The 57671-nt window shown below is 40.8% G+C and carries 50 protein-coding genes and 1 pseudogene (2 of these 51 running past the window's edge); 32 read left to right on the top strand and 19 right to left on the bottom strand.

Annotated features, from left to right (window positions below; genetic code table 11):
* Nucleotides 1–74, bottom strand: partial view of a DICT sensory domain-containing protein gene (locus tag AACU33_RS32890; protein WP_096594459.1) — the start only. The gene continues 1936 nt to the left of window position 1, outside the view; only the first 74 of its 2010 coding nucleotides appear in the window; it begins with the start codon at nucleotides 72–74; the stop codon falls past the left edge of the window.
* 1264 nt (nucleotides 75–1338) lie between these two features.
* Between AACU33_RS32890 and AACU33_RS32885 the strand changes: the two genes are divergently transcribed.
* Both AACU33_RS32885 and AACU33_RS32880 read left to right on the top strand, forming a co-directional pair.
* Complete coding sequence (locus AACU33_RS32885; protein WP_096594458.1) at nucleotides 1339–2364, top strand: glycosyltransferase family 4 protein; 1026 nt, start codon at nucleotides 1339–1341, stop codon at nucleotides 2362–2364.
* 501 nt (nucleotides 2365–2865) lie between these two features.
* Nucleotides 2866–5157, top strand: a complete 2292-nt coding sequence (locus AACU33_RS32880; protein ID WP_096594457.1) for an amylo-alpha-1,6-glucosidase — start codon at nucleotides 2866–2868, stop codon at nucleotides 5155–5157.
* Nucleotides 5158–5326: 169 nt separating this feature from the next.
* On the opposite strand, the gene AACU33_RS32875 is transcribed toward AACU33_RS32880, so the two are convergent.
* Together AACU33_RS32875 and AACU33_RS32870 are read right to left on the bottom strand one after the other, a co-directional pair.
* Nucleotides 5327–5644, bottom strand: a complete 318-nt coding sequence (locus tag AACU33_RS32875; RefSeq protein ID WP_096594456.1) for a DUF2973 domain-containing protein — start codon at nucleotides 5642–5644, stop codon at nucleotides 5327–5329.
* A gap of 393 nt (nucleotides 5645–6037) precedes the next feature.
* Nucleotides 6038–6355 (bottom strand): DUF2605 domain-containing protein, encoded by a 318-nt coding sequence (locus tag AACU33_RS32870; protein WP_096594455.1) that lies wholly within the window; start codon nucleotides 6353–6355, stop codon nucleotides 6038–6040.
* Nucleotides 6356–7059: 704 nt separating this feature from the next.
* Here AACU33_RS32870 and thrS point away from each other — a divergent pair.
* Entirely contained in the window at nucleotides 7060–8889 is a 1830-nt protein-coding gene (thrS, locus tag AACU33_RS32865; protein WP_096594454.1) for a threonine--tRNA ligase, read from the top strand.
* A 220-nt stretch (nucleotides 8890–9109) separates the two neighbouring features.
* On the opposite strand, the gene psb34 is transcribed toward thrS, so the two are convergent.
* Nucleotides 9110–9280 carry a photosystem II assembly protein Psb34 gene (gene psb34 / locus AACU33_RS32860; protein ID WP_339376421.1) on the bottom strand — a complete coding sequence of 57 codons (171 nt, stop codon included), beginning with the start codon at nucleotides 9278–9280 and terminating at the stop codon, nucleotides 9110–9112.
* 167 nt (nucleotides 9281–9447) lie between these two features.
* Between psb34 and AACU33_RS32855 the strand changes: the two genes are divergently transcribed.
* Entirely contained in the window at nucleotides 9448–9963 is a 516-nt protein-coding gene (locus AACU33_RS32855; RefSeq protein WP_096594453.1) for a hypothetical protein, read from the top strand.
* Nucleotides 9964–9966: 3 nt separating this feature from the next.
* On the opposite strand, the gene AACU33_RS32850 is transcribed toward AACU33_RS32855, so the two are convergent.
* Nucleotides 9967–10410: a YidH family protein gene (locus tag AACU33_RS32850; RefSeq protein ID WP_096594452.1), complete on the bottom strand. Its 444-nt coding sequence runs from the start codon at nucleotides 10408–10410 to the stop codon at nucleotides 9967–9969.
* Between the two features lie 190 nt (nucleotides 10411–10600).
* Here AACU33_RS32850 and AACU33_RS32845 point away from each other — a divergent pair, with 190 nt between their 5' ends.
* Nucleotides 10601–10909, top strand: a complete 309-nt coding sequence (locus tag AACU33_RS32845; protein ID WP_096594451.1) for a threonine dehydratase — start codon at nucleotides 10601–10603, stop codon at nucleotides 10907–10909.
* A gap of 30 nt (nucleotides 10910–10939) precedes the next feature.
* Here the strand turns inward: AACU33_RS32845 and AACU33_RS32840 are convergent, their stop codons facing one another.
* Both AACU33_RS32840 and AACU33_RS32835 read right to left on the bottom strand, forming a co-directional pair.
* Nucleotides 10940–12445 carry a bifunctional metallophosphatase/5'-nucleotidase gene (locus AACU33_RS32840; protein ID WP_096594450.1) on the bottom strand — a complete coding sequence of 502 codons (1506 nt, stop codon included), beginning with the start codon at nucleotides 12443–12445 and terminating at the stop codon, nucleotides 10940–10942.
* Nucleotides 12446–12549: 104 nt separating this feature from the next.
* Complete coding sequence (locus tag AACU33_RS32835; protein WP_096594449.1) at nucleotides 12550–14118, bottom strand: glycoside hydrolase family 10 protein; 1569 nt, start codon at nucleotides 14116–14118, stop codon at nucleotides 12550–12552.
* A gap of 147 nt (nucleotides 14119–14265) precedes the next feature.
* On the opposite strand from AACU33_RS32835, the gene AACU33_RS32830 reads away from it, so the two are divergent.
* The 6 genes from AACU33_RS32830 (at nucleotide 14266) to AACU33_RS32805 (ending at nucleotide 20567) form a co-directional block, all read left to right on the top strand.
* The gene (locus tag AACU33_RS32830; RefSeq protein ID WP_339376420.1) at nucleotides 14266–15411 is read left to right on the top strand and encodes an acyltransferase family protein; all 1146 of its coding nucleotides are present in this window, start codon (nucleotides 14266–14268) and stop codon (nucleotides 15409–15411) included.
* A 94-nt stretch (nucleotides 15412–15505) separates the two neighbouring features.
* Nucleotides 15506–16096 carry a hypothetical protein gene (locus AACU33_RS32825; RefSeq protein WP_096594447.1) on the top strand — a complete coding sequence of 197 codons (591 nt, stop codon included), beginning with the start codon at nucleotides 15506–15508 and terminating at the stop codon, nucleotides 16094–16096.
* Between the two features lie 115 nt (nucleotides 16097–16211).
* Complete coding sequence (gene thrB / locus AACU33_RS32820; protein ID WP_096594446.1) at nucleotides 16212–17135, top strand: homoserine kinase; 924 nt, start codon at nucleotides 16212–16214, stop codon at nucleotides 17133–17135.
* A 9-nt stretch (nucleotides 17136–17144) separates the two neighbouring features.
* Nucleotides 17145–17654, top strand: a complete 510-nt coding sequence (locus AACU33_RS32815; protein WP_096594445.1) for a hypothetical protein — start codon at nucleotides 17145–17147, stop codon at nucleotides 17652–17654.
* A 392-nt stretch (nucleotides 17655–18046) separates the two neighbouring features.
* A complete protein-coding gene (locus tag AACU33_RS32810) occupies nucleotides 18047–19660 on the top strand; it encodes an NAD(P)H-quinone oxidoreductase subunit 4 (protein ID WP_096594444.1) in 1614 nt (537 codons plus the stop codon).
* A 496-nt stretch (nucleotides 19661–20156) separates the two neighbouring features.
* Nucleotides 20157–20567, top strand: coding sequence for a hypothetical protein (locus tag AACU33_RS32805; RefSeq protein WP_096594443.1), 411 nt, complete (start codon nucleotides 20157–20159; stop codon nucleotides 20565–20567).
* Between the two features lie 133 nt (nucleotides 20568–20700).
* On the opposite strand, the gene AACU33_RS32800 is transcribed toward AACU33_RS32805, so the two are convergent.
* Complete coding sequence (locus tag AACU33_RS32800; protein WP_096594442.1) at nucleotides 20701–20895, bottom strand: hypothetical protein; 195 nt, start codon at nucleotides 20893–20895, stop codon at nucleotides 20701–20703.
* A 408-nt stretch (nucleotides 20896–21303) separates the two neighbouring features.
* Between AACU33_RS32800 and AACU33_RS32795 the strand changes: the two genes are divergently transcribed.
* The 6 genes from AACU33_RS32795 (at nucleotide 21304) to AACU33_RS32770 (ending at nucleotide 29079) form a co-directional block, all read left to right on the top strand.
* Nucleotides 21304–23835, top strand: a complete 2532-nt coding sequence (locus AACU33_RS32795; protein WP_096594441.1) for a mannose-1-phosphate guanyltransferase — start codon at nucleotides 21304–21306, stop codon at nucleotides 23833–23835.
* 251 nt (nucleotides 23836–24086) lie between these two features.
* On the top strand, nucleotides 24087–25313 hold the full coding sequence (locus AACU33_RS32790; protein WP_096594440.1) for a TPM domain-containing protein: 1227 nt from the start codon (nucleotides 24087–24089) through the stop codon (nucleotides 25311–25313).
* A gap of 29 nt (nucleotides 25314–25342) precedes the next feature.
* Nucleotides 25343–26116 (top strand): LemA family protein, encoded by a 774-nt coding sequence (locus tag AACU33_RS32785; protein WP_096595467.1) that lies wholly within the window; start codon nucleotides 25343–25345, stop codon nucleotides 26114–26116.
* A 571-nt stretch (nucleotides 26117–26687) separates the two neighbouring features.
* The gene (locus AACU33_RS32780; protein WP_096594439.1) at nucleotides 26688–27164 is read left to right on the top strand and encodes a Spy/CpxP family protein refolding chaperone; all 477 of its coding nucleotides are present in this window, start codon (nucleotides 26688–26690) and stop codon (nucleotides 27162–27164) included.
* 512 nt (nucleotides 27165–27676) lie between these two features.
* Complete coding sequence (locus tag AACU33_RS32775; RefSeq protein WP_096594438.1) at nucleotides 27677–27901, top strand: hypothetical protein; 225 nt, start codon at nucleotides 27677–27679, stop codon at nucleotides 27899–27901.
* Between the two features lie 257 nt (nucleotides 27902–28158).
* Nucleotides 28159–29079 (top strand): hypothetical protein, encoded by a 921-nt coding sequence (locus AACU33_RS32770; protein WP_096594437.1) that lies wholly within the window; start codon nucleotides 28159–28161, stop codon nucleotides 29077–29079.
* A gap of 98 nt (nucleotides 29080–29177) precedes the next feature.
* On the opposite strand, the gene AACU33_RS32765 is transcribed toward AACU33_RS32770, so the two are convergent.
* Nucleotides 29178–30506 carry an ABC transporter ATP-binding protein gene (locus tag AACU33_RS32765; protein ID WP_096594436.1) on the bottom strand — a complete coding sequence of 443 codons (1329 nt, stop codon included), beginning with the start codon at nucleotides 30504–30506 and terminating at the stop codon, nucleotides 29178–29180.
* Nucleotides 30507–30702: 196 nt separating this feature from the next.
* Between AACU33_RS32765 and AACU33_RS32760 the strand changes: the two genes are divergently transcribed.
* From AACU33_RS32760 to AACU33_RS32745, 4 genes are all read left to right on the top strand, one after another.
* Nucleotides 30703–31959, top strand: coding sequence for an FAD-dependent oxidoreductase (locus AACU33_RS32760; protein ID WP_096594435.1), 1257 nt, complete (start codon nucleotides 30703–30705; stop codon nucleotides 31957–31959).
* A 293-nt stretch (nucleotides 31960–32252) separates the two neighbouring features.
* The gene (locus tag AACU33_RS32755; RefSeq protein ID WP_096594434.1) at nucleotides 32253–32825 is read left to right on the top strand and encodes a single-stranded DNA-binding protein; all 573 of its coding nucleotides are present in this window, start codon (nucleotides 32253–32255) and stop codon (nucleotides 32823–32825) included.
* Between the two features lie 237 nt (nucleotides 32826–33062).
* On the top strand, nucleotides 33063–34949 hold the full coding sequence (locus tag AACU33_RS32750; protein ID WP_096594433.1) for an ABC transporter ATP-binding protein: 1887 nt from the start codon (nucleotides 33063–33065) through the stop codon (nucleotides 34947–34949).
* 1365 nt (nucleotides 34950–36314) lie between these two features.
* A complete protein-coding gene (locus AACU33_RS32745) occupies nucleotides 36315–37832 on the top strand; it encodes a GAF domain-containing sensor histidine kinase (RefSeq protein ID WP_096594432.1) in 1518 nt (505 codons plus the stop codon).
* A gap of 144 nt (nucleotides 37833–37976) precedes the next feature.
* On the opposite strand, the gene rsmH is transcribed toward AACU33_RS32745, so the two are convergent.
* A complete protein-coding gene (rsmH, locus tag AACU33_RS32740; RefSeq protein ID WP_096594431.1) occupies nucleotides 37977–38873 on the bottom strand; it encodes a 16S rRNA (cytosine(1402)-N(4))-methyltransferase RsmH in 897 nt (298 codons plus the stop codon).
* Nucleotides 38874–39049: 176 nt separating this feature from the next.
* Between rsmH and AACU33_RS32735 the strand changes: the two genes are divergently transcribed.
* The 6 genes from AACU33_RS32735 (at nucleotide 39050) to AACU33_RS32710 (ending at nucleotide 44546) form a co-directional block, all read left to right on the top strand.
* Nucleotides 39050–39712 carry a bifunctional 4-hydroxy-2-oxoglutarate aldolase/2-dehydro-3-deoxy-phosphogluconate aldolase gene (locus AACU33_RS32735; protein WP_096594430.1) on the top strand — a complete coding sequence of 221 codons (663 nt, stop codon included), beginning with the start codon at nucleotides 39050–39052 and terminating at the stop codon, nucleotides 39710–39712.
* 24 nt (nucleotides 39713–39736) lie between these two features.
* The gene (locus tag AACU33_RS32730) at nucleotides 39737–40249 is read left to right on the top strand and encodes a L,D-transpeptidase (protein WP_096594429.1); all 513 of its coding nucleotides are present in this window, start codon (nucleotides 39737–39739) and stop codon (nucleotides 40247–40249) included.
* Between the two features lie 773 nt (nucleotides 40250–41022).
* Entirely contained in the window at nucleotides 41023–41562 is a 540-nt protein-coding gene (locus AACU33_RS32725; RefSeq protein ID WP_096594428.1) for a L,D-transpeptidase, read from the top strand.
* A 146-nt stretch (nucleotides 41563–41708) separates the two neighbouring features.
* Nucleotides 41709–43097, top strand: a complete 1389-nt coding sequence (gene hisS / locus AACU33_RS32720) for a histidine--tRNA ligase (RefSeq protein ID WP_096594427.1) — start codon at nucleotides 41709–41711, stop codon at nucleotides 43095–43097.
* 85 nt (nucleotides 43098–43182) lie between these two features.
* On the top strand, nucleotides 43183–44085 hold the full coding sequence (locus AACU33_RS32715) for a DUF4437 domain-containing protein (protein ID WP_096594426.1): 903 nt from the start codon (nucleotides 43183–43185) through the stop codon (nucleotides 44083–44085).
* Nucleotides 44085–44546 (top strand): antibiotic biosynthesis monooxygenase family protein, encoded by a 462-nt coding sequence (locus tag AACU33_RS32710; RefSeq protein ID WP_096594425.1) that lies wholly within the window; start codon nucleotides 44085–44087, stop codon nucleotides 44544–44546. Before AACU33_RS32715 ends, AACU33_RS32710 begins: the two co-directional genes overlap by 1 nt.
* 66 nt (nucleotides 44547–44612) lie before the next feature.
* Here the strand turns inward: AACU33_RS32710 and AACU33_RS32705 are convergent, their stop codons facing one another.
* The 3 genes from AACU33_RS32705 to AACU33_RS32695 all read right to left on the bottom strand — a co-directional run bounded on the left by AACU33_RS32705 (nucleotide 44613) and on the right by AACU33_RS32695 (nucleotide 48045).
* Complete coding sequence (locus tag AACU33_RS32705; protein WP_096594424.1) at nucleotides 44613–45428, bottom strand: alpha/beta fold hydrolase; 816 nt, start codon at nucleotides 45426–45428, stop codon at nucleotides 44613–44615.
* 46 nt (nucleotides 45429–45474) lie between these two features.
* The gene (locus AACU33_RS32700; protein ID WP_096594423.1) at nucleotides 45475–46449 is read right to left on the bottom strand and encodes a quinone oxidoreductase family protein; all 975 of its coding nucleotides are present in this window, start codon (nucleotides 46447–46449) and stop codon (nucleotides 45475–45477) included.
* Nucleotides 46450–46557: 108 nt separating this feature from the next.
* Complete coding sequence (locus AACU33_RS32695) at nucleotides 46558–48045, bottom strand: amidohydrolase family protein (protein ID WP_096594422.1); 1488 nt, start codon at nucleotides 48043–48045, stop codon at nucleotides 46558–46560.
* A gap of 200 nt (nucleotides 48046–48245) precedes the next feature.
* Between AACU33_RS32695 and AACU33_RS32690 the strand changes: the two genes are divergently transcribed.
* A complete protein-coding gene (locus tag AACU33_RS32690) occupies nucleotides 48246–49046 on the top strand; it encodes an aspartyl/asparaginyl beta-hydroxylase domain-containing protein (RefSeq protein WP_096594421.1) in 801 nt (266 codons plus the stop codon).
* Between the two features lie 83 nt (nucleotides 49047–49129).
* The gene (locus AACU33_RS32685) at nucleotides 49130–50134 is read left to right on the top strand and encodes a zinc-binding dehydrogenase (RefSeq protein WP_096594420.1); all 1005 of its coding nucleotides are present in this window, start codon (nucleotides 49130–49132) and stop codon (nucleotides 50132–50134) included.
* 160 nt (nucleotides 50135–50294) lie between these two features.
* Here AACU33_RS32685 and AACU33_RS32680 read toward each other — a convergent pair whose 3' ends face one another.
* From AACU33_RS32680 to AACU33_RS32665, 4 genes are all read right to left on the bottom strand, one after another.
* Nucleotides 50295–50894 (bottom strand): GNAT family N-acetyltransferase, encoded by a 600-nt coding sequence (locus tag AACU33_RS32680; RefSeq protein ID WP_096594419.1) that lies wholly within the window; start codon nucleotides 50892–50894, stop codon nucleotides 50295–50297.
* Nucleotides 50895–51338: 444 nt separating this feature from the next.
* Entirely contained in the window at nucleotides 51339–51869 is a 531-nt protein-coding gene (locus AACU33_RS32675) for a hypothetical protein (protein WP_096595466.1), read from the bottom strand.
* A 98-nt stretch (nucleotides 51870–51967) separates the two neighbouring features.
* On the bottom strand, nucleotides 51968–52567 hold the full coding sequence (locus AACU33_RS32670) for a YdcF family protein (protein WP_096594418.1): 600 nt from the start codon (nucleotides 52565–52567) through the stop codon (nucleotides 51968–51970).
* A 51-nt stretch (nucleotides 52568–52618) separates the two neighbouring features.
* Complete coding sequence (locus AACU33_RS32665) at nucleotides 52619–53650, bottom strand: VOC family protein (RefSeq protein ID WP_096594417.1); 1032 nt, start codon at nucleotides 53648–53650, stop codon at nucleotides 52619–52621.
* A 318-nt stretch (nucleotides 53651–53968) separates the two neighbouring features.
* Between AACU33_RS32665 and AACU33_RS32660 the strand changes: the two genes are divergently transcribed.
* The 3 genes and pseudogenes from AACU33_RS32660 to AACU33_RS32650 all read left to right on the top strand — a co-directional run bounded on the left by AACU33_RS32660 (nucleotide 53969) and on the right by AACU33_RS32650 (nucleotide 56775).
* Complete coding sequence (locus tag AACU33_RS32660) at nucleotides 53969–56122, top strand: glycoside hydrolase family 10 protein (RefSeq protein WP_096595465.1); 2154 nt, start codon at nucleotides 53969–53971, stop codon at nucleotides 56120–56122.
* A gap of 144 nt (nucleotides 56123–56266) precedes the next feature.
* A pseudogene (locus AACU33_RS32655) lies at nucleotides 56267–56390 on the top strand (Uma2 family endonuclease); the annotation flags it as partial.
* A gap of 190 nt (nucleotides 56391–56580) precedes the next feature.
* Entirely contained in the window at nucleotides 56581–56775 is a 195-nt protein-coding gene (locus tag AACU33_RS32650; RefSeq protein WP_339376416.1) for a hypothetical protein, read from the top strand.
* A 14-nt stretch (nucleotides 56776–56789) separates the two neighbouring features.
* Here AACU33_RS32650 and AACU33_RS32645 read toward each other — a convergent pair whose 3' ends face one another.
* A complete protein-coding gene (locus tag AACU33_RS32645; protein ID WP_096594416.1) occupies nucleotides 56790–57059 on the bottom strand; it encodes a YciI family protein in 270 nt (89 codons plus the stop codon).
* A gap of 246 nt (nucleotides 57060–57305) precedes the next feature.
* A protein-coding gene (locus AACU33_RS32640) for a glycosyltransferase (protein WP_096595464.1) crosses the window boundary here: on the bottom strand, nucleotides 57306–57671 show its 3' end. 777 nt of this gene lie beyond the right edge of the window; the window shows 366 of its 1143 coding nt (coding positions 778–1143); its start codon lies off the right edge, out of view; it ends in the stop codon at nucleotides 57306–57308.

The following is a 57671-nucleotide window of genomic DNA, read 5'->3' as shown; positions in this document are numbered from 1 at the left end:
TTGAAATATAGCTGGGGTCGTAGGTAGGGGAGGAACTGTAGCAGATCACTCAGCACGGAAGTCGAAATGCTCATGAATGTCTCTAAGGAAGCCCAATCTGGATAAGATCTGAGTCACAGCTGCATTGTACAAATTACAACGGACTCTAAAATCAAGTAGACAGTTGCAATATGTAAAGAATCGTGAAACAGAATGTTAGCAGTAGTGCAGCAGTCTGCTCTCGCATAAGAGAAGCTTGTATAGCTCGATCGATTAGCCTTGACGAGCAAATAGCCCAAAAACGGCAATACATTCGTTGTTTGCACCTTGATTAAGCCATTCACCATGACGGCTTTGTTCTTGACTCAAGTCTTCTTTATCCATTGGCTGGCATTGTAATGTTTCAAATAATAGGCTACTACGCTCAATATACATTCTGAAGCAGATCCACCATCACTCAGAACCCAAGTTTTATGGCAGAAATTACTCCTATGTACAAAATGAAGCGCTCAATATCTCAGTAGTGTTGGGCAAGCAATGTTGATGAAGTTAGTACCACTCCATCATTAAACCTAGAAGATTAAGCAAGCCAGAAATTGCTTTTCTCAGGATATCTTATTCAGGAATTTAGTACTTAAAAATTAGAACTCAAGTCCTGAATCATAACTTATTCTCCCTGGCTCATTAATACGATGAAGCATTAGTTATTAAACCTTCATAAATAGCTAAGTAAGCATTAGTTAACCAAAGCTTGTAGATCGGTTATATCTATCACAGCCTCTAGTATCCTTGTATTTTTTAAGATGTTTATATTTGTGTATAAGGATTTACAACAACGATCGTTTTCACTTTCTCAGCCGATTGAGAGAACTTAATTAGGTATAGGATTGCCTCAATATACTCATGTAATATCATGCCAAAAATGCTTGCTATGTATAAGTTTCATCCTATAAAAAGTCACGTGGTTATTGAGTATATTGCTATATTTAACAATTTCATGTAATATAACTTTGTCAATTAGTTTAAAGTTTTATTAAAGCTATGTGACACCTTGCAAAATAAAGCCTTTTACTAAAAGTAGTTAAGCCTGCAATAACTATTGAGTAAAATTGGCTGACTTGTCGGCTCGTAAGCCTTAGTGGGGAATTATAATGTTTAAAATTTTCCCAATATAACTAGAATAAAAATTACCCAATACCTTTAATATCAATCAGTTTCAGTTTACTTTGCATCTACTAATAAAGTCGATCTGAGTAAACATAAATCTTGGCATATATGCCCAGAATTTTTGAAAATATGAGTTTTATATCCTCAGATTTCCTGGGCTTATATGCCGATAATTAACTGCTCAGGTGAAATATGAGAATTGCCCAAATTTCCCCTTTATGGGAGCGCGTTCCTCCCTTTCGGTACGGTGGTATAGAATTAGTTGTCCAGCTACTGACGGATGAATTAGTTCGGCGTGGTCATGAAGTAACTTTATTCGCATCTGGTGACTCGATTACCAAAGCCAAGCTTCACTCAGTACATGACAAAGCAATTAGGCTCGATCCGACAGTCAAAGAGCCACTGGTTTACGAGCAAATGATGCTTGCTGATGTGTATCAAAAAGCGCATCATTTTGATATTATTCATTCGCACGTCGGTGCTAGCGCCCTTGGCTATGCCAGTTTCGTAAAAACACCCTCAGTACACACAATGCATGGTGTTTTTACCCGCGATAATGAGAAGATTTTTCGACATTTTTCTTGGCAACCTTTTATTAGCATTAGCGAAGCACAACGAGAACCCCGCTTAGGCTTAAACTACATTCATACTGTCTACAACGGTATTGATACAAGCGCTTATAAATTCCAGCCTGAACCAACGCAACCCGCATACATCGCATTTGTGGGACGTTTCTCGCCCGAAAAAGGACCAGTAGAAGCAATTAAAGTTGCTCGTGCTGCTGGTCTACCATTGAAAATGGCTGGCAAAATTGATGTTGTCGATCGCGAGTATTATCAGCAAGAAGTTGAACCCCTAATTGATGGCGAACAGGTTCAGTATTTGGGTGAAGTTTCCCACGAAGACAAAGTAAAACTGTTGGGGGGAGCGACTGTGACTTTGTTCCCCATTACTTGGCGGGAACCTTTTGGCTTGGTGATGATTGAGTCAATGGCCACAGGTACACCTGTAATTGGTATGGGGTTAGGTGCAGTACCAGAAGTTATTGCTCATGGGAAGACCGGTTTTGTTTGTCATTCTCTGGAAAAAATGATTGAGGTGATTCCAGAGGCGATGAAATTAGATCGTCAGACTTGTCGGGAGTATGTTGTCAGCCGCTTTAGCGTCAAGTCTATGACTGATGAATACGAACGAGCTTATAATATGGTGTTAAAGTAATAAATTACACTTTTAACCCGTAAACGATCTAGGGTTTAGCAATGCTAAACCCCTAAAACGTTGTATTTTTCTATAAAAATAGAACTAAATATAGGTTTACGCTTAAATTCTGCCTAAAATAGTTTAATACGGCATTTTTTTAGACTTGACGTTAGCTTCATAAAACTTTAAAAAATATAAGTTTAGCAACTGACGCACTGAAAACCCAAAGCCTAGATTATCTTAATTTTTCTAAGAACAACCTCAAATCTCTTGTTCGATCGGGGTTAGGGAATTTTTCCTGCGTGAGTTTTAAATTTCTGAATATTTGATTGTTGTAGATTTGATAGCTGTCCTTTTGCCCAGAATATGTAAGTATTGTTCTGGCTTGAATGGCTTAACTTAAATTTGCTAGAGCGTCTGTTTCCCAAGTTTTAGATTGGAGTCAGCCTCCGCTGGGACTTTTCCTGTTGACACCGATGCGATTGCGAAAATCTAGATCTGTACACGGAATGTTGCCTAATGACACCGGATATACTGATGACACCGGAAAAAATCTTGTTGGATGGAAAAACTTATATTCCCGCAGAACAACTACCGATTCCAGAGTGGCCTTGTGTTGTAAGTGAAAGACCACAACCAACACTCACGGTTAAAGATGATGATTTATTCTTAGTAACAGATACGATGGGGAACATTTCAGGCTGTTCCCTCAACGATGGCAACCCTAGTATGGGACTGTTTTGCTGCGATACCCGATTTCTCAGCCGTCTAGAGTTGCAGATTGAAGGGCGATCGCCTGTGCTACTCAGTAGTACCGCAGAAAAAGGATTTTCCCTCTCAGTGCTATGCACTAACCCCAGGATTGATGAACGCCTGCGGGCTGATACTGTAGGGATTCGCCGGGAAATGGTACTCAATGGGGCACTATTTGAAGAATTAGAGGTAGCTAATTATAGCACAACTAGTGTTAGTTTTGAACTTAGTATCAGTTTTGATGCAGACTTTGTTGATTTATTTGAAGTCCGGGGCTATGGCAGAGACAAACGGGGTAGACTGCTACGCCTAGTAGAACCGCTACCTGAAGAGGTCACATCCCACGAAGGTGATGGCTTTTTAGCTACACAAACTCAGCCCTTATTGGTGCGCGATGAATTCTTAACACTGGCTTATCAAGGTTTAGATGGCTTAGTTATGGAATCGCGTATCCAATTTCAGCATCGACAACCAGATTACTTTAAAGGTTACACTGCCGTTTGGCAGTTAGAGTTGGCTCCCCACGAAACCCAAAAATTGGGTTATCGGGTCAATTTATTGAGGAATAACCAGCCTAGTTCTACTGTGAATGCAGCGATTACCTTACCACAAGCGAAAGCGGCTGAGTTAATGGAAGAACAACACTGGGTACAACAAATTACCCGTATTAGCTCAGATAAAAGCATTTTCAATCGAGTGATTGAACGAGCCGAACAAGATATGTACTTGTTACGCCAGTCCTTTGGCAAGTATAAGACTGTTTCGGCTGGCGTACCTTGGTTTTCGGCACTGTTTGGGCGAGATTCGATTATTACAGCGTCCCAAACTTTGATGTTAAATCCCACAATTGCCAAAGAAACGCTGATGCTACTGGCGAAATACCAAGGCAAAGTTGAGGATGAATGGCGCGAAGAAGAACCAGGTAAGATTTTACACGAGTTACGGTTAGGGGAAATGGCGCGGTGTCAAGAAATTCCCCATACACCTTACTACGGTACAGTCGATGCCACACCTTTATGGCTGATGCTCTATGCTGAGTACTATGCTTGGACAAACGATCGCGAAACTTTAGAGCAACTATGGCCGAATGCTCTAGCGGCTATGGAGTGGATTGACCGCAATACTAAACAAACTAGCTACTTAAGCTACTATCGTAAATCGAAACGCGGTTTGGCTAACCAAGGTTGGAAAGATTCTGGCGACTGTATTGTAGACCATAAAGGAGAGCTAGCTAGCGGCCCGATCGCTCTTTGTGAAGTGCAAGCTTACGTTTATGCGGCAAAAATGCGTCTAGCAGAAATTGCGCGGATGAAAAAGCGACTAGACTTAGCAGACCGTTGGCTAGAAGAAGCGAGAAATCTCAAGCTGCGTTTCAACAGAGATTTTTGGATGGAAGACCAAGATTTCTGTGCTTTGGCTTTGGATGGCGATGGTAAGCAGGTAGATAGTATTACTTCAAATCCCGGCCATTGTTTGCATTTGGGCATCTTTACACCCGAAAAAGCCTACAGTGTCGCCGAAAGATTGCGCGCCCCAGATATGTTTAATGGTTGGGGTATACGCACTCTCAGTAGTGTATCCCCTGCCTACAATCCAATGGGCTATCACATCGGTTCAGTTTGGCCTCATGATAACGCCATCATTGCGATGGGATTGCGATCGCTTGGTTTAATAGATCAAGCCCTAGAACTGTTCCAAGGTTTGTTTGATATGACTAGCCAGCAACCATATCAACGTCCTCCAGAACTGTTCTGCGGCTACGAACGCAATGGTGATAACGCCCCCGTACAGTATCCCGTGGCTTGTACGCCTCAAGCTTGGGCTACTGGTAGTGTCTTCCAACTTCTGCAAATGATGGTGAATCTCGTACCGGATGCGCAAAATAACTGCTTGCGAATCATCGACCCCGCTTTGCCAGAGTCGATTAATCGCTTATCCTTCCACAATTTGCAAGTTGGTACTACCGTCCTCGATTTAGAATTTGAGCGTTCTGGTAACACTACTGCTTGTCGTGTTGCGAAAAAACGTGGCAATCTCCGCGTTGTAATTGAGGCGTAATTATTAATTGGGCTTGGGGCATAGGGAATGGGGCATTGAATATTTCTTCTTTGTCCTCCTTGTCCCTCAATCTCAACCAAAATAAAAAAAGAAAGAAGATTCTAAAAATCTCTCCTTTCTTTACCCTGTTATTTTGAGCTATTCTTCACTCAGGAATCAGTACTCCGACTTATCCTTCTTCTTGATTCTCGACCTTACGACCTGGAGAAGCTTCATATAAAGCATCTAATTGTTGGCGGGCATCTTCAACGTTGATTGACCGCATCACTAATAAAGGCTCTTTAATTAAGTTACCTGCTCCATCTAATAACTCTGGATGTGGTGTAAACTGCTTGTTTGAGGAATGATAACCAAGTTTGCCCTGATTATTCATTGCTGGATAAGTTCGCTCTCGATCGAAACTGAACATAATCAAGTTGCGAATTAAATTAGCAACAGCAATAACGGCAAGGATCGTAAAAGCAAGAATGTAAAGCAGGTGTAACATCGGAATTTTCCTCCAGAGGAAGCGAGTTTTAAAAGTTTTGATGGTAACGTTTCGCTATGCTAGTAACTTAAATTACAGCTAGAGCGAATAAATGACGTAGTGGTTGTACGTCTTAATGGTGTCTATTAAGGGCAGTCTATTAACCGTTATTCAGAACAAGGTAGCATGGTATACATTGTTTTCTGATTTATTCAAAATTTATTAAGGATTGTGTAATTTAGCGAGAATCTAAGGACTCTGCGGCTGTCTATCAAATTCAAAATCTCAAAAGCTTATAAAGTTAGCTTTTCAATGATTTTGATGGTTTATCTATTTACTCGAACGCTTTATTTAGATACCGACTTATTCCTATTAATTAAGTCTATCGAAACTTAATTAATAAAATCTTAATTTTCATATATCTTTTTCTTGATGGTAGCGCATCACCACATTCCAGCATTCTGTTACTAGTTCGTGCCAAGGTGTTATGGTTGCCATATCAATCCCAACTTGTCCATCGGTAGCATTGAACATCATCTTTGCCGTGTTGAGTTCATCCTGCGCCTGCTTGACTTGTAAAAGCAAGTCATTTTGCTCTTCCTCGCTCATAAATGAGAGTTGCCTGCTTTCCAGAAATTGGCGCGATCCTGCAAACCAAAACTGAAAATCCTCTAACAGCGGTTCTAACAGACTTTTGAGCAATTCGGCCCCAGATGAATTTGAGTCTTGCATAAATGAGAAGCATACTTCTAAGTTTCTTTCTAATATTAACTTTATTTACAATTCTTCACACCCTTTTTTCTGGTTTCGTGGTTTAAATAAATCAAAAATTCTGTATCTTGGGATACATTTCCATATGTTATGGTTTTGTCAAGAGGTTGGGATAGCTATCTGAGGTATGGGATATCGGCGGGGATCAACATAAACATAGTTATAAAGTCAACTGCGATCGCTTGCAAAAAAATTCATTCTCAAGATAGATCGTTGGCTACAACAATATGTTGAGAAATGTTGCTTTTATCTAAGCAGAACGCAACTTTATTCAGTCATTAATTAGAAATTCGCTTTTATTTTCCAGACCAAATTAATTTTAAAGTTGCAATATTCCAGCAAACTGGCAGTACTTTAAATCGTTATAGTTGAAGAAGGCTGAACAGCAAAAGGTTAGCGGATCGCTTGCAGTGCAGGCAGGCTATGTATGTCTAAGTATCAAAACAGCCATGTTGCAGACAGCTACTAGCAGACTCATCAATCCGCATCTTGAGGCTGATTAAACATTGGTAAAAAACTATTCAATCAAAGACGTAACAGAGCCTCCAGCATCGGTAAAAGCCTATTAAGATGACAATTACACCCATGTTATATTTGGGTAGATTTTTCAGAACTCTAACTGATAAATTACTTTTGCACTCACTTCGCCAATGGTTTAGCAGCCGATGTCGCCTAATCAAGTTCCCAACCAACCAGAACAATCTGAAAAAATGTATTTACCTCGTAGCAGCGAATCGGAAACTTTAAAAAAAATCCGCCACACTGCTTCCCATGTCATGGCTATGGCTGTACAAAAGCTGTTTCCCAAGGCGCAAGTAACAATAGGCCCCTGGATTGACAACGGTTTCTACTATGATTTTGACAATCCAGAACCGTTTAGCGATAAGGATTTAAAAGCCATCACCAAAGAGATGGTCAAAATTATCAATCGCAAACTCCCAGTAATTCGGGAAGAAGTCAGCCGGGAAGAAGCTGAACGCCGGATTCAGGAAATCAAGGAACCTTACAAACTAGAAATTCTCGCAGATATTAAAGAAGAACCAATTACGATTTACCACCTAGGAAATGAATGGTGGGATTTGTGCGCAGGGCCTCACTTAGAAAATACCAGTCAAATTAACCCCAAAGCAGTTGAATTAGAAAGCGTAGCTGGCGCTTATTGGCGTGGTGATGAAACCAAAGCCCAACTGCAACGAATTTACGCCACCGCTTGGGAAACTCCCGAACAACTCGCTGAGTACAAGCGGCGCAAAGAAGAAGCCCAACGAAGAGATCACCGCAAACTCGGTAAAGAATTGGGATTATTTATCTTTTCTGACCAAGTAGGGCCGGGTTTACCTTTGTGGACGCCCAAAGGTACTTTGTTGCGAAGTCTGTTAGAAGACTTTTTAAAACAGGAACAGCTAAAACGCGGTTATTTACCTGTAGTCACCCCCCACATTGCCAGAGTAGATTTATTTAAAACCTCTGGACATTGGCAAAAGTATAAAGAAGATATGTTCCCGTTAATGGCAGAGGATCAAGAAGCTGCTGCTTTAGAACATGGCTTCGTTCTCAAGCCAATGAATTGTCCGTTTCACATCCAAATATATAAGAGTGAATTACGTTCCTACCGCGAACTACCAATGCGGTTGGCAGAATTTGGTACTGTTTACCGCTACGAACAATCAGGAGAATTGGGCGGTTTAACCAGAGTGCGTGGTTTTACGGTAGATGATTCTCACTTATTTGTCACCCCAGAACAGCTAGACAGCGAATTCCTCAATGTGGTGGATTTGATTTTGTCGGTGTTCAATAAACTGCAACTGAAGAACTTTAAAGCGAGACTGAGTTTCCGCGACCCAGCTAGCGATAAGTATATCGGTTCTGATGAAGCTTGGGAAAAAGCCCAAGGTGCAATTCGCCGTGCTGTGGAACAGTTGGGGATGGAACATTTTGAGGGAATTGGGGAAGCGGCGTTTTATGGCCCCAAACTCGACTTTATCTTTAGCGATGCTTTAGAAAGAGAATGGCAATTAGGAACTGTACAAGTAGATTACAACTTGCCAGAACGCTTTGAGTTAGAGTACGTTGCTGAAGACGGTTCCCGTAAACGTCCGGTAATGATTCACCGCGCGCCTTTTGGTTCGCTGGAACGGCTGATTGGGATTTTAATTGAAGAGTATGCGGGTGATTTCCCTTTGTGGTTAGCGCCAATACAAGCAAGATTGTTACCCGTTGGGGAAGCACAGATAGATTTTACTCAAGATGTGGCAGCAAAGATGCGTGCTTTAGGGATTCGTGCTGAAGTCGATTTGAGTGGCGATCGCTTGGGTAAATTGATCCGCAATGCTGAGAAGGATAAAATACCCGTGATGGCAGTTGTGGGAGCTAAGGAAGTAGAAAGCAATTCCTTGAGTATCCGTACCCGCGCTTCTGGGGAGTTAGGCGCTATTTCTGTGGATGAAGTTTTGGATAAATTGAAAAATGCGATCGCCAACTTTGAGAACTTCTAGCAATTTTCCGAAATCAGCAACTCAAGTATGGAAGTAATTATCAGATGACTAATTTATAACTTACTTCTATATCTAACCTACAGGGAATATATTCCACCCAAAGCCCGGTCAAAGCGATCGGGCTTTTTGGTTAGCAATAAAAAACCTCGGCGAAACTAACCGAGGCAATGCAGAGAAGAACGAATGACGATGGGAGATACAGATACCGAGTTAAAAAATCTTAGCTAACGCTGATACCAACCAAAACTAAAGTAGTAACAATTAAGCTAGCAAAAACACCTTGTAAAACATATTTGCGTTGCTCCCAAATTGCAGGGTATTCAGCGTAATAAATCTTGGGTTCGGTTGCGTAGTTGTTGAGAACGCCGTCTTCGTTAATGGTGGTGTACATATAGTTGTTTTCCTTGCTTTGTTACCTTATGTAAATAAATATAACAATATTGTTACAAAGAGTCAACAAGACTTGACAAATAATTGTAGATAGTATTAATAAGGCTGGCTTATGAGAAAGCAGTCCAACGTCCAGTGTTGAGAAAAGAAGCAAATTTGAGAACGGTAATGAAAAAGCCAATTTTTTCGCCTTTGACTGTGGTGATGCTAACTGCGCTAACACTCAGCAGTTGCAGCACCTTAAACACTAGCCAATACGAAGCAACAGCACTGACCACTTACACATGGCAGATGAAGTATGCTAACAACTTAAGCAATGAACCATCACCGCAATTTGAAACCTTTGCTAGTACATCCTTGCTCAATCGCAATGGACTGAAACCAGAAGGTGCAGTTACAGGCCCCGACGATCGCGGTTTATGGTGGCCAGCGCTACCGCCACGTCCTACAGTTGATGAAATTGAACAGCGCAAAAAACCCCAACAAGAGGTAAGCAAGCCAGAATTATTGAAAACTGTAGAGTACAAAATTACATACAGCGTGGGTTCCCAACAAAAAACATTACCCACTAACTATGATGTTTATAGACAGGTAGTGAAGGCGTATCCATCGCGCACGCCTTTAGAATTAACATTGGGAGTTAACGATAACTCAGTAGAGAAAGCCGAAATTCTGGAAAATTAAATATTATTGTAATTTTTTCGGGGAAGGTGGTTGAGTAAACGCAGAAGTTGGTCGGGAAGAAACTGGATTGCGCAACAGGAGTATGGGAATACTGAGAAATCCAAAAATCATCACTACTCCGGTAATTATCCAAATTGATAACCGATGAGGTTGATAGTCTCCTCGTTCAATTTGCCAGAAAACCTGGTTGTATCGCCAAGCTGCTAAAGCGATGGTGACAATCCCAGTAATTACTAAAACAATCCCTAAATTTTCCGAATTGAATAAGGGATGTACAAGAGGTTCCTGTTGTGTTATCGCCAGATTAAGCTGATGCAAAAACAGACCAAATCTGGCGATCGCAAAACCAAAGCCAATTAATGCAATAGAAGTACGCAACCAAGCTAAAAAAGTACGTTCATTTGCTTGATGTTCGCGTTGACGGTCGATTTTCGGCAGCTTATTCATGAGTTTCTTCTCATTTCACACTCCCCCGACTGAATATACATAAGTCTTACAACAACAAAATTCATCTCCTAAATGGTACATAATCTCCTGGGAATTCTGACGTTACCAGAAAAACTATCTGCTGACAGAGACTTTGAGCAAGCACAATAGTTCATAATAGTATTAGCAATGAATTAGATAGGGTGTGGCTATGTCTCGTCTAACTCAAATTATTCAGAACTTATACCTTCGTATTGAAGGTTTTCTATCTGTTGTTTTCCGAAATATTGCTAATTTTTTCAAAAGTTTCTTTGGTTTTTTTGCCAACCTTTTTGGATTAACTGAATCTGGTTATTTTCTAGAATCCGATCAAGCACAGACTCTAAAACGAGTTGAAACTCAACAGAAAATCGAAACTAAGCAGGATAGTATTATTGATACTCCCGCTAGTAAACGCCGTCGTGCTAATGCCAAAATGGACGATTATCTGAAAATGGCTCGTGAGATTAAAAAGAGCTAAGAGCAATTAACAATGAAGTTAACAATTTGGTTAGGGCGATACCTGGCTAACATTTTCTTGGCTTTTTAATTGCTCAATTACAGCAAAACGAATATCTCGTTTTTCGGCAATCAGTTTCATACCTGGTTGTTGCAGATTTAAGAAATCTAATCCTTTTTCTTTGCCACTAATCAAGAAATCACTAATAGCAACTTTGTAATTTCTTTTAGGGTCAAGAATTTTTCCTTTGATCGACCAATCTCCTGAACTTGGTGCTTGGCTAACATTAGCTGTTTGTAAATAGCCGCCAGTACCTTTATTAATTTGACCTCGATCCAATACCCTTTGTAACAGTTCGCCATTCATCTCTACCGCTACAACTTTACCGCCGAAAGGTAATATCCGAATTACATCATATTGGGTAATCGGGCCAGGTGGAATGACATCATCAACTCGAATTGAACCACCATTAAATATAGCTAAATCCGCATCTGGTACTTCCTTCAACATCGCCGTTGCAATTAATTCTGTAAGTCGTGTAGATTTGTTGCGGACGCTAGATTCTAAACCATCTAAAGCAAAGGACAATTTCGCAATCACTTGATTTGGTTCAAAACCATTGGCGCGAAACGCTTGATAACCTCGTTCTAGCCATTGCCTGACTACGCTTAAAGTGTTGGGTTCGTCGGGAATTTTCTGAGTAATTGGTATTAGTCGAGAGTTAATCTGGAGGCTTTTTTTGATAGTGTCGTAGCTTAATTGATGAATGTAAACTGTACGCGCATTAGCATCTGCTTTAAAAATTGGTGTAAAATCCCGACCCCGCCATTGCTGGATATTTTCATGCTCGTGCCCACCGAGAATGATGTCAATTTCTGGTACAGTTTCCGCTAGTAGGCGATCGCTTTCAATTGGTAGGTGAGTAATGGCAACTATAATATCAACTTTATCCTTGAGTGCCTTTACCTGCTGTTTGGCTGTTTCAATGGGATCGGTATAACTGACGTAATTAGGCTGATTACTATTGAGAGTCAGGCCAATTAACCCTATCCTGACGATAGCACCGCGATCGCCTTTGACATTAAATATTAGCGATCGCGGCACACCCTTAAAAGGCTGTCCCTTACTATCTGATACATTACCCGACACCCAGCGAAAGCGAGATTCTTGCAAGCGTTGATAAAAGAGGTTTTCAGGTAGGTCAAATTCATGATTGCCAAAAGTTGCGTAATCAAAGCCTACAGCATTCATCACCGCTACCATTTGCTGACCTGCTAGCGGTATCCCGTTAATTTTGGCAGTTCCTAAAGCCGATGGACTAAAAGCATCTCCTGCTAATACTGTATATGTACGGGGGTTCGCCTTGTAAAGTTGTTGTCGTAAGGTAGCGACCCGTGCCATACCGCCACGAGTTCCACCCTCCACTGGTGTAATTTCGTAAATGTCATTGAGTTGCAGCAGGTTAATATTCACGATTTCTGCCATTACAGGCGTAGCTATAGCTACCGTCGCTAATACCTGTAAAACGATGCCGCAACTTTTCCAGATGAGTTTCATTTTAAGCTGGGAATCCCTTATAATCTACGGAATTGATTGTAAGGGTTTTTACCGTTTTGGAAACAGCGTAGATGCGGATCTGCTGGTCGTAGACATCGCCTCTTTCATTGAGATTTGGCAACAAGTCCATTACCAAGAGTTGGTTTTCCCTGAGTACCGTAGCGATTAACCGCAGAAATAGCTACGCTATCAATTTGTACTTGAGAATCAAGGCTATTAAGTAAGTAAGAAGTTTGCAATCCAGGGAGGATTTTTGTACTCCACTGATTACCAGTCTTAGTCTGCAATACCCACAGCCATACCTTATCCTGTCCTGTAGCTTGCCAAGTGAGTTTGCTGATTTTACCTGTAGTTGCATCTCGCTCAATTTTTAGCACAGGTTGAGTCGGTACTGACTTATCCAACCAGGGAGAAGCGGGAACTAGTGCAGGAGTAGAGTATGCTTGCTTTTCTAGCAAATCCGCAATGCGATCGCGATTTTGCATTAAAGGCTTCATACTGTAGTGAATGTTACCCGTCGCTCCAGCAAAACCTCGTGTTGTCTTAATCTGGTAAAGAATTTCATTGGCAGGCCAAGCAGCTGAAGTGCGATCGCCGATACGACTCGTAAAATTACCAGGCCAGATATGTCTTCCTAGTTGGTTTTGTTTCAGCCACCAATTCAGCAATACAGGATAACTTTGTTGAGTTTTCTCAATTTTCCAATATAACTGCGGTGCAAAATAATCCAACCATCCGTTAACTAACCATTGACGGGAATCAGCATATATTTGATTGTAAGCATCGAAAGCCCCACCACCATCAACACTTTTGGTCTGTGCTGGGTAGCCTGGACGCCAGATCCCAAAGGGACTAATACCTAACTTCACCCAAGGTTTTTCCGTTTTGATTGCTTGATAGAGATGCTGTACGAATGTATTAATATTTTCTCGCCGCCAATCATCGCGGTTGAGTTTCCCGCCAGTTTTCAGGTATTTCTGCCAACTTGGTGCGTCGGGAAAATCGAGAACTTGCCTATTAACATCTCGTTCTGGATATGGATAGAAATAATCGTCAAGATGAACTGCATCTATGTCGTAGCGCTTGACGACATCCATAATCACAGCCAGAGTATAATCTTGAACTTCTGGTTCGCCAGGATCTAACCAGAGATACTTACCATACTTCTTCACCCATTGGGGATGAAGCTTGCTGACATGGTTCGCAGATATAGGGGATTTAGATTGAGGATAACGGGCACGAAAAGGATTAAACCAAGCGTGCAATTCTATACCGCGTTTATGTGCTTCTTCAACAGCAAAGGCTAAGGGGTCATAATCAGGTGACGGTGCTTTACCCATCTCTCCCGTCAAAAATTCCGACCAAGGTTCATAGGGAGAGGCGTACAGCGCATCAGCAGCAGGACGTACCTGTAAGATAACTGCATTCAGCTTTAAAGCAACAGCACGATCGAGCATAGCAATCAATTCCGCTTGCTGCTGAGATGATGTCAATCCCGGACGGGAAGGCCAATCAATATTAGCTACAGAAGCAACCCAAACCCCACGAAACTCGCGTGTTGGGGAAGGAGGGAGAGACTGAGATTGGGGCTGAGGAACTTCTTGAGATTGGACAGAAGGGCTAACTAGAAGTAGTAATCCGCTAAGAAAAGTTGCTTTTAAGTAAGTGGACATTAGATACAGTAAAGTTTTAAGAAAAATCAAGAGCAGTCCGAACTAGTACAGCAAGGCGAAAATAAAGCTAGCATTCAAAGTGCATTTGACTTTTGATTTTGGACTTTTGCGTAGCGTTACTAGGCACATAAACCATTGGAGAAGCAATTGACTCTACCTCAACGTCTTAGATCTCTAGATGTATTTCGTGGTTTTGCGATCGCCTCAATGATTCTAGTCAATAATCCCGGCAGTTGGGATTATATTTATCCGCCACTAGAACACGCTGAGTGGAACGGTTACACACCCACAGACTTCGTTTTTCCGTTCTTTCTGTTCATTGTCGGCGTGGCGATGCCTTTTTCCCTGTCCAAATATACAAAAGAAAATCGTCCTACTCAGGCTGTTTACTGGCGAATTGCACGTAGAGCTTTAATTTTATTCGGGCTAGGATTATTTTTAGCTTTATTTTCCTTAACTTTAGATTTCTGGCTAAATGGTGCGCCTGCTGATTCGTTCGCCAAGATCCGGATTATGGGTGTCTTGCAACGCATCGCTCTAGCTTATTTGATAAGTGCGATCGCAGTACTTAACCTTGAGCGTCGTGCTTTATGGATATTAGCGGCAATTTTGCTCATCGGCTATTGGGCTGCAATGGTACTGATTCCCGTTCCTGGTTATGGTGCTGGTAACTTGACGCCAGAAGGCAATTTAGTAGGGTATTGCGATCGCTTGATTTTAGGACAGCAACACTTGTTAGGAGGAAAACCCTTCGATCCAGAGGGTTTACTAAGTACCTTACCTGCTGTTGTCACCGTTCTTGCCGGTTACTTTACTGGGCAATGGCTGCGGCGACAACCTCAGCAAAGTCGTACCAGTATCAATTTAGCTATTTTTGGAATTATTTGCGCCTTAGTCGGACATTTGTGGGGCTTTTTATTCCCCATCAACAAACAATTATGGACGAGTTCTTATGTAATGTTCACTGCTGGTTTTGCGCTATTATTTCTAGCTGCTTGTTATGAATTAATCGAAGTACGCGGTTTAAAGTGGCTAGGTTTTCCCTTTGAAGTGATGGGATTAAATGCCATCTTCGCTTTTGTAGGATCTGGTTTTGTTGCCAGAATATTAATTAAAACTCACATTGGTAATGGTAGCGATGCCCCAACTACATACACTTGGATTTACGAGCATTTATTTAAACCTTGGGCAGGTGCGCTGAATGGTTCTTTGTTATTTGCTATAACAACCGTATGTTTTTGGTGGTTGATTCTTTATTTCATGTATCGCCGTAGTTGGTATTTTAAAATTTAATCTTCTTGAGCAGGATGGAGACTAAAAAAATACGGAATCCTGAACTTGAATAATGGAGTTAATAATCTAATTTTCTGTTTTTGAACCTCAGCTAATGAAAAAATCACCTTTTCTCGGAGCTAGTCTGTTTTTAATATTTAGCGCTTACGGTTTTAGCGGATCACACGCCAGTAATGTGTATCAAAATCAAATATCTGCATTTTCCTTAAAAAATCAGGTTCAAGCGGCTCAAAATAAAGCAAAATTTAAACCTGACCCAGATAATCCCAATTATTTGCGCGATTACGGCTTTTCTACACCGCTACCTCAAAAAGGTAAAGTGACGATTCGGCAACCTATACGACAGTTTAAACAAACTCGGATGTTTAAAGCTTGTCCTGCTAATTCTGAGTTATACGCTTATGCGGAAAGTACGAATTACCAAGTAGAAATTTGTACTAAGGAACATAATTCCAGGCTACCGAAATATTACTTGAGCCGTGCAAAGAATGGCAAAACTAGCCTGACAATCACAAGCCATGACGAAGATGACGCATCGCAATTAATATTCAAAAATAATGGCTACACCTATGTAATTTATCGAGACGGTGGCGGCCCTATTAATGCTTATCTAGAGGTGACACGTCCTGATGGTAAGACTTTTGGCGAAGCGCTACTCTATCTCTACGAACGACCTTTTGGTTGATCTGTCGAGGGAATGGAAGGGGAGACAAGGAAGAAATACCAAATGACTAATGACAAAAATGCGCAAATCAATCATTTACATGGGATGCTGGTTGATTGATTAGTGAGATTTGCAGATGTCTGTTGTTTCTGGTGTAACTGTTACTGTTCCCGCCACTACTGCTAATTTGGGGCCTGGTTTTGACTGCATCGGTGCAGCTTTAACGCTGTACAACGTATTTAAGTTCACTCGCCTGGATGAAGGCGGGTTAATTATTCATGTCACGGGTGATGAAGCTGAAGGAGTACAAACGGATGAGAGTAATCTGATCTATCAGGCGTTTGTGAGGTTCTATCAATATATAGAGCAGATACCACCAAGCGTAAAAATTGAGATTCAGCTAGGTGTACCATTAGCGCGAGGTTTGGGGAGTTCGGCTACAGCAATAGTTGGTGGATTGGTTGCGGCTAATCAGCTGGCTGGCGAACCTCTCTCGCAGTTGCAGGTGATGGAATTAGCGATCGCAATGGAAGGACATCCTGATAATGTCGTTCCCGCTTTATTAGGCGGATGTCGTCTAGCTGCTAGCAGCGGCGCGCTTTGGGAAATTTGCGATATACCTTGGCAGGAAAATGTTGTCCCAGTAGTAGCGATTCCTAATTTTGAACTTTCCACTTCCGAGGCGCGACGAGTTCTTCCCACTGAGGTAAGTCGTGCTGATGCAATTTTCAATACGGCTCATTTGGGTTTGTTGTTGCGGGGTTTGGCAACTGGTAAGGGAGAATGGTTAAAGACAGCTTTACAAGATAAGTTACATCAGCCCTATCGCAAAGCTTTAATTCCTGGTTATGATGCCGTGAATATGGCGGCTGTGGCGGCTGGTGCTTATGGCATGGTAATTAGTGGCGCAGGGCCAACACTCTTGGCTTTAGCGGATGTAGAACATTCCCAACCTGTAGAAGCGGCAATGCGAACTGCTTGGCAAGAAGAAGGAATTACAGCTGTTGTGCGATCGCTTTCTCTGGATAACCAAGGCGCAAGAAGCACCAAACAAGGATAAACAAGTATTATGCAGCAGATTCAAGCAGAAATAGCAGCGCTTCGCCAACAAGTTCAGGCTCTCCAGCAAGAACGTGCTGCTCTTACTATTAATAATGTAGTGGCGGGCGAAAATAATTCACCCATTGCTATAGTTGAAGCTTACCGCCGCTTTGCTAGAGAAAATCCTCAATTAGCTGTGGAACTCAAAGGAATTGATGATGCGATCGCAGCCTTAGAATCTCAACTCCAACAAAAACAAGCTGAGTTAGCGCGTTGGCAAATTGAATCCAAACAACTTACCCTACAGCAGCAGCTAGAAGAAGCTAGAAGTGCAGCTAAGGTTCATGCTCAACGCATTAATCAACTCGCTGGCGAACTCGCAACCGAAATCCGCCTGCTGAAATCTTGTGCCGATGAGCTAAGTCCTTTGTATTGGCAAGTTTATTACAAACCATTCATTACCGGGTTCAAAACCATCTCCGTTCCCCATGTGCGATCGGATGGGGATGTATGGACGATTGTTAACCGCATTGTTTAAATTCAACCAACTCAAGCCTAGGAATACAGTTTACAAGGCTCCCCTTAATAATGGTGCGAGTAATCACTCGCACCTAATATTCCGAATCTCTTTACAGGATAGGTTGGTTCTTCTTACAAGCAAATATCTAGTGCGATCGGTGGCGTAAGCCGCCTTTTTTATTGGCTTTTAACCCCTAAGCAAGATTTTAATCTGAAGTTAAGAGAAATATTCACCCCACATTGACGTTGCAAAACTTTACAATTAGAATGGTGGACGGCAAATTTGATGAGTATTTATCTCTATCAAAATCTTAAGATTTGCCATTCTAGGGATAAATTACGTTTACAAAAGTACAAACTTGTTAATATACTGCAATTAAAAGAAGATTGTAAACAGTTCGTAACAAAGTGATGAACGCTATTGAAATTCCTTGGCTAACAGCCATAATTCTCTTGCCGCTGATGGCATCCCTGGCCATCCCGCTGATTCCCGATAAAGAAGGAAAAACCGTTCGCTGGTATGGTTTAGGGGTAGCACTAGCAGACTTTGCACTTATGATTTATGCCTTTTGGCATAACTACGACTTCCAAAATTCAAGCTTCCAACTAGTAGAAAAATATTCTTGGGTTCCACAGTTAGGTTTGAATTGGTCTGTAGCAGTTGATGGTTTATCAATGCCTTTAGTGTTACTGACCGGCTTAATTAACACCCTAGCAATATTCGCGGCTTGGAAAGTTACCAACAAGCCGCGTTTATTTTATGGATTGATGCTGGTAATGTACAGCGCCCAGCTTGGCGTGTTTGTTGCCCAAGATTTACTATTGTTCTTCTTAATGTGGGAAATCGAGTTAGTACCTGTGTACTTGCTGATTTCCATATGGGGCGGACAAAACCGCCGCTATGCTGCAACTAAGTTTATTCTCTATACTGCTGCCGCATCAATATTTATTCTGGTAGCTGGTTTTGCAATGGCATTCTCTGGAGATACCGTCAGCTTTGATATGGCGACTCTAGGAATGAAGAATTATTCCCAAGCATTTGAATTATTAGTTTACGCAGGATTCTTAATTGCCTTCGGCGTGAAACTGCCAATCTTCCCTTTACATACTTGGCTACCTGATGCCCACGGTGAAGCATCTGCACCTGGTTCGATGATTTTGGCTGGTGTGTTGCTGAAGATGGGTGGCTATGCACTAATCCGTTTCAACATTGAAATGTTACCTAATGCCCATGTTACCTTTGCCCCAGTGCTGGCAATCTTGGGTGTTGTAAACATTGTCTACGGTGCTTGTTGTGCCTTTGCTCAAACTAACCTCAAACGTCGCTTGGCTTACTCTTCAATTGCCCACATGGGGTTTGTGTTAATTGGGATTGCTTCCTACACAGAAATTGGGATCAGCGGCGCTGTTCTCCAAATGGTTTCTCACGGTTTAATTGCTGCTAGCTTGTTCTTCTTGTCTGGTGTGACTTACGAACGTACTCACACTCTGATGATGGATAAAATGGGCGGTATGGGTAAAGTAATGCCCCGCACATTTGCTCTATTTACAGTCGGTTCAATGGCTTCTCTAGCTTTACCTGGAATGAGTGGCTTTGTTGGTGAATTGATGGTGTTCCTGGGTATTTCTAGCAGTGATGTTTATAGTTCTAGCTTCAAGGTTGTAGTTGTACTGCTGTCAGCAGTGGGCGTAATTTTGACTCCGATTTACTTACTGTCGATGTTGCGTCAAGTCTTCTACGGTAAGCAAAGCGAAGAGTTACATCTCGATAAATTTATCCCTGATGTTAAACCCCGCGAACTGTTTATTACTGCTTGTCTTTTAGTTCCCATCATCGGTATCGGTTTCTATCCCAAGTTAATCACCCAAACTTATGATGTGAAAGCAGTAGAATTAGCTGCTCATGCACGTGAAGTTCTACCAGTTGTTGCTCACCAGCAACCATCAAGTCTCTACTCCCGTCTGTTTAAAGCTCCAACATTAGCTGCTTCTCAAGTTGATAGTTTGGTTAACATTGCTGAGTAATTATATTTTTCATTAAGGGTGCTACAAGTAAATTCTAAATAAGAGGGGATATAGTGGCTTTCAAGGGTAGAGGTTTAAGAAAGGAGTTGAGGCAGTAAAAGACACTACTGTTATCAGCACACAACAATAAGCAATGCAGATGCGGCGAAGAACTCAAAAGGTGTGGCAAGCAAAATGCCAAGAGGAAGAGTGAAGAATTAAGACAATGGACGAGGATAGCCATAGAAAAGATGCCGCATCTGACCAAACCGCAAGCAGTGGTAATAGCAAAGTCCCTCATTCTCCTCCACCTCTACTTTTCTCAGTAAATTCCTGCTTTTAGCAGAGGCGATGTCTACGACAAGCCGCTCCGCGTCTACGCACTACTCTCAATGCGAAGATCGGTATTCCTCACATAGCAAATCATCGCTGTTGTCTAGAATAGAGATAAAGAAATCTGTAAATACCACAACTTCGGTTTGCTATCATCGTTTGATGTTTTGAGTAAAGTACCATTATGAATCTCAACTTAAAACGCACAATTCTACCCGGCTTGATGGCTGCAACTTTAGCCGGCGGTTCCTTAATTCCTGCTAAACCGGCTTCTGCTGATATGTTAGGAGATATTGGCATAGGCGCAGGCGCTGGTGTAGTCTCTGGTGCTGTTAGAGGACGTGGTTCCGTAATCAACAATGCTGTCAAAGGTGCGGCAGCTGGCGCTGCTGTAAATGCCGTACACGGAACCAGAAAACAGCCACGAAATCGCAGATACGGTAATCTCGGTCAAGATGTCGGAGTCGGTGCAGCAGCTAGCACTGTTACAGGTATCATTCTTCATGGCGGCAAACATGCTGTAGGTGATGCGGTAGATGGTGCAGCTGCTGGTGCAGCCATCAATGTCATTCAAAATGGACGTAGACATAAATAGTCTCTAATCCATAATTTGTACCTGACATCGAATTATGGATAATCGATTTCTCAACAAAATTCCCTAGCAATGCTAGGGAATTTTCATAAAAAGCTCAAAAGCAGAGAAAATTTCCGAAGAATTTTGCTGATTATTACTGACCTTTTAGCGCTTTTCTAAAGTTGCGACGATAGGATTTATTAGTAACAAATAAAGCTGGCCATAATAAAGCTAAACCAATACGATTAGGCAAACTAGGTGTAAAGTTAGTACGCTCAAAACCAGCCCAAAACTTCCAAGCGCCATAAACATAAGCTGCGATTAACCCCAGAATAATTAAATTAGCCATTTTTATAACTCCCAGAGCAACAGACAAAATTTGAGTTAAGTATTCCTACAATAATTCAACAGGCGATCGCTGAAATTGAAAACGTCTGACTCAACTATTGAGTTTTTCGGTAAGCGAGACACTTAACGATACATTCTCTTATTCCAGTTTAGAGTAGCCTCTGACATCGTAGCTAGTGGCGATCGCTCAATTCAAAAACCCCATAATTTCACTTACTAAACCAGCTCGCGATCGGGCACATCTACAGGTTTTCTGGGAATATAACAAGTATATATACTCTTGTTTTATCAGATGCATCTTGTGGGAGTTCCTCAAATACCAACATCCATAGGAGACTAGAGTAAGAACAACACAACGTATATTACGGGTCTTGACGCAGCAAATGCTGCAAACAGCTAAGGAGGATTTATGCGTGCAGTGCTGATGGCAGGCGGTTCGGGAACGCGGCTTCGTCCCTTAACTTGCGATTTGCCCAAACCAATGGTGCCGATCTTAAATCGACCGATTGCCGAACATATTATCAATCTCCTCAAACGGCATCAAATCACAGAAGTAATTGCAACACTGCATTATTTACCTGATGTCCTGCGAGACTACTTTCAAGATGGTGATGATTTTGGCGTACAGATGACCTATGCTGTGGAAGAAGATCAACCTCTTGGAACAGCTGGCTGTGTGAAAAATATTGCCGAACTTTTAGATGAAACCTTTTTAGTAATTAGTGGTGATAGCATAACAGATTTCGATTTAACAGCGGCAATTGAATTTCACAAACAAAAAAAGTCCAAAGCTACTTTGATTTTGACCCGCGTCCCAAATCCAATTGAATTTGGAGTAGTGATTACTGATGAAGAAGGTCGAATCAATCGATTTTTAGAAAAACCTTCTACTAGCGAAATTTTTTCCGATACCGTCAATACAGGTACTTACATTCTCGAACCAGAAGTTTTGGAGTATCTACCAGACAACACAGAAACTGACTTTTCCAAAGATTTATTCCCCTTATTGCTGGCAAAAAATGAGCCAATGTATGGTTACATTGCTCAAGGTTATTGGTGCGATGTCGGTCATTTGGATGCCTATCGGGAAGCGCAGTATGATGCTTTATATGGCAAGGTAAAACTCGACTTTGCTTATACAGAAATTTCTCCTGGTATATGGAAAGGTCAAAACACTTATATTGACCACACAGCTATTATTGAAAGCCCAGCTATTATTGGTGACAATTGTCGAATTGGGGCCAGGGTACAAATTGAAGCTGGAACTGTAATTGGGGATAATGTGACTATTGGTGCTGATGCCAATTTGAAGCGCCCAATTGTTTGGAATGGGGCAATTATTGGCGAGGAAGCACAACTTTCTGCTTGTGTAATTTCCCGTGGCACCCGTGTCGATCGCCGCGCTAATGTATTAGAAGCATCTGTGGTAGGTTCGCTTTCTACAGTAGGAGAAGAAGCCCAAATAAGCCCTGGGGTAAGAGTTTGGCCTAGTAAAAAGATTGAATCTGGTGCAGTTTTAAACATCAATTTGATTTGGGGAAATACCGCCCAGAGGAATTTATTCGGGCAACGTGGCGTCCAAGGGTTAGCTAATATTGATATCACTCCTGAATTTGCGGTGAAATTGGGAGCTGCTTACGGTTCGACCTTAAAACCAGGCTCTAAAGTAACGGTTTCTCGCGATCAACGCAATGTATCGCGGATGGTGACGCGATCGCTCATTGCTGGTTTAATGTCAGTCGGAGTGGATATTCAAAACCTCGATGCGACAGCTGTGCCCATAGCGCGCACAGTCATACCCACAATGTCGGTAGCTGGCGGTATTCACGTGCGCGTACACCCGGATCGCCCTGACTATATCCTGATTGAATTCATGGATAATAAGGGCATTAATATCTCCAAAGCCCAAGAAAAGAAAATTGAGGGGGCTTACTTTAAGGAAGATATGCGGCGGGCGCAAATTCATGAAATTGGTGATGTTGCCTATCCCAGCCAAGTGAATGACCGTTACTGCACGGCCTTTGAGAAACTCCTCCATGTTTCGACTCTGCGCAACAGTCGGGCAAAAGTAGTAATTGACTATGTTTATTCTGTAACTGGGGCAGTGCTACCCCAAATGTTAGATAAATTTGGTGCAGATGCCGTAGTTTTAAACGCTAGCCTCAATAAACACGCTGTATCAACAACCGAACGGGAAGGATTGTTAACTCAGCTAGGTCATGTAGTTGAGGCGTTGAAGGCTAACTTTGGCGTCCAAGTATCGGCGAACGGCGAACAACTGATTTTAGTCGATGAATCTGGAATACCAATTCGTGGGGAAATGTTGACAGCCCTGATGGTAGACATGATTTTAACCTCTAACCCCAGAGGAACGGTAGTCGTACCAGTTCATGCTTCTAGTGCTGTGGAACAAGTCGCCCGTCGCCACGATGGTAAAGTCATCCGCACCAAAGCTAACCCAACAGCTTTAATGGAGGCTTCGCAGAAATATCCCAATGTGGTGTTGGCTGGTAGTGGTGATACAGGTTTTATCTTCCCGCATTTGCATCCAGGCTTTGATGCTATGTTCTGTATTGCCAAGCTAATTGAGATGCTAACGATCCAAGAGCGATCGCTAGCTACTGTCCGCGCAGAATTACCTCGTGTAATTCATAGATCGCATACAGTTCGCTGTCCTTGGAGTGCTAAAGGCGCACTGATGCGTTATTTGGTCGAAACTCACCCCGCCCAAAATTTAGAATTAATTGATGGGGTAAAAATTGGTCAATCTCACGATGACAGTTGGCTGTTAGTTTTGCCTGATGCCAGCGAACCCGTAGTACACTTATTCGCCAACAGCAATGAGCGCGATTGGGTAGATGAAACCTTAAGAAACTACCGCAGCCGCGTGCAAATTTTTGTCGAAAGGCAACAAGAACAACATCCCGCAGAAGTCCAATAAGTTAATAGTTCATATTCCATAGTAGGGTGGGCAATGCCCACCTTTTTTTATCTCTTTGTGAGAAATCCAAGGGTATATCTTCACAAGTTCCTCAACTTTTTTTTATATAACTCTAGTATGAGAAAACTGCTATCGATCGGATATGAAGCTTGGTGCCATCTATTTTAAAAAGTGCTAAAACTACAAGTTAACATTAGCAGATGCTCATACTTAAATTCGCTCCAGATATTTGTCTGCTGGAGGTGAAATTAATGAAATTAAATTTATTAAAACCAAAACGTATTTTTTGGGTAAGTTTATTTTCCTCAGTGATATTCCTTTTTCCTCTTTCTAGCCTAGCTTTGACTGTCAAAGAAGTCCCTAATCCTAGACAGCAATCTGGAGATTGGGTGACAGACATGGCAGGAATACTGAGCGAACCAACAGAAACCCAAATTAATCAGATGATTTCGCAGTTAGAAGCGAAAAATGGCACAGAAATGGCAGTAGTAACAGTGAGAAAAACTGCGCCTGCGCCTTCGCCAAAACAATTTGCAACTCAACTATTTAATTATTGGAAGATTGGCAAGAAAGGAAAAGATAACGGCGTATTGTTTTTAATTTCCGTAGGCGATCGCCGCGTAGAAATTGAGACTGGTTACGGCGTGGAAGCTATTCTACCCGATGCCAAAGTCGGCAACATTATCGATACACAAATCATTCCACGATTCAAAAAAGGAGATTTTGAAGGCGGTACGCTAGCTGGAACAAAAGCACTAGTAGTTGTTCTAGAGTCTCCGAGTTCATCAGTTAACACAGTCCTAACTAGGGATGAACCAGACTACTTAAAACCCCATTCCAATTACTCTTTATTATTGGGATTTTTAGGTGCAAGTGGAATCTTAGCACTAATTATAGGAACATCTCTTTATTTGGGACGCCCTAAGAAAATAGCCATTGAACCAGAAGGGCGATCGCGTCGAAAAGAAGGCAATTACATTTTTTTGTGTGCTAATTGCCAACAGCCAATGGAAAAAGTAGACGAAACTCAAGTTAAACCATATTTGAGCGCAGTTGAGAGAATGGCGCAAAAGTTAGGTAGCGTTAAATTTGAGGGATGGCAATGTCCTAATTGTAGGCAGGAACTTACCAAGCAAGGATTTCACATAGTTGCCCTTGAGTCTTACTCACCTCTATTTAAAAAATGTCCTCACTGTGACGAATTGACTGTCACCAGCACGGAGAAGATTGTTAAATCACCCACGCTATACAGTTCGGGAACGCGACTGATCGTTGACAGCTGCCATAGTTGTGATTATCAGCAACAAACAGAAGAAATAATTCCTCCTTTACCACCTCCTCCGCCTCCACCTTCTAGTAGATCTGGTGATTCTAGTAGTTCCTGGGGTGGCTATAGTGGTGGCGGTTTCAGTGATAGCGGTGGTGGTAGCTTTGGCGGTGGCGATAGTGGCGGTGGTGGTGCTGGTGGTAGTTGGTAATTACCTGGAAGTTGGTGCTGATGAATGCTATGAAAAATTCAGAGAAGAGAATTCCCGAAGAAATTGCGCCAGAGGTACTAGAGTTAGCTTCGCGTTACTATGCCGATTACACTCAAAGTTACTCTGCTTCTGAATTGGTGGTGGCTGGAAAAGAAGCGGATATTCCTGCCAAGTTTATTCAGCAAGCAATCCGAGATGTAGAACTCAAGCACAAGCAACAGCTAGAAGCACAAAAGCGGTTAGCGCATCTTCGCCGAACCTTACTAATAATTGGTGTAGGTTTAGTAGCCGCATTAACTATTTGGACTAGCATGACTTACAACTCTGTACAGAGAAGGACTATCAGAGTTGAAGCCGCTTGGGCGCAAGTCGAGAATCAACTTCAGCGACGTGCTGATTTGATACCCAACCTGGTAACTGTAACCCAAAATTATGCCAAACATGAAAAAGAGTTAGTCTTGTTACTAGTGCGATCGCATCAAGCTTATTTACAAGCAGCCACCCCAGATCAAAAAGTGAGTGCGATCGTTCAAATCAATCAAGCAATCGATCGCTTTCGCAGTTATGCAGTTGTCAATCCTCAGTTGCAATCTAGCCAATTGTTTATTAATCTTCAGTATGAGCTAACAGGTACTGAAAATCGCATAGCTGTCGAGCGCAGGCGTTATAACCAAGCAGTACAAATTTATAACCAGGAAATTCATAGTTTTCCTAACTCTTTAGTAGCTAATACTTTTGGTTTTAATCAAAAAGCATTCTTCCAACCTACTAATACCAAAATTCACCAAATTCTTAGAGAATAATTCAAATTATATCTATGTTGTACTGATGTTAGTATTAACAATCAAGCTTAAAAATTTTATAGCGGGTAACAGCGTTAATGTTACGCACTAAAATAATGTTTTTGAGGGAGTGGAAAATCAGTTATATACCCCAACTCCCTCTACTTGTGGCTAAAAATTTGATGAACGTAAAAATTTATTAATACTTAAGTATATCAATATACAAGTAATTTGATTAATAGATTATATAAGAAATCGCAGTGATATTTTGTGCAAAAAGTCATAGATATATTTATGACTATAGTCATAAATATTTTGAGGAAAAATAAGCGTTAATATTAATTTGAGTACAACATTAGCGTTGAAATATTAGCTCGATCGAAACAATATCAACATATAAAATCTATATTTTCTTAAAGAAAATTTCATTTGATATTTATGTTGATAACAACTTTACGGGTCAGGATACGTGCAACTATCGCTAGAAAGTTTGCGGCTTAATCTTGACTAAATTACTAGCAATTTTCCTTTTATTCAGTAACTCAAAGTTGCTAGAATTTAGCTTATTCTTATTTCACCAGGAGATATAATCGTGAACTATAAATTTAACTTCAAACTCATAATAGGGGCTGCTGCAATTGCAATTATTACTGCGGGTTGTCAACTACCTTCACCTAGTGGATCGGCTAGTCCCAATAGCTCTACTGAGGAGGCTAGCAATTCTTCTGTGACAACAACAGGTATAGCGACAGCATCAGATAGAATACCAGACCTCAATTTAACCGATGCACAAAAAGCAAAACTAAAACAAATAGGAGAACAATCCCAAGCAAAAATACTTGCTGTTTTAAATTCAGAACAACAAGAAAAATTTAAAGCTGCAACTCAGGGACAGCATCAATCGCCAATGCGAGTATTGCGATCGCTTGATTTATCAGCCGAACAAAAACAAAAAATTCGCGAAATTCAACGCAATCAAAGACAAGAATTTCAAGCAATTCTTACTCCAGAACAGCAAGCCAAAATGAAACAACATCGTGAATCTCGTGGGCAACGCTCCTCAAATTAACGATTTTCATGATGCTTGAAGTTGGTTAACATAATTACTCTCATCTCGAAGTAATATGAGCTTAATATACCTATAAATCCAGTGATTGCTAGTTATATAGGTGAACAGTTCCTTAGCCTAAGGTAAGAACAAAATTTGATAGTATTAGTAATTGCACTCATCGCTAAAATGAAGTGCATTTTTTGTTTGTAGTTCAACAATTAATTTTAATAAAATTAAGTAAATTAGTTTATATTATCATATGTGAAATGAAGTTTTTAGTGTTTAAAATTGTGACTTTATTCATATCTACATTCTAACTTTACTCCTGTATATTCTAATGATTAATATTTTATATTGATAGTAATACAGCCAATCTTAATTAATAAAAAAACAAGAATCGCTCAGGTAATTACAGGATAAAGCGAGCAAAACTAAACTTTAATCTTGATATTTAAAGTGAGTATTTTTGTTCAAAAGCTAGTTAGGAATGCTGTAGAAACATAATCCAAAATTAACCAACAGGAGATTGAATGATGAAACGAATTTTAGCTGGTACATTGCTTGCTTTACCTCTTGCAATTGCTTCTTTACCATCACAAGCATCAGCAGCGCAAATCATTGTCAGACCAATTGTTCATAAAAACAATGTTGTTGTTCGTCCACGTCCAGTTGTTCGCCAAAAATTAATTCCTGGACATTGGGAACAAACAAGACATGGTAGACGCTGGGTTCCTGCTCACTATGTGAGAATTTAAACTTACTGAAGCGAAAAGAGGAAAAACTGCTATTGTCTAGCTTTTAATTACCTCTAAATTACTCTTATAGCCTATAGGTTACAAAACAATTACGCGCGATCAAAACTCTCATCTTTATGATGAGATTTTTTATTAATAGACATCATTAGTCGCTTTCGCGTTAGCGTTCGTTGGTACAGGTTAGCAAGTGACAAGTCTTTCAATGCTAAGTGTCTACGCACTCATGTAAAATATTTATACAGACAAAAAATTAGCTAATGACTAGGTTTCTCTACGACCAGTTCGCCAAAGATTATCTTACAGAATTGTTACAACCCTTAGGAGAAGTGGAAACAAGCAGAAAAGTCGCAGCCCAAATCCGAGAGATAGACGTATATTTTACTCCTGCGCCCAAATTAACAAGCGATACAATAGAATTAGGCTTGCTAGGCAAACTGGCGGCTGAACCTGCATTACTTAAAGCCTTTAGAAATGCAGCTACAATTGCAGAAATTCGCAGTTGTATGAACAAGTTATTTGATATTTTTGCTGAGTTAAAGCGTCAATCCAAAGTCGAGAAAAAGCAAATTGCCGAATCAGAGTTACCAAAGTTATGGGTTTTGTCGCCTACAGCATCGGAAGATATCTTAAAGGGTTTTAGAACCAGCATAGAAGCAGAAAACTGGGGAGTGGGTGTACATTTTTTAAGAGATTATTTCAGAACAGCAATTGTAGCAATTCATCAACTACCTAGTATAGAAGAAACATTATGGTTGAGAATCTTAGGTAAAGGAAGAGTCCAGCAACAAGCGATAGATGAACTAGAAGCACTTCCCCAAACGAATCCCTTACGTGCCAAAACAATCGATTTGTTATTGAGTTTAAAGACTACATTGGAAGTAAATCAAAATATAGATCGAGAGGACATAGAGTTAATTATGCGCTTATCACCAATTTACGAGCAAAAATTAGCAGAATCTAAACAAGAAGGTCTTCAGCAAGGTCTTCAAGAGGGTATCCAGCAAGGAATGAAAGCAGAACGTCGTAACCTTATAGAAAATCTGTTGCGAGTTCGGTTTGGTTCTTTAGATGGAGAGTTAAGCAGAATTATTGAACCTTTATCATCATTATCAGCGGAAGAATTTACTCCTTTATTATTACAATTATCGCGACAAGAATTATTAGATAGGTTCTTGTAAAAAGAATTCAGCAATAAATACTGAATTCCGGAAATTTACTCATGCAATAAATGTTTAGGCACTGATAAGAGCTAATGTTAACGACTTATGCAATATGTCTAGTCAGCATTAGGAAATATTGCTAAATCAGTCACAGGATCAAAAAAGTGGATTTTATCTGGAATTAGAGATAACCACAATTGATCGCCAACACTAACCGATCTTTCTGGTGGGACTCGCACTTGTAAATAATCACTGGTGTTAGTAGAAAATCCCGATTCCCCAAGCCTTGCGCTAATAAAACTATCGTTACCTAAGTTTTCTACTAAATCTACTTGCACGGGTAGATTTTTTGTAGCAGGTACACTGACAATTAAGTGTTCTGGGCGAACGCCTAAAATTAAAGTTTGCCCATCATATTTTTGGAGAGCAGTTCCCCAAATTTCTGGGAGGGTAAGACGAAACTGGGAATGGGTTATTAATAGGGGCGCATGAAACTCTACAGGAATGAAATTCATCGGTGGCGAACCAATAAATTCCGCAACGAAGCGATTGTTAGGACGATTGTATAGTTCTAGGGGAGAAGCAACTTGCTGAATTTGCCCAAGATTCATAATCGCAATACGATCGCCCATTGTCATGGCTTCGGTTTGGTCGTGGGTAACGTAAATTGTCGTAGTCCCCAACTGGCGCTGTAATTTGACAATTTGCGCGCGGGTTTCTGCACGTAATTTCGCATCTAAATTAGAAAGCGGCTCATCCATTAAAAATACTTGAGGATTGCGCGCGATCGCTCTTCCTAATGCTACTCTCTGCCTTTGTCCCCCAGATAGCTGTTTGGGTAAACGATTGAGCAGAGCTTCAATTTGCAACAATTGCGCAACATTCCGCACCCGCAAATCTACTTCCCGTTCCTTTGCGGAAATATAGCGGAGTCCTTTAGGTAGCGATCGCGTCATCCCAACCAGGAGATTCTCAGCCAACCGCGGAAAATGTTGAGATGCGGAGATTTCTCCCTCTGCTTCCTTGCTCCCTTGCTCCCGATCATCAAAACGGCGTCGCAGTCCAAAAGCGATATTGTCATACACTGACATATGGGGATAGAGAGCGTAATTTTGAAACACCATTGCGATGTCTCGTTCTTTGGGTGGGAGATCGTTAATTAAGCGATCGCCTATCCAAATATTCCCGCCTGTCATCACTTCCAAGCCAGCAATTAACCGCAGTAGGGTACTTTTACCGCAACCAGAAGGCCCCACTAGTACCATAAATTCCCCATCGGCGATCGTTAGGTTAATCCGCCGCAGGACATTGATATTATCTGCACGCTCTCGCTGTGCATCATTGTTCTTACCAGAGGATAAGGACGATGGAGTGGGCGAGGGAATACTTTCCCCTTTGCGAGGGGGAAAACTTTTATAAATATTTTCTAAGACTACTTGGGACACGAGTATTAATGATGCTCATTGGTTATGAGTTATTAGTCATGAGTCATTAGTCATGAACTGGAAACAAAAGACAAATGACAGATGACAGTTTAGCGCCAATCTTACACCTTATACCTGAATACAAAAAGTTAAAAAAACAGCTTGCAGCATAAAAAGGCAACTAACCTTGATTTTAGGACTTTGCGAAGGTCATGTTATGACTAAATCCATATCCGAAAATCCTGCTCATGAGCCAACAGTTAATCCTGCCCATGACATTGTAGATGTAAAAACTACCGATTGCTGCATTGTTGGAGGCGGCCCGGCTGGGGCTGTGCTGGCATTGTTGCTAGCGCGTCAAGGTATACCTGTGATGCTATTAGAAGCACACAAAGACTTCGATCGCGATTTTCGTGGCGATACCATTCACCCCTCAGTCATGGAGATTATGGAGGAATTGGGCTTAAGCGATCGCTTGCTGCAACTACACCATACGAAAATTCGCCAATTACAAATCCAAACTGCCGAAGATAGCGTCACTTTGGCAGATTTTAGTCACCTAAAAACCAATTATCCATACATTACATTGCTTCCCCAAGTGAAATTCTTGGAATTTATTACCCAAGAAGCGCAAAAATATCCGAGTTTTCAGTTGGTGATGGGAGCGAATGCCCAAGAATTAATTGTAGAAAATGGGGTAGTTCAGGGTGTACGCTATCGGGGAGGTGGTGGTTGGCATGAAGTACGAGCAATACTTACTGTAGGTGCAGATGGTCGCCACTCCAAGCTCAGACAACTAGGTGAGTTTGAATCGATTGAAACCTCCCCACCAATGGATGTGCTTTGGTTCCGTCTACCTCGCAAATCAGAAGATGCAGAAGGTGGAATGGGACGCATTGCTCAAGGGCACATTCTCGTTATGCTCGATCGGGGTGAAGAATGGCAAATTGCTTATGTCATCCCCAAAGACGGCTATCAACAACTGCGCGCTGCTGGTTTAGAAGAATTAAAAAAATCTGTGGTTGAAGTTGTGCCAGAGTTGGCTGACCGCATTTCTTATTTACATGATTGGTCACAAGTCGCCTTTCTTTCAGTCGAATCTAGCCGCGTCAAACGTTGGTATCGCCAAGGATTGCTACTCATCGGTGACGCTGCTCATGTCATGTCGCCAGTGGGTGGTGTTGGTATTAACTACGCAATTCAAGATGCTGTCGTTACAGCTAATGTCATTAGCAAACCACTTAAGAACCACAATTTAGAACTTAAAGACTTAGCCAAAGTCCAGCATCAAAGAGAATTACCCACAAGGATTATTCAAGGATTTCAAACCTTTATCCAAAAACAGATATTTACTCGCATTCTCACATCAGACCAAACTTTCCAACCACCTGCTTTTCTGCGCTTACCTATCTTGCGCGACCTCCCAGCGCGGTTCATTGGCTTGGGGATTTTCCCGGTTCACGTCGAAACTTAAGCTTTTTGGGCATTTGTCATTTGTCCTCCCTGTCCTAAATCCCAAAAATAATTCTTGTCTCAAATCTCAACTATAGTGGTACAATTATACTACTCAGTTGTAGAATTCAATGCTTGCTTCAGTCAAGCGAAGGGTGCGAAAGCATCCATCGCTTGGCTTTTATGTTAAAACTGACTCAAAACCCAGAATGCATATTAAAAATGCAAAAGTTAAAAATAGATATAGATAGTAATTAGCGCTACATATCAAAACCCACTTCCCACTCAGCAATTTGATTATCAGGAGGATTTTTAATGAATAGCTGCGTTTTGATGGCGGAAATTGTACAAGAACCGCAACTACGTTATACAACAGATAAATTGGCAGTGACGGAAATGTTGGTGCAATTTCCTAATTCCCAAAAAGCAGAAGATGCACCAGCTACCTTGAAAGTTATAGGTTGGGGGAATTTAGCCACAGAAATTCAGGAAAATTACCATCAAGGCGATCGCGTCATTTTGGTAGGACGATTAGGAATGAATACTATCGATCGTCCCGAAGGTTTTAAAGAAAAACGTGCTGAATTAACAGTACAGCAGATCCAAAACGTAGGCAGCAATTTTGATTTTAGTGCAGCGCCATCGGTGGCGAGAAATTCATCAAGCGAAACATCCTCGCGTCCAGCGGCTTCCCCTGTCGCCTCCAGCCCCCAACAGAACGCTAGTTATGAGTCAGCGCGTCCTGCACCAACCCCAGCTACTAGTACTGCTGGTGTTGTTCCTAGAGTTAGCAATCCTGAACCTGCGCCCCAACCGACAAATTTTGAGCGCACCACCTATCCAGCAGTTAAAGAAGAAGAACCGAATATCGATGATATTCCTTTCTAGTGGTGTCTCATTAATGTTGGTGAGTTCGTAGCCACGACTACGAACTTATAACAGTTCTGAAAAGTTATGGATAATTGATAACGGAAGTAAGGGATGAGTTTTTTTGAGGCACAAAGCCAAAGCATCCCCTACATCCGTTATATTTTTATTTATTCTGTTTAGATTAATTACGACTCAGCAATTAAAATCGCTGTTAAACTCCAAATAACTATTTAGTAAAAATTCATTCCCACTCCCATGAGAGAAACTATCCTAGAGGTTCGCAATCTTCAAGTTGAATTTTCCAGTGATGGCAATATCGTCAAAGCTGTTGATGGAATCTCTTTTCAACTGCATCGGGGAGAGACTTTAGGAATTGTAGGAGAGTCGGGAAGCGGTAAATCAGTCACATCCCTAGCCGTAATGGGTTTGTTGCAAAGTCCCGGTAGAGTGAGTGGCGGGGAAATCTGGTTTCGCCATCAGGAAAATGGTACGCCAATTAATTTAGCCGAGTTACCGCCGGAGCAAATGCAGCTATATCGAGGCGGCGACATCGCGATGATTTTTCAAGAACCAATGAGTTCGCTGAATCCGGTTTATAACATTGGGTTTCAGCTAACTGAAGCGATTATGCGCCATCAGAAGGTGTCAGTCAATGAAGCGCGAAAAATTGCGATCGCAGGTTTGCAAGAAGTCAAACTCCTCCCCAGCGATGACCAGATAGGACAGCAATATCTCGATACTTGGAGTCAAACTAACCCAAATTCACCTAAACCTGACGAGCAAAAGTTAGCCCAGTTAGTGAAGCAGCACAAAGAATCGATGCTAGAACGCTACCCGCATCAACTTTCTGGGGGTCAGTTACAGCGGGTGATGATTGCAATGGCGATTTCCTGCAATCCATTGTTATTGATTGCTGACGAACCAACTACAGCCTTAGATGTGACAGTACAAGCAACAATTCTCGAATTGATGCGAGAATTGCAGCAGCGCCGCGACATGGCAATGATTTTCATCACCCACGACTTAGGATTAATTTCGGAAGTAGCTGACCGAGTGGCGGTGATGTATCGCGGCAAAATTGTCGAATATAATACAGCCGCAGAAATTTTTAGCAATCCTCAACATCCATATACTAAAGGTTTAGTCGCTTGCCGTCCCACACTTAACCGCCATCCCCAAAAACTGCTGACAGTTTCTGACTACATGAGTGCGGAGGAAACCCCAAGCGGAGAATTGCTCATTCAGGCGAAAGAACCTTCACCACCTCCTGAAGTTAGTAGGGAAGAGACAGTTAAAAGATTAGCTGACCTCAACGAAAAGCAACCTCTCCTACAAATCCGCAATCTTAAGGTTGGTTTCCCTGTTAAGGGCTTGTTTGGCGGGACAAAACGCTACACTATGGCAGTGAATGGCGTTTCCTTTGAAGTCAAACCAGGGGAAACAGTGGGATTAGTGGGAGAATCGGGTTGCGGTAAAACTACCCTCGGTAGAACTTTGCTGCGGTTAATTGAACCGATGAGTGGTCAGATTGTATTTGAGGGACAAGATATTACCACCCTCAAAGGCGAACCGTTGCAGAAACTCCGGCGCGAAATGCAAATAGTCTTCCAAAATCCTTTTAGTTCCCTCGATCCGCGGATGAAGGTTGGGGACGCAATTGTGGAACCTTTGGTAATTCACTCTGTGGGTAAGACAAAGCAACAACGGCGAGAACGGGTAGTTGAACTTTTAGAACGGGTGGGATTGAGTGCAGATGCGATCAACCGTTATCCACATCAATTTTCTGGCGGTCAACGCCAACGGATTTGTATCGCCCGTTCTTTGGCGTTAAATCCCAAATTTATTATCTGCGATGAATCGGTTTCTGCACTGGATGTCTCTGTGCAAGCGCAAGTATTGAATTTGTTGAAAGAATTGCAGGACGATTTTAAATTAACTTACATCTTCATTTCTCACGATTTAAGTGTCGTAAAATTTATGAGCGATCGCATTTTAGTGATGAATCGCGGTCAAATTGTCGAACAAGGCACAGCCGAAAGTATTTATCGCGAGCCTAAAGAAGAGTATACGCAAAATTTAATCGCTGCGATTCCCACTGGTAGCCCCGAACGGATGCGAAATCGTCAACAGCGCGCATCCTAGAGGCTTGTCTGCTTGAAATAAATTCAACACGCCTAAAATAGCGATCGCCTATGTGATTCATAGATATCACAGTTTGCTGTGGTAGTTTTAGTCACGCTCCTATAGCTGATTTTACAGGCTATCGTGACGAGATTCGTTCAGCCAAACCTGAAAGGGAAGCAAGTGAATAATAAAGAAAATATATAATTTTATACCTTGATTTCTCTATTTTGCGATCGCTTTCGCGATAAATCCTTGATGTCAGGCGGGTTATACCGATGTTAAAGACGATAGGGTGTGATACCCCCAATAGGTCTTGACCCCCACCCAACACTTCATGTTAAAAAAAAGCTAAGTCTCACTTGAGACAGATAAATTAAATACATCGGCACTTAAATCAAGTTAGTTTTACTTACAAGTAGAAATGCGATGGTAGATATTATTATCCCTTCCACCATAGTAAGGTAATTTTTTCATGCACAATAAATATTCCAAGTTAATGATGAACAAGGCAAATTTATAGCTTTATTCTTTATTTTGGCTAATTTAAACTGGAGAATTGGAGTTGATAATTATTCGTGATTAAAAATTCACTTTAAATTGCTATATTTTAGGGAATTTTTATTGTTCATAATATTAATAAAATGAAGCTTGGTATATCATTTGAGGCTAAAGAATAGTTTTTTAATAATTTATAATTATAAATTACAATCTCAAAAAAGTTTAAAGCTTCAATTTTGTTGCGTTCAGAGAATCTCGATTTATTTATAGTTAAATATTAAGTAATCTTTATTATGCATCAATTTTGCAAAACAAATTTATTAATACTTTGGCAATATAGCTTTGGAGATAGTTCTGATCTCTTAAATAAGAGAAATTAGAGAGATTGTATGGAAAATGATAATTTTATCTAATTTGAATGAATCTCTATTGTATCAGTGTTTGTATATAAATTTGTTAATGAAAGCACAATTATTATTTATAAGGAATTTAAATGTTTCAACAGATAAATAATTTACATAAATTAAACTGTTTTTGGATAAGGAATCGATAAATTTCTAGTAAAAATCCAGTAAATTTACTGAGAAAAAAATAGTGTACGCATTGAAAGAAGCTGATAAAATAATCGGCATAGAAGAAACTTTCACAATTCTATTGGTAAACCTCCGATGAGTTAAACAAGATAGTAAGCAATTAAAACCTCAAAAAATCTGGCGTACAAATTTAATTATTAGCAGCCAGAAGATATTAAGCAAAAATTTCTAAGTATCAGCCGTTGTGTGTCTGCGGAGTAGATATTTTTCAAACTGTGCCAAAAGTAAAGGCAGAAACTTTTGAAAGCAGTTTGGCAAATAAAATCGCTGATAGAAAGCAACACCGACGGATATGGGAGCAAATCGCCGTCAGGTAATCATGATTTTAACTGGAACACACATTGATATGGGGAAAGAATCAATCTCCCCTCAACTACCGCAACAACTGGGAATACTCCAGCTACTGACTAACCTTACAAACCAACGGCTCACCCATTTACCCGATTTATTAGAAGCGATAGTTAGGGAAGTTTGTAATACAATTGATAGCGCTCAGTTCTGTCTGATAGGGTTATATAATGCCCAAACTAAAAAGCTGGAATTAACCACGACAGCAGGAATAGGTGCAGAGAAATTACCTTTTCTCAAACTTAATAGCAATTTAGCATCTGGCGATCCTCTGTGGGATTGGCGAAGTGAATCAATTTCCTCAGACGAGAATTTTAATATCAAGCCAGGTTTACTGACTCAGGTGTTTGCTACTGGAGTAGCACAGCTATTTCAAGGAACTAGAGAAGAGTTAGAGTGTGGTGTTGATGACTTTCCCTCATGTTCTTTGTGTCCCTGTGTCCCAGCGTTTTCAGCTTTTACACCTGCTTCAATGTATGCTGTAGCTATTAAATCTGCACAAGCAGGAAGATTAGGAGTATTGGCGATTGGTAACTGGGAAAATCCCCATGCTTTTAATACTGCTTCACAGCATCTTTTGGATGCTTTGGGTGAAGTAGCAGCGATCGCCATTAATAATACCATCATGCTGCAAGTCTTAGAGGAGCGCGAAGAACGTTTAGCGAGACAAAATGAAATTCTCTTAGAGCAAAATCACGAACTCGAAAAAATCCGCCAGCAAATTCAGCTACAAAACTTGCAACTATTAGAAGCAGCAGAGGTAAAATCGCAATTTTTAGCTACGACTTCCCACGAACTGCGCACTCCTCTCAACGTGATTTTGGGTTTATCACAAGTATTATTGCGTCAGCGTACTTCCAGCTTGTCTGAACAACAAATTGAGATGGTGCAACGTATTCTCAATAATGGCAATCACCTATTATCTATTATTGAGGATATGCTGGACTTTGCTAGTGTGGAAGCTGGTAATTTATCGTTACAAACAGATGATTTTAATTTAGAGAATTTGGTTTTAACAACCGTAGCCGAACACCGTTCTCTAGCCGAAGAAAAATTATTAGATTTGCAAGTAGATATCAATCTTGCTTCTCCCTGGATTGTAAATGATAGCGATCGCCTCAGACAAGTTTTAGTCAAACTGTTGTTAAACGCCATTAAATTTACAGCCGCAGGTAGCGTCAAAGTCAAAGTCTGGGAAATTAATAGCGAGAAAATTGCGATCGCAGTTGAAGATACAGGTATAGGTATTGCACCAGATTACCTAGAGTGTATTTTTGAGCAATTCCGCCAAGTCGATCAAAGTAACAGTCGGAAATATGAAGGTATGGGTTTGGGATTAGCAATTACCAAATCCTTAGTACAGATGATGCAAGGTACAATTAGCGTCACTAGTAATCTGGGTGAAGGCTCCACCTTCAAAATTGAATTACCAAAACAAATCAATCCTCATTGGATAATTTAAAATTTGTCATTTGTCATTCGTCATTTGTTATTAGTTATTTTTACCCTATTGCCCTCATATCAATTCACCAAAATTAAGCAACAGATTCAAATCTTAAAACTCAGATGGTAATAATACCTCTGAATTTTGAATTTTGAATTGGTATCACTCCTTCCTCTCTGCTATCCTTAGCTTGGCAGAGCGCGATCGCGGATTTTGAGCAATTTCTGCTTCTTGGGCTGTGATGGGCTTTTTGGTCAAAACTCGCAATAATGGTGAATTTCTTAAGCCATGCTTCACCAGGCGGTCTTCTAGGCTATGAAAACTGATAATCGCAATCCTACCACCGGGGACAAGAGCGTTTGGTGCTTTTTCTAAAAACGTTTCTAAGGATTTGAGTTCGTCGTTAACGACAATTCGCAGCGCTTGAAAAACGCGGGTAGCTGGATGAATTCTACCGTAACGATATTTAGGGGGAACACAAGATGCGATCGCATCTGCTAGTTCCACAGTAGTATGCAACGGACGCCGTTCAACAATGCGTCTGGCAATGCGCCGCGATAATCTTTCCTCACCATATTTGAAAAATATATCTGCTAATTCCGCTTCATCCCATTCATTAATGACATCAGCCGCAGTTAACGATTGTCCTCGATCCATGCGCATATCTAAATTAGCGGCGTGGCGGAAGCTAAAACCGCGCTCTGGTGTATCCAAATGATAGGAGCTAACGCCTAAATCGGCGATAATACCATCGAAAGTTGCGTGGGGAAATTCATAACTAGCAAAGTTGCTGCGAATGAAGTTGACCCGATCTGCATATTCAGCTAAATACTTTTGGGCGGCTGCTAAAGCATCTGCATCTTGGTCTATAGCTGTTACCTGTACGTTCAAAGCGGCTTCTAGCAAGAGGCGACTGTGACCGCCACCACCGACTGTTGCATCTAAATAATATCCACCAGGATGTACTGCTAAACCGTCAATTATCTCCCGACTCAACACGGGAATGTGGGAAAACATCGGTTCTTCGACATCCAGGGGTTTTTGCGAATCTGAGTTCATGTTTGCTTTCGTATCTGTAGAGGAAGCCAATCATTTTGAATTGACCCCAACTACCAGGGTACGTTGCTTGGGGTTTTTGGCAATCTAAAATCTCAAATTGGCACCGTCAACTTCAGCAAAAAAATGTGAGACTTGCATAAGCCCCAAATGCTTTTTGCGTCTAATTCACAGTCAAAATGTCTAATCTAGTTTGGTTATCACAATTACAACAACACCGAGCGATCGCAGTCATCCGTGCGCCAGAGATGGAATTGGCAAAGCAAATGGCTTTGACTGTAGCAGCTGGGGGAATGCAGCTAATTGAGATTACCTGGAATAGCGATCGCGCCGCCGAATTAATTAGCCAACTTCGTTCGGAATTACCAAACTGTACGATTGGTACTGGTACGCTATTTAACGTCCAAGAGTTAAAAGAGGCGATCGCCTGTGGGGCGCAGTTTCTCTTTACACCCCACGTTGATTTAGCAATGATTCAAGCAGCAATAACGCAAGATGTACCCATCATTCCTGGGGCGCTATCACCCACAGAAATTGTTACAGCCTGGAATCAGGGCGCTAGCTGTGTGAAAGTGTTTCCTGTAGAAGCAGTGGGAGGTGCTAATTATATCAAAAGCCTCCAAGGGCCTTTAGGAAAAATTCCTTTGATTCCCACTGGAGGAGTAAATTTAGACAATGCCAAAGACTTTTTAGAAGCAGGAGCGATCGCTGTTGGTTTAAGTAGTCAATTATTTCCTAAGCATTTAGTAACTAAGGGAAATTGGCAGGCAATTGCCGAACAGGTGAAAAAATTGATACAACAGATAGGGTACTTTAGGGTAAAAAATGAAAATTTTCCCTAAACTTCCTACTTAAGTGTATTTACGATGAAAAGCTTGATTAATCATCACTTGATGCGCCACTTTGCAATATTACTTGCAGGTGTAACACTCTCCTTGAGTGCGATCGATCCTGGTGCATCTGAAGTTTCAGCCAAAGCAAAAGATGAGACAATTGCCAAAAACATCGAGACACTCAAACAATCAGATCGACGTTGGATTCAAATCGATCTTTCTCAACAACACTTAATTGCTTGGGAAGGTAAAACGCCTGTTTATGCTGTGACTATTTCTACAGGTAAAAAATCTACACCCACTCGCGTTGGTACGTTTAAAATTCAAACCAAACTTAAATCTGCCAGAATGCGTGGTAGTGACTACGATGTTAGTGATGTACCTTATGTAATGTATTACCAAGGTAATTACGGTATTCATGGTGCTTATTGGCATCGGAGATTTGGCACTCCAGTCAGTCATGGTTGTGTGAATGTTGCCCCGAACCATGCGAAATGGTTGTTTGATTGGGCGTCAGTAGGAACACCAGTGTTTATTCATAAGTAGCAAAGCTAAATTACAAACTACTTTAAAACCATATTATTAAGAGATTCTTCGGTGAAAATTTCCGTAGAATCTCTGGAATAAAGACAACTAAAATTGAAGTAAAATATAGAAGACAAGACGTATAAAATCTACCGCAATAAATGGGCGTAAATCTAAAATCAGCCTGGATATTAGCCCAAATATAAACGGAATTTTAGAAAAATTTTGCATCTACTACAGCTTATCACACCTCAAAGTTAACGAGTTCTAATTCTTGTGAATTAGAAGTTAGGAATTAATGTGAAAGTTTAACAAAATCTGTAAATGAGTTAGTGCGATATCATCAACCTAATATCATTAATTCTTGGCAGAAAAATTTATAAATTATTTGGTAAATATGTAGCTAAAAAACAGATTAAACTATGATTTTTCGATCCGTAGTCAAATTATCTGTATGAATTAGCTAGATGTGAATCAATAAAGATATCACGTGGTAATTGGTAGCCATCGCGCTATTAAGTAGTAATTAAAAACTACAAAATATCTGACTTTTAATAAATTCTAGTTACCGAGCTTGCATATTTACAAATTGAGGCAACAATCCCTGCAATCCTGGGTAATCTACTTATAGATGTATAAAAACACAAGAGATATCTACCAAAAGTAGATTGTAGAAGAGATACGCATACATTCAAGGTTAAAAAGCAAAGGTAACTTGATACATTTAACCGTCCTTTGCCTTATTTCTCTAAATAAATTTAATTTCCAGCAGATGAACTAGAAGGTGAGACTTCATGCAAACCAGAATTCACAGTAGTTGGTTACGTTATTCCAAAAATATCTGTACCAGTATGATGTTATTGTTGGTGGCTATATTTGCTTGGTCGCCGCCACTCACGCGTGATTCTCATTTGACAACAGCTCAAGCTGCTTCCGGAGATACTAATAACAATACTGTCACTGACCAAAGAAAAACATCTCAACCTCGCTGGATTGAAATTGATCTGTCCGAGCAACGTTTATTTGCTTGGGAAGGTAAAAAGCGTATCTATTCCTTCAGTATTTCCACAGGGAAACGCGTCACTCCTACACCCAAGGGTAGATTTGAGATTAACACTAAATATCGCACTACGCGAATGCGAGGCGAAGACTACGACATTCCTGATGTTCCTTATGCCATGTATTTTTATGAAGGCTATGCTATTCACGGTGCATACTGGCATAACAATTTTGGTACTCCAGTCAGCCACGGTTGTGTAAATTTGCGAGTTAAGCAGGCTCGTCAACTGTACAACTGGGCAAAAGTTGGAACTTTAGTAGTAGTACATAAATAGATAATCTCAAAAGGAGATGCGATCGCTCATATATGCGGCGTAGTCCATTCTCCTCTAAAATCTGTCTTGAAAAGTTTGCTCAACGGGGGGAACCCCCGCACGCAACTTTTCGCAAAAGCTCAACTCTAAAACTAGCAGTGTAGGTTATGGCAAAAGGTGACAAAATTAATTTTTCTACTCCTAGCGGCTTTCCAGAATTCCTCCCTAGCGAAAAGCGGCTAGAACTATATTTGCTAGATACCATCCGCAAAGTTTTTGAAAGTTACGGATTTACCCCCATCGAAACACCTGCTGTCGAACGCTTAGAAGTGCTACAGGCAAAGGGAAATCAAGGTGATAACATTATTTATGGTATCGACCCCATCCTGCCACCAAATCGCCAAGCAGAGAAAGATAAAGCAGGCGAAACAGGTTCGGAAACTAAGGCTTTAAAATTTGACCAAACAGTTCCTTTAGCGGCATACATTGCCCGTCACCTCAACGAATTAACCTTTCCCTTTGCTCGCTATCAAATGGATGTGGTATTTCGTGGCGAACGTGCCAAAGATGGACGTTTCCGGCAATTCCGTCAGTGCGATATTGATGTCGTGGCTCGCAGTCAACTCAGCTTGCTGTATGATGCTCAGATGCCTGCAATTATTACTGAGATATTTGAAGCCATTAACATTGGTGATTTTCTCATTCGCATCAATAATCGTAAAATCCTCACAGGATTTTTTCAATCCTTAGGAATAAGTGAAAATCAAATTAAAACTTGTATTGGTATCATTGATAACTTAGAGAAAATTGGTGAAGCGAAAGTCAAACAAGAGTTAGACAAAGAAGGAATTTCACCAGAGCAAACACAAAAAATTATTGAATTTATTAATATTAAAGGTAATGTAGATGAGGTATTAGATAAACTCAAACACCTGTCACAAAATCTCCCCGATGCCGAACAATTGAGCCTAGGCGTTACCGAAATAGAAACAGTAATTGCAGGCGTGCGGAATTTGGGTGTTGCCGAAAAGCGGTTCTGTATTGATTTATCGATTGCCCGTGGTCTGAATTATTATACAGGCACAGTTTACGAAACAACTCTTATCGGGCATGAAGCTTTAGGCAGCATTTGTTCTGGCGGTAGGTATGAAGAATTAGTGGGGATGTTTATCGGTGAAAAAATGCCTGGTGTCGGCATTTCCATTGGCTTAACTCGCTTAATTAGTCGCTTGCTAAAAGCTGGTATTCTCAATACCTTAGCCGCCACACCTGCACAGGTGATGGTGGTGAATATGCAAGAAGATTTGATGCCCACTTATTTAAAAGTGTCACAAAATCTGCGTAAGGCTGGGATTAATGTTATAACTAATTTTGATAAGCGTCCCTTAGGTAAGCAATTCCAACTAGCTGATAAACAAGGCATTCAATTCTGCGTCATCATTGGTTCTGAAGAAGCAGCAGCACAAAAATCTTCACTGAAAGATTTGAAATCTGGCGAACAAATAGAGGTGACGCTGGATAATTTGGCAGAGGAAGTTAAAAGAAGGCTAGCATAATTAAAAATTTATTTACATTGTAAAGTGCGTTAAAAATTTGACGCACTGTATCATTTTAAGTATTGACTATGTAAGCCTTAAATCTATGAAAAACCAATACAATTCTGAAAGAGAAGACGAGGCTGAGGACTTTTTGCATATAGCCCCTGTTAAAGAAGATTGGGGTGGGGATGGAAAAGGCAGAATGAACCTATCAGCAAGACGTACAGCTATCTCAAAAGAATACTTACCTCGTCAATATCACTTTTTTGACACAAATACTGTACCAGAAGAACAAGATTGGCGAATCAAAGGAATGCCTGATGAGGTAGCATCTGGAAGACGTAGATTACTGACTTGGCATGATTGCGGTGCATCTACTTCAAGAGTTATTTTACCATCACAATTTAAAGCCCCATCTGGCATATTTACATCTGATTTAGAGCTTTTTGTACTCAAGGGTAAAATCCAAATTGGTGAATGGCAACTGAGTAAGCATTGCTATTCTTTTATTCCTGCCGGAGTTAAGTTAGGTGATTGGCAAGTGATAGGTAGTGAAGATGTAGAAATTCTTTGGATGGAGAACGGTCATGTAAAATATAAAAATCTACAATATAATCATCCAGATGCTAAGTTAAATGAATTTATCCCTGTTTTAGATAGTAAATTACTACTTTGGGGGAGAACGGATACAGTTCAATTTGAAGTAGCAAAAAAGAAGTATTTGCGGAAAGCTCCTAACGGTGGTGGAGTGTGGTTAATCATTATCCTGCCACATTTTGACGGTAAATATCCCGAAATACAATGTTATAACGAGGAGGGTTATTGCCTAAGTGGATATTGTGACGTAGGAGAGTATAGATTTGTCAAAGATCACTACTTATATTGTCCTAGCTTTAGTATAATTCCTAGACACAGAACAGATGAAGGTGGATTATTTTTTATTAGGGTTGATAGGGATTTATCAAGAGTAGGTACAGTCTTATCATATGAACCTGGAGATACCTAATGATTAAACCAAATAATTTTTCGGGTATTCTTTGTGGATTAGCTATTTCAGTTTTAATTTTGCCAATTGCTTCTTTTACACAGGTTGAAACCCTTGCGGTTTCCGCACAACCTCTACCAAATAATCCTGCTAGTACCCCATCAAAAAAAGTAGTCGCACGCATTTGGCATGGTACAACCTTAACATCAAAAGCAGATGAATACTATGCTTATTTGGTAGAAGCTGGAATTAAAAAAATCGAATCAATTCCTGATAATTTAGGGGCGCAAGTACTTCGCCGCACTGATGGCAATAACACAGAATTTACTGTGATTTCTTACTGGGAATCACGAGATGCAATTCGTAAGTTTGCTGGTAACGACATTGAAAAAGTCAGACCTCTTCCTAGAGATAACGAATATCTCATAAAACCAGAAACCACAGTTAAACACTTTGATGTCATACTAGACGATCGCAAATAATTATTAGATTAAAATTTAGGGTGCATTGTCGCGTAGCGCAACGCACCTCTTTAGCTCAAGCATTTACTACTGTTCCATAAAATCTACTATTACTTTGAATACTTCTTCTGCCATTTGATTAACCATCCAAAGGCTTCCACCTTCTAGTTCGACACCTTGGCTATGAGGAATTACTTCCTGAGCCCAAGATTGATTCTCAGCTTTTGCTAAACCAACTTTTTCTAACGGTTCTAACGCCTTTTCCCCTAACAAAATTAGAGTAGGACACTTAATCAAACGAAATCTTTCTTTAGCAGAAAGACAATAGTTTGCGACTGCTATACCAGGATATACAGGAGAGTTAAAAGCTTTTAAATCGTCCAAAACACACCGATGATTTAACTCTCCCTGTCCCACGTAACTAATACGAGCTAACCATCTTTCCATCAGGTGAGAGCCATCTTCTTTAATTTGAAAACCTTGAGAATATCTATTTAAAATCTTGTTTTTTTCCTCTTCGTCCAATCCAACTACATTGCAGAGGATGAGTTTGTCAACACGATTTGGATAGGCTACTGCAATTTCTCCGGCGATATAACCCCCTGTAACACTACCGAAAATGCTTGCCTTGTTTATGCCTAATTCGTCCAAAAGCGCGATCGCAGTTTTGGCATAGTCTGCAACTGAATAAACTCTGGGCGGCTTATCAGAATCACCTAACCCCATTAAATCCATTGCAATTACTAATTTTTTGGCAGCTAAAATAGGCATTAATTCGTGAAATTCATCACTACTGCGGGGAGTCATGTGCAGTAAAAGTATGGGTTCACCTTCTCCACCGATTCGGTAAAGAATTTGTCCATCTTCTGTATCTAAAAATGCTCGTTTGATCCGCTGGCTCATTTTTTTATACTCCCTACCTTACTGGGGTTGAGATTCTGATTTGATATTACGGAACTACAATAATCTTCCCCATCAAATCGCGGTTTTGCATTTTTATCAATGCCCCAGACACCCCTTGCAGATCAACTATCTCATCAATTGTTGGCTGTATCTTTCCCTGAGCAACTGCTGGAATCACCAAATTCCGAAGTGTCCCCAAACTTGAGTGATAATCACTGTTATACCAGATGGCGATACCGTAAACTGTAATATTGCGCCCCAGCAGTTTTCCTAGAGGCAGGGCGGCATCTAGTCCAGTTGTAGTACCATAGCTGACAATACGGCCATTATTGGCGATCGCTTCCAGACAATCGGCAAAGGTGACTTTACCCGCACCATCGAGTGCTACCTGTACCCCTGAATTGTCGGTAATTCTCCGCACTTCGGAAGCTACATCTTGAAGGCTATAATCAATCCCGTATAATGCACCTAACTCAAGTAATCGCTGTACCTTTGTCTGATTACCCGCAGTCGCAATAACTCGCCCTCCTAGCAACTGAGCAAGCTGAACTGCTGCGGTGCCAACACCACCACTACCAGGGTGTACCAAAACCCAATCTCCAGGCTGGACATTGGCTTTGTGAATCAAAGCCATACCAGCAGTTAGATAAGCAATAGGCAAGCTGGCTGCTACTGTAAATGACACTTCATCGGTAAGAGGTAGCAACTCAGTTGCCAGACCATAAGCGATTTCCGCAAAGGCACCCCTCACACGTCCAACTACACGCATTCCAGGCACCAAATCCGTCACTCCTAATCCCACAGCATCAACTTCACCCGCCGCTTCCTGACCCAGAATAAAGGGTAGTTCTTGATTACGATATGCTCGATAGGTTCCATAGGTTGCCTGCAAGTCAGAATTGTTAATTCCCGCAGCTTTTACCCGAATTCTGACGTCACCAGGGCCAGGTGGCAAAACTTCTACCTCATCTACCCGTACAGCAGTTGCACCACTGTAGTCATAAATACGTGCTGCTTTCATCTTACGCAACAAAATATGATTTGGTTTGATATCTCAAGTTTGATTAGATATTGCGATCGCATCTTCAAGCAAGAAAGACAAATTGGTAACTTCGCCTCAGATGCTAAACTATGCCTTGATTCCAGGATGGTAGCGTTTCAAATAACGTCCAGTTGGCGAACCTAAAACCTCTCCATTGTTGTAAATTAGATTTCCCCGCAAAAAAGTACTCTTTACCCTTCCGGTTAACTCTACACCTTCAAAGGGTGTGTAACCTTGTTGTGACTCCGATTCAGCAGCACGTACCACAAAGCTTTCATTAGGATCTATTAACACTAAGTCAGCATCAAAACCAATAGCAATATTACCTTTTTCTAATAAACCAAAGCGCCGAGATGGGTTCCAAGATAGCAATTTTGCCATGTGGTTGTAAGACATTCCCCGCTTACTACCTTCACTCAATACACCAGAAAGTAAATATTCTGTACCGCCAAAACCAGACTTCGCCAACCAAATATTATTCGGATCTTTAGCACTTCTTTTTTGTTCGGCTGAACAGCAAGCATGATCGCTAACTATCCAATCTACCTGATGATTAAGTACTGCTTGCCATAAATATTCCACATCAGCACGGGGGCGAATTGGAGGGTTGACTTTTGCCCAAGTACCATTAGGAGTATCAACATCTAATAATAAATGTCCCACCGTAACTTCTCTACGAAAATTAATATGAGGAAAAGCAGTTTGCATAGTTAAAGCTGCTTCCATTGCTTTACGCGAACTCAGATGCAACAAATTGATATTTGCACAGTTAGTTTCATGTGCCAAATAGGAAGCAATACAAATTGCTAAACCTTCAGAATGAGGCGGACGCGCTGCACTGTAAGCATGAAGTCCGCTAAGACTAGAGTCATTTTCTACTATTTTTGTATAAGCGTTGAGAATTTCCGCAACTTCACAGTGCAAACTTAAACTAATAGTATCTCGCGCTTCTGGATGTGCTTCTATTAAGCGTGTTAGACCGCGCATAATAAATTCAAAATGGGCAAAGTCGTAGCGTTCCTCTTTATTAATCATCAAAAAGAGGTTTTGCTGGTCTGACAAACCATGCAACCCGTAACCACCATAAAACATGAAGATTTTAAAAGAAGATACACCAAATTGTTCAAAAAGCAGAGGTATTTCTTCGATATGTTGGCTAGCGATTGGGGCGACGTGATAACTGTAATCTACAAAAAAATTACCTACAGATAAAGCCAATACTTCTGGGAAAAAATCTCTGTAAGAGCCACCTTTATTGAGATAATACTGCCCTGTACGGATGTAATTCAGGCTGGTAGTTACGCCTCCCATTGCGGCTGCTTTGCTTTCAGTCACAGCATCTTTATCAAGCGGTTGATAGATACCGATGTGCATATGAGCATCCACAACCCCAGGAAAGCCTAGCAGATTTTTGGCATCAAATACTTCTTTAGCTTCATCTGGGCTAATATTACGAGCAATCCGGGCAAATTTCCCATCCTTAATTCCTATATCGAGTAGTTCGACAGCATCATCATGGGGACGAACTACTCGCACATTTTTGATAATTTTATCTAAGACAGTAGATTCAGGCACAGTAGACTTCACACTAGAATGAGTGTTAAAGGGTTTGTCATGAGGACTGAAGTCCTAACTAAGAACACAACATTACAAACCTGACAAATCTGGGATAAATACCTGGGTTAGTCAGGAATTCCAACATCGTAGCGGGATGCAAGCAAAATTCGATCGCGATGTAACAGTTTTTTATGAAACTATCTTCAGGAGAAAAGATAATGGAAAGTTTTAATGAATATCATCTCAACCCAGAAGAATTTACTTTTCTCAAAAGCTTACAAGATAATTGGCAAGCGATCGGGGATGAATTCACATACTTTATCGATCGTGCCTCGAAGGAGGAATTAAAATTTACTTACGATGTTCTCGGCCCTAAAAGTAAAACTATTAAAACCAAAAATGCTTCAAAATATAGTGCTTTTGGGATCTTATTTCAAGGTTTATTTATTGACGAATATATTCAGTTGCATCAAATACAATATCCGGAATATGGAACAGATGATGCAGTAGAAAAAGCACTTACATTGAGACAGAAATATTTCCCAAATTTGTCTAGGTTAATAGAAAAAGTTAACTCTAGCAACGACAATATCCTGAGAAATGTGTATTTTGGGACATTCCATCCAGGTTTGGATATTAAACTTCATGTGAACTATAACCCACACATGAACCGTGGTTATTTAGGATTAATTGTCCCTGAGGGGGATGTAGCTATGAAAATATGCCACGAGCAGCTTTATTGGCATGAAGGAGAATTCATGGTTTTAGATCATAGCTATCCACACTGTCCGCATAATTATACTAATTATGACAGAACAGTTTTAGTTGTAGACTTTTTCAAACCAGATCAACCTAGAGAAGAAGTCATCAGATTTGAACAAGAGCAAGTCGCAGAACGGATGCAAGATAATCCTTACAGTTTAGGTGTTTTTGGTAAAAGTGACAAAGCTAAAGAAGAAGATTTTATCAAGTATGGTTTGGCTCATCAATTAGAGTGGGATAAAGCTTTAGGCGTTTAATAAGATGTATACAATAAATTAAAAACCAGATTTCCAACTTCTTAAAGAAGTCGGGAATCTATAAAATTAAATTCATATTTGTCATGAATACAACATACAGAAAGTTAATAGCAAAGCAATTAAATCAAGATTTTAAATCGGCTGTTGAACTTGTCGAAGTTCCTCTTTCTAAACCTACTAGTAACCAACTTTTAATTCAAAATAAATATGCTGGCGTTAACGGTGGCTTTGACACATTACTTTGTCGTGGCGATGTTCCCTATGTAAATCTAATTCCTCCTTTTGATTTGGGTGTAGAAGCAGTGGGAGAAGTTGTCGCTATAGGTGAAGATGTCAAAGATGTTCAAATAGGTGATGCTGTAATTACGACAACACGTGGTGGTGGTTATAGAGAATATCAAGTTGTTGATGCAAACTTAGCACTGAAGGTACGCCAAGCAACACCAGAATTGCTCACACTCATGCCTACAGGTGTATCAGCTTTGGTGGCATTGGAACAAGTGGGGGAGATGAAAAGTAATGAAGTGGTTTTAGTAACAGCAGCAGCAGGGGGAACCGGTCATATTGCAGTGCAATTGGCAAAGCTAGCAGGTAATCATGTCGTTGGTACTTGTAGTTCGCAAGCGAAGGCAAACTTACTAAGAGAATTGGGATGCGATCGCATTATTAACTATCGCACAGAAAATCTCAACCAAATTCTCAAGCAAGAATATCCTAATGGGATTAATTTAATTTTTGACTGTGTAGGTAAACAGGTTTTTGATACCTGCGTGGAAAACTTAGCAGTGCGGGGACGGTTAGTGGTGGTTGGTTTTATTTCCGAATACGCGAAGGACATAGAACAAATTACCCAACTCCGAATTTATCACCAACTATTTTGGAAAGCTGCTTCTGTTCGCGGCTTTTTGATGCCTCATTATAAAGAATATATGCCAGAAGCACGCGATCGCCTATTAAATCTTTTCTACAATGGTAAACTCCAGGTTGCCGTCGATTCTACTCAATTTCAAGGTATAGAATCTATTCCTGATGCTGTTCAATATCTCTTAACAGGTCAAAATACTGGCAAAGTAGTTGTTAGGTTTTAATTTATCTTTAGCTTTCTGGCTGTTTGTGCCTTCAGAAAATTAACAAGGGTGAGGAAACCCCACCCCTACTATGCCTTTGTGACAATTTGGGCTTTATTCGCAGTTACAAACGATGCTTGTTTCTAAATTCTGCCTTCTGCTTTCGGCTGTCGTACTTTTACTATATCAAACATAAACATCTGCCACTTCTGCCAAGTTCGCGTGGACGATTTTGCTCTTTGACTAAAGTAAAACCATTACGTAGATAAAATCTGAATGATTCAGGTGTAGGAAACACATAAATTGGCTTAACTACCCTGCTTGCAAGGTTTTGCACTAAAAAAGACCCCAACCCAAGGCGGCGATAATTCGGTTTAACATATAAAGAATTCAACAATGAATAACTACCTTTATGAGAATGTATGGCACAAGCTACTAAGCGATCGTTATGTTCAATTAGTAAAAGTATTGAGCCATCTTGTCTAAAAAACATACTGGCAAGTAGTTCTAAAGAGGAAATTATTAATATAGAACCGCTTACTATTAGTGGCATGAATGCTAGACTAATCAAAAAGTCTTTAAGACTAATAGAACAATTTCCGATGACAACACATATACCAGAAAGGATTAAAAAAATACCTATTGTGATAAATAAAAAAAAATAAATTAAAATTTTTAAATCATTTAACCTCAAGAGAGTAATTCCATATATTGCTGGAATATCTATATTACGGGCTTGGCGAATAGTATAATCCGATGGTAAAGATGAAGATCTAGACATTTTGTAGTTTTTCCTTTTACTTATATAAGTCTCAATACGCGACTAATTGTGAGCGTTATGTTTGAAATGCAACAAATATAACAGTTTACTGAACTAGTATTTAGAGCCATTAATCAATCTTGCAAAGAATAATTTTCATGGCTCAGGTAGTATTGCTATATCAAGTCATATCTTAACTACTTGATTTGAGAATGTCACATTTGTTAGATACAAGTAAAATTACAAGTTCAGATAATTGAAAGAATAATTTTATATCTAGGTTTAATTAGTCTTGGCAGTAATACGAATAAATTGTTAATGTTGTCAGCTAGTCAATAAGTATTAGGAATTATTATCAAGGGGTGGGGATATCCCACCCCTCGTGCGATTGCTCTGGCTTGGTGATAATTTGAGCTTGATTTGCGATCGCTGAAGATAATACATCAAGCTAAATCACAGTTGCTGTTAGATTCTACCTTCTGCTTTCGGCTTTTTCAAAGGCACAATTTCAAACTCGAAAGCAGCTATCAGGCGGTCATCAATATAGACCTGTATCTTATGTTTACCATCTGGGTCGCCAGGTGCGATCGTCCAGAAATTCTGAATTACGCCATCGGTAGTATTTTGTGTGCGCTTTGTCACAGCTTCTTTACCATCTGGAGAGATTGTCATGTCTTGTCCGCTATCTACACTCCAAGTTTCTGGACGTTTTGGTAATCGTAGAACTTCTCTCCAGGTCACTGCACCTTTGTAATTTTTCAGTTGAATTTGCCAACCGTATTTGTTTCCTTCTTGAAGTGGCACTCTAAAGGTGGGAATAAATGTAGTTTTACCTTGGGACTCAACTCTTTGCACGCCAAACTCCGCTTTGCTAACAATAATTGGTTGAGCATCGCTTTGTGGAGAAGCTGCTACAGCTTTGATTGGTTCAGCAGCTATAACACCATTTATTAACCAGGAAGAAGTTAGTACAACAGTAACAGCCCAAATTCTCATCAACATATTTTTTGGTCAGATCTTTTGCTAATTATTTCAACTCTTATGGGCTATCTTCCGGGTTGAAGCTGCTGACAATTAGGCAGAAAATTTAATAGTTAAATTTTGAACACGAGGTAGACAAAGTAAAAAAAAGTCTCTCGTATAAGAAAGTCTATTTGACTGCGGAAAGTACTATAGCGAGTGGTAGGCGTGGGTGATGGATATGCATCCATACCTAAATTTCTTGCCATCATTACAGCTCGTTTCATGTGTAATGGATCGCTAACAATCAGAAATTTATGTAATTGGTGAGTAGCTGCTACCTGACGAGCATTTTTGAGATTTTGGTAAGTGGTTCGCGATTTTGTTTCGATGAGAATATCACTTGATTTTACTTGCCTTGCCAAAACATAGCGTTTGCCAACGATCGCTTCAGCAGGTTCATTAATTTCACCAACTCCACCAGTAAAAATTAACTTACTAACATCCTGATTTTTATATAGATTAATAGCGTGATTTATTCGTTCTCTAAAAACCGGAGAAGGTTCCTCTCCCCAAACGGCTGCACCTAAAACAATAGCTGCTTCTGCTTTATTAGTATTAATTTTTTTACCATACAAATAAATACTGATGGCTGTAGATGTTATTGCTAGCAATATGGCAGATATTAAAGCTAGTAAAATTAAAATAAGCCAACGTTTTTTGAATTTTGGCATTAGTCATTAGTCATTAGTTATTTCTTCTTCCCCTTGCTTCCTCATCCCCATCTAGACATCTTCTACCAAAGTCCAGAAGTAGCCATCGGGTGCAATGAAAGAGAAACTCTTCTCGCCAAATTCATTGCTGACTATGTTAGTGATATTTTGTGCTGAACTTTGGTGAATGCGATCGCAATATATCTCAATTCCGCGCACGCGATAGGTATATAACGAAATCCCCAAGCTACCAGGTTGTGCTGATTCAAATCGCGATTCTAAATTTATCGCCTCTGGGAAGCGAACAATGTAAAGTCTACCGCTACGTGCAGCCATAAAGTCAGATACAGAAGAACGCGGGTCATCAAAGGCTGTAACAATAAACTTTTCGCCAGGGTTGAGATCAAATAGATCTCGACCGGCTAACGAAGATTCATAGCTAGTCTCAACATCATCACGCACGCGCAACAAACCCAAAACATCTTCGTAAAACTTCAGAATTTCTTTGCTGTCATCCTGAACAATTAACCCCATGTGAGTAAATTGGCTAGTCCTGAATGCAGAATTTTCGTTAATTTGCCCATAATGAGGCAGTGTATAGCCAAACCGTTGAAATAAAACTTGTCTAGCTAAGGGTTGCAATAACAACATTTCCCGCACCCCAACGGCTGGATCGATAAAAGGTCGGCTTTTTCTTTCTTTGTTGTAGATAATTTCCCAGTAAGGATTGCTGTATCTAATATCCCAACCTGCGGCTTTTGCTGATTCTGCATGATTTAAAATAGTTAACGCATCAGCAGTTAAAGCCGTTGCCCAGCGATTTCCCTTCACTTTCATCGACCCCGTTCCTAATCCCCGATTTGTGGGATTTTGCCAAACCATCAACCGGATTAATCCATGATCTGCATCTTGGTGGTAAAGGCGGATCGAGCGTAAAGACGAATTTACTCCATATAATTGATTGGCTGCATCTGCGGATAGTTCGCCAACTTGACCAATACGATAACCAAATTGTTCCCAATATTGAATTGCAGAAATTGGCTCTGGAATTCCAATGCATACTTCGTAGATCCCTTCAATTGCAGTTTGGTTAACCTGAGTCATATTAAGTGCTGAGTTTTGGGTTGAAAAGTTTAATGCAGAGAGAACAAGCAACTCCCGCAGGCTTAAATGTCTCCTTTGAGGGTACCAGATTTTGGTGCAGGGATAATTGGCACTAATCACACACTACCTGCGTCAATTATTTGACTTAGCGATATCTGCATCAGTTTTTTTAATGCAAGCAGTAATTTAGTGTTTGTATGAAATGTTATAAACTAACGTCCTCTATTAAAAGTAAATATTTAGGCGGTAATGGCAACTCAGTTTCATTTCAAAAATATACAGGTTAACGCTTGGTTAGCTAAATTAATATCCATACTTATGCAATTACCTTTGATTTATCAAGGTTGGCGGTCAATTAAGCGCCTGCTCCCGGTTTTGTTTGCGATCGCATTTGCTACAGTATTGCTGCTGCATAACCTCACACCTGCAACGGCTCAACTATCACCATCTCAAGAAATTCGCGGAGTTTGGCTGACTAATAATGACTTTGATATTTTGAGCGATCGCGCTAAACTCCAAGATGCCATTGCCCAATTGCGCCGATTGAACTTCAACACCCTTTATCCTGTAGTTTGGAATGATGGTTATCCTAAATATCCCAGCGCAGTTGCAAAACAAGCGGGTATACCTTTTTACTTCAAAGGTAAAGAGGGACAAGACATAATTGCAGACATCGTTACTCAAGCGCGTCGCCAAGGAGTACTCGCCATACCTTGGTTTGAGTTTGGTTTTATGGCTCCCCTCACTTCCGAACTAGCCGCAAACCATCCAGATTGGCTGACACAAAAGCAAGATGGAACCCAAACTTCGATTAGTGCTGCGGGTGAGGTGGCTTGGCTGAATCCCTTTCACCCAGAAGTACAGAAATTTATTACCGATCTCGTCATGGAAATCATCACCCAATATGACGCTGATGGTATCCAATTTGACGATCACATGAGTTTACCTGTTGATTTTGGCTACGACAAGTACACAATTAACTTGTATACTCAAGAAACTGGCAGTCCTCCGCCACCCAATCCTCACGCTCAAGCATGGAAGCAATGGCGCGCAGATAAAATCACAGCCTTTATGATTCAGCTCAACCAAGCTGTGAAAGCCAGAAAACCTAGTGCAATTTTCTCTGTTTCTCCCAATTACTACGACTTTGCTTACAAATATCAACTCCAAGACTGGCTGAACTGGGTGCGTTTGGGCGTTGTAGACGAGCTGGTTGTCCAACTTTACCGTAACGATCTGGATAGTTTTTACAGCAAACTTACCAGCCCAGAAATTATAGAAACACAACAATTAATACCTACTGGTATCGGTATTATGGCAGGGTTGAGAAATCGCCCAGTTTCCATGCAACAAATTCAGTCTCAAGTAAGGGCGGCGAAACAACGTGGTTTAGGTGTCACCTTTTTCTACTACGAAAGCCTTTGGGACTATGCACCAGAACAAATAGCACAGCGACAGGCTGGATTTCTGGAACTTTTTGCCAATCCGGCTGTGCGCGATCCTTCCCAATTTACAGCCCGCAAGCCTAGTTTCAATACCATATCAGTTCCTTTGTATCCTAAAGGTTCCGTCGCTCAACGGGCGCGCGGCTATTTTATGGAGGTAGCAATAGCAGGTGGTCAACCAAAACGTTTATTAATAGATACAGGTTCGGCTGGGCTAAGAGTTCCAAAAGAATTTTTAGGCAATGCTCCCATCAAGAAAACTGGTCAAATTATCAAAGAAGTCTTAAATGATGGAACTGTCCTAGAAGGAGAGCTAGTTTACACTACTATGCGGATGGGTTTCATCTTCACAGAAGAACCTGTTCCCGTGCAAATAGTTAGCAGTCGTCAATGTATTGCGCAAAAACCTAACTGCTCTGCGAAAAGTGGGGTACCGTTCTCCGGTATTATCGGTGTTAACTATTCTGAAAAAGCATTTCCCTATAACCCATTGCGAAAATTACCAGGAAATCTCAGTAACGGATTTATCGTGACTGGTAATAGCGATAGTAGCAAAAACACTACTTTGATTATCGGTTTAACAACCAATAATCGAGAAGGTTTTAAGATGGTTTCCTTAAGCCAACAACCAGCGATTAATGGTATACCCGGTAACAGGTGGGACTCTCGGCTCAACGGAGTTTGTTTAACTATCTCTGGGAGTTCCCTGAACAATAACTGTAACGGTAAAATGGTCGCTGATACTGGAACGAGTAGCGGTTTTACTGAAGTTAAGTCTGCTTCTTTAATGGGTAAACTCAAACCAGGCAGATTACGCGCAGAAAATGCTGTGAAGGTAGCAATTCCTGGGGTTTTTGACTATAGCCTAACACCAGGAAATCGTGACGGGTTTAATGTATGGAACATCAATATCTCTGCAAAAGCTGAAAATCCTGTGGTTGTGAATAGTGGGATTGCATTTTTTGACAAATACGATGTACTGTTTGACCCAGTTAATGGACAACAAGGTTTTCGCAGTCGTAGATAAAAAGCCCCTGCGGGTGAAAGCGATCGCACCATCGCTTACAGTTTACTTGAAGAGAATAGGTAGTGCGATCGCAAAAAAACCTGGAATATGCGATTAACTATAAAATCAAACTAGGTCTATCACAAGAATGCGAGCAATTCTGCTATGAAGACTTTGGCTAAATGGTCTATAGACGACTATCATCGCATGATTGAGGCAGGCATTCTGCGCGATCGCTATGTAGAATTGCTAGCAGGCGAAATTGTAGAAATGAGTCCAGAAACGCCAATTCATTACACTACAGCAAAACGAGGCGCAAAATATTTAGAAGAATTGCTGTCAAGCGACGTTCGCGTTAGCAAAGCGGTAGCGACGAAGGAGCGTCACCCGTTCGATGAAGTCGTTCCCGTTCGCGTCAGCGTCTCCAAAGGAGAAGGGTAGGGAAGACAAGCAAGACAAATGACCAATGACTCTGGACTTTGGAACGCCAGTCGCACGCCACTTGCTACAACGGGGGGAACCCCAACGGACAGTTTGCTCAAGTCGGGAAACCCGCCCACGCAACTGTCCTCCGCAACGCAGTGGCTCCTCAAGTCGGGAAACCCTTTCGGCAGTTCCTTCTGGGGGGAACCCCCAAGACCGGACAGCCTCACCACAGCGCTGGCTCCTCTTGACCCTTGACTATTCCCTAAATTGCCTGAATCCACTCTTTAACAAAATATTCAGTCCAGATGCCATTTTGCCAGTAGGGGTCGTTTTCAATCAACTGGCGCACAGTAGCTTCATCGTCAGCTTCATAAATGCCAAAAACTTGTGTCACATCTTTGGTGGGGCCAATAGTAATCAGCACCCCGGATTCTTTTTGCTTTGCTAACCCGTCTAAGTGGGCTTGACGATAAGGAGCGCGTTTTTCTAGAACGTCTTCGCAGTAACTTCCCCACATGATGTATTTAGGCATAGCAATTTTTAGCTTGATTTACAGAATTAGAATTGGTGAGAATCGACGAAAATTAATGGCATTTTTTGATAAATAGTATTTTTCAGAATTTATGCCGCTTCAACCATGACATCCGTAAGTAGATGAGGTTTATCAATGATTCTCATGAATATACTAATACCAATCTTCTCAAATTCAGCACAGATACCCAACTTTTTGTGAAAAATCGGGTATCTAAATCTACCGTTTAAAAATTGATATTAAGAATTAGCTAAATTTGGCTGCTAACAGTTGAGCAATTTGCCGATTAATGCTTGTCATATTAAATCGCTGAATAGCCATTTTTCTGGCATTATTAGCCATAGTTGTAGTTTTGTGTCTCTCTTGAAGGCAAGTATTAATCACTCGTGCTAGTTCTTGTGTATCTCCTGGTGGAAATAAAAAACCATTTATCCCCGGTTCGATTAATTCCATTGCGCCGCCAGCTTGAGTTGCAACCACAGGTGTACCGCATAGCATCGCCTCAACAATGACTCTACCAAAGGGTTCTGCAAAAATAGATGTATGGGCAACTAAGTCACAAGCGGCCATTAATTGCGGAACATTAGAACGAAATCCTAAAAACTTGACGCG

Source organism: Calothrix sp. NIES-2098, assembly GCF_963875125.1.
In the GTDB taxonomy this organism is placed as follows: domain Bacteria; phylum Cyanobacteriota; class Cyanobacteriia; order Cyanobacteriales; family Nostocaceae; genus Aulosira.
This window is presented reverse-complemented; position numbering and strand designations above follow the sequence as displayed.

Excerpts from the sequence above, each read along its gene's own strand:
- AACU33_RS32885 (WP_096594458.1), top strand. The coding sequence starts at position 1,339 with ATGAGAATTGCCCAAATTTCCCCTTTATGGGAGCGCGTTCCTCCCTTT.
- AACU33_RS32880 (WP_096594457.1), top strand. The coding sequence starts at position 2,866 with ATGACACCGGATATACTGATGACACCGGAAAAAATCTTGTTGGATGGA.
- AACU33_RS32875 (WP_096594456.1), bottom strand. The coding sequence starts at position 5,644 with ATGTTACACCTGCTTTACATTCTTGCTTTTACGATCCTTGCCGTTATT.
- AACU33_RS32870 (WP_096594455.1), bottom strand. The coding sequence starts at position 6,355 with ATGCAAGACTCAAATTCATCTGGGGCCGAATTGCTCAAAAGTCTGTTA.
- thrS (WP_096594454.1), top strand. The coding sequence starts at position 7,060 with ATGTCGCCTAATCAAGTTCCCAACCAACCAGAACAATCTGAAAAAATG.
- psb34 (WP_339376421.1), bottom strand. The coding sequence starts at position 9,280 with ATGTACACCACCATTAACGAAGACGGCGTTCTCAACAACTACGCAACC.
- AACU33_RS32855 (WP_096594453.1), top strand. The coding sequence starts at position 9,448 with ATGAAAAAGCCAATTTTTTCGCCTTTGACTGTGGTGATGCTAACTGCG.
- AACU33_RS32850 (WP_096594452.1), bottom strand. The coding sequence starts at position 10,410 with ATGAATAAGCTGCCGAAAATCGACCGTCAACGCGAACATCAAGCAAAT.
- AACU33_RS32845 (WP_096594451.1), top strand. The coding sequence starts at position 10,601 with ATGTCTCGTCTAACTCAAATTATTCAGAACTTATACCTTCGTATTGAA.
- AACU33_RS32840 (WP_096594450.1), bottom strand. The coding sequence starts at position 12,445 with ATGAAACTCATCTGGAAAAGTTGCGGCATCGTTTTACAGGTATTAGCG.
- AACU33_RS32835 (WP_096594449.1), bottom strand. The coding sequence starts at position 14,118 with ATGTCCACTTACTTAAAAGCAACTTTTCTTAGCGGATTACTACTTCTA.
- AACU33_RS32825 (WP_096594447.1), top strand. The coding sequence starts at position 15,506 with ATGAAAAAATCACCTTTTCTCGGAGCTAGTCTGTTTTTAATATTTAGC.
- thrB (WP_096594446.1), top strand. The coding sequence starts at position 16,212 with ATGTCTGTTGTTTCTGGTGTAACTGTTACTGTTCCCGCCACTACTGCT.
- AACU33_RS32815 (WP_096594445.1), top strand. The coding sequence starts at position 17,145 with ATGCAGCAGATTCAAGCAGAAATAGCAGCGCTTCGCCAACAAGTTCAG.
- AACU33_RS32810 (WP_096594444.1), top strand. The coding sequence starts at position 18,047 with ATGAACGCTATTGAAATTCCTTGGCTAACAGCCATAATTCTCTTGCCG.
- AACU33_RS32805 (WP_096594443.1), top strand. The coding sequence starts at position 20,157 with ATGAATCTCAACTTAAAACGCACAATTCTACCCGGCTTGATGGCTGCA.
- AACU33_RS32800 (WP_096594442.1), bottom strand. The coding sequence starts at position 20,895 with ATGGCTAATTTAATTATTCTGGGGTTAATCGCAGCTTATGTTTATGGC.
- AACU33_RS32795 (WP_096594441.1), top strand. The coding sequence starts at position 21,304 with ATGCGTGCAGTGCTGATGGCAGGCGGTTCGGGAACGCGGCTTCGTCCC.
- AACU33_RS32790 (WP_096594440.1), top strand. The coding sequence starts at position 24,087 with ATGAAATTAAATTTATTAAAACCAAAACGTATTTTTTGGGTAAGTTTA.
- AACU33_RS32785 (WP_096595467.1), top strand. The coding sequence starts at position 25,343 with ATGAAAAATTCAGAGAAGAGAATTCCCGAAGAAATTGCGCCAGAGGTA.
- AACU33_RS32775 (WP_096594438.1), top strand. The coding sequence starts at position 27,677 with ATGATGAAACGAATTTTAGCTGGTACATTGCTTGCTTTACCTCTTGCA.
- AACU33_RS32770 (WP_096594437.1), top strand. The coding sequence starts at position 28,159 with ATGACTAGGTTTCTCTACGACCAGTTCGCCAAAGATTATCTTACAGAA.
- AACU33_RS32760 (WP_096594435.1), top strand. The coding sequence starts at position 30,703 with ATGACTAAATCCATATCCGAAAATCCTGCTCATGAGCCAACAGTTAAT.
- AACU33_RS32755 (WP_096594434.1), top strand. The coding sequence starts at position 32,253 with ATGAATAGCTGCGTTTTGATGGCGGAAATTGTACAAGAACCGCAACTA.
- AACU33_RS32750 (WP_096594433.1), top strand. The coding sequence starts at position 33,063 with ATGAGAGAAACTATCCTAGAGGTTCGCAATCTTCAAGTTGAATTTTCC.
- AACU33_RS32745 (WP_096594432.1), top strand. The coding sequence starts at position 36,315 with ATGGGAGCAAATCGCCGTCAGGTAATCATGATTTTAACTGGAACACAC.
- rsmH (WP_096594431.1), bottom strand. The coding sequence starts at position 38,873 with ATGAACTCAGATTCGCAAAAACCCCTGGATGTCGAAGAACCGATGTTT.
- AACU33_RS32735 (WP_096594430.1), top strand. The coding sequence starts at position 39,050 with ATGTCTAATCTAGTTTGGTTATCACAATTACAACAACACCGAGCGATC.
- AACU33_RS32730 (WP_096594429.1), top strand. The coding sequence starts at position 39,737 with ATGAAAAGCTTGATTAATCATCACTTGATGCGCCACTTTGCAATATTA.
- AACU33_RS32725 (WP_096594428.1), top strand. The coding sequence starts at position 41,023 with ATGCAAACCAGAATTCACAGTAGTTGGTTACGTTATTCCAAAAATATC.
- hisS (WP_096594427.1), top strand. The coding sequence starts at position 41,709 with ATGGCAAAAGGTGACAAAATTAATTTTTCTACTCCTAGCGGCTTTCCA.
- AACU33_RS32715 (WP_096594426.1), top strand. The coding sequence starts at position 43,183 with ATGAAAAACCAATACAATTCTGAAAGAGAAGACGAGGCTGAGGACTTT.
- AACU33_RS32710 (WP_096594425.1), top strand. The coding sequence starts at position 44,085 with ATGATTAAACCAAATAATTTTTCGGGTATTCTTTGTGGATTAGCTATT.
- AACU33_RS32705 (WP_096594424.1), bottom strand. The coding sequence starts at position 45,428 with ATGAGCCAGCGGATCAAACGAGCATTTTTAGATACAGAAGATGGACAA.
- AACU33_RS32700 (WP_096594423.1), bottom strand. The coding sequence starts at position 46,449 with ATGAAAGCAGCACGTATTTATGACTACAGTGGTGCAACTGCTGTACGG.
- AACU33_RS32690 (WP_096594421.1), top strand. The coding sequence starts at position 48,246 with ATGGAAAGTTTTAATGAATATCATCTCAACCCAGAAGAATTTACTTTT.
- AACU33_RS32685 (WP_096594420.1), top strand. The coding sequence starts at position 49,130 with ATGAATACAACATACAGAAAGTTAATAGCAAAGCAATTAAATCAAGAT.
- AACU33_RS32680 (WP_096594419.1), bottom strand. The coding sequence starts at position 50,894 with ATGTCTAGATCTTCATCTTTACCATCGGATTATACTATTCGCCAAGCC.
- AACU33_RS32675 (WP_096595466.1), bottom strand. The coding sequence starts at position 51,869 with ATGAGAATTTGGGCTGTTACTGTTGTACTAACTTCTTCCTGGTTAATA.
- AACU33_RS32670 (WP_096594418.1), bottom strand. The coding sequence starts at position 52,567 with ATGCCAAAATTCAAAAAACGTTGGCTTATTTTAATTTTACTAGCTTTA.
- AACU33_RS32665 (WP_096594417.1), bottom strand. The coding sequence starts at position 53,650 with ATGACTCAGGTTAACCAAACTGCAATTGAAGGGATCTACGAAGTATGC.
- AACU33_RS32660 (WP_096595465.1), top strand. The coding sequence starts at position 53,969 with ATGCAATTACCTTTGATTTATCAAGGTTGGCGGTCAATTAAGCGCCTG.
- AACU33_RS32645 (WP_096594416.1), bottom strand. The coding sequence starts at position 57,059 with ATGCCTAAATACATCATGTGGGGAAGTTACTGCGAAGACGTTCTAGAA.